Origin of the sequence: Alkalihalobacterium sp. APHAB7, assembly GCF_048323755.1 — a bacterium.
Classification (GTDB): Bacteria; Bacillota; Bacilli; order Bacillales; family Bacillaceae_F; genus Alkalihalobacterium.
In genome coordinates this window covers 1-57671 of sequence record NZ_JBLWFS010000003.1, presented here as the reverse complement: position 1 = coordinate 57671, position 57671 = coordinate 1, and the positions used below count along the sequence as shown (strand labels likewise).

Sequence of the window (57671 nt, the reverse complement as noted above, 5' to 3'; positions counted from 1 at the left end):
CAAGTGCATAAAGTATAACAACTGAAGGAATAGCTGAATTACAGCTAGAATTAAGATGAAAGGAATGGCGAAAGTAGCAGGGATGATATCTGTAGCAACTGCTACGAAAGCCAATAACGTTAGGAAGATCATTAGCGCAAACGCGATAATTTGACGCTTCTGCTCGTCATTCGTCTTTCTTAATTCTTCTTCTGACATTGCACTTTTAGAAAAAGAAGTACTTAAGTTGTCTGCCATAAACTTAACCTCCTATTCCCATTAGATATACTACTGTAAAGATAAATACCCAAACTACGTCGATAAAGTGCCAGTAAAGGCTGGCAACGTAGAATTTCGGGGCATTTGTTAACGTAATACCAGAACGTCTGTAACGAATTAATAAGCAAACGATCCACGAAAGACCAAAGACAACGTGGGCACCATGCAGACCAACTAATGTATAGAAAGATGATGCGAAAGCACTTGTCGTATAACCTAAGCCATAGTGAACTGAATACTCGTAGAACTCGTAGATCTCCATTCCTAAGAACCCAAGTCCTAATAATACTGTAACCCATAACCAAACAACCATTGCCTTGAAATTATTCTTTTTCATGGCATACATTGCTAGTACACTCGTTAAACTACTTGTTAAAAGTAGCATTGTCATGATGAATACTAATGGTAATTGGAAAATCTCAGCTGGTGTTGGACCATCGGCAACCCCGTTACGAAGACCTAGGTACGTACCAAAGAATGTTGCAAATAGTACAGTTTCTCCACCTAAGAAGAACCAAAATCCTAAAAACTTATTTTTCCCTTCGAGTGTCGCCCTCTCCGGATGAGGAGGAAGCCCTTTAGAAGTATCTACCGCGTGTCCCATCGTTAGCTTACCTCCTTCTCTTTGATTTCTTCAACTGGAATATAATATCCATGATCTTCTTTAACTGAACGAGCAATCATTGAACCAAATGTTACAACAGCACCTAGACCGATAACAATATATGGAGAAACGATTGCGTTTTCCATGTTCATCATAACAAAACCAAAACCTAAGATGAATAATCCAATTGACATAATGAACGGAATAATAGATCCGTTAGGCATATGGATTGGCGCGATTGGTTCAGCTGGTTTCATTTTTCCATCTCCATGAATTTTCTCATAGAAAAGTGGATCTAATGAACGAACTTGTGGTGTTTGTGCAAAGTTATACTCAGGAACTGGAGTAGGAGTAGCCCACTCTAATGTACGAGCATCCCATGGATCTGCAACTGTTACACGCTCACCTTTATATGCTGAATATACAACATTGATTACTAATACGATAACTGCTGCACTCATGAAGAATACACCAATTGTACTAATATAGTTAAATGCATTTAAACCTTGACCATCTAGGTAAGTGTATACACGACGAGGCATACCCATTAAACCTAAGAAGTGCTGAATGAAGAATGTTAAATGGAACCCAATTGCAAATAAGATATACATAAAGATTCCTAGTTTCTCATTTAGCTTATGACCAAACATTTTAGGGTACCAATAGAATAACCCTGCAAATAATGCAAATACGATACCACCAACAATAATGTAATGGAAGTGAGCTACTACAAAGTACGTATCATGATATAAGTAGTCTACAGGTCCCATTGCAAGCATAACACCTGTAACCCCACCAAGTACGAATGTTGGAACGAACGTTGAAGCAAATAACATGGAAGTGTTAAATGTTAGTTTTCCACCCCACATTGTGAATAACCAGTTAAATACTTTAATACCAGTTGGTACTGCAATTGTCATCGTAGCGACTGCAAAGATTGCGTTAGCAATTGGTCCCATACCTACAGTAAACATGTGGTGAGCCCAAACCATGAAGCCTAAGAACGCGATAACGATTGTCGCAAATACCATTGCTGTATAACCAAACAAACGCTTTCTTGAGAAAGCAGGAAGTACTTCTGAAATAATACCAAAAGCAGGAAGTACTAAAATGTATACCTCTGGGTGTCCGAAGATCCAGAAAATATGTTGCCATAACACAGTATTACCACCCATACCTGGGATGAAGAATTGTGCACCAAAAATACGGTCTAACATTAGTAAAGCAAGACCAGCTGCTAATGGTGTAAAAGCAAATAAAATTAGCATTGATGAAATAAATGATGTCCATACGAATAATGGTAAACGCATCATCGTCATACCAGGTGCACGCATGTTAATGATCGTTACTAGGAAGTTGATACCTGATAATAATGTACCGATACCAGCAACCTGTAAACCTAATACGTAAAAGTCAAGTCCTAGACCAGCATAGTCACGACCCGCTAGAGGAACGTATGCCGTCCAACCAGCATCCGGTCCGCCACCGAAAAACCAACTCATATTTGTTAATAAAGCACCAAAGAAGAAAATCCAGAAACCTAATGAGTTAATAAATGGAAACGCAACGTCACGTGCTCCAATTTGGAGTGGAATCATATAGTTCATAAAAGCAAACAGTAACGGGGTTGCCACAAAGAAAAGCATAACCGTACCGTGCATTGTAAGTAATTCATTAAAAGTCTGACCCGTCATAAATGTATTTTCTGGGTACATTAACTGGATTCGCATTAATAATGCCATTAAACCAGCTTGAACGAAATAAAGCGTACCAGCTACTAAGTAGAGGATGGCTATTTTCTTATGGTCAACAGTCGTTAACCAATCCCAAATTACACTTTTTGACTTTGTATTAGCCAATGAAGTCGTAGCCAAGGGGTATTCCCTCCTTTTATTCAAGTTTATAAATTATTCGTTAACTTTTAAAGATTTTAAGAACGCAATTAGTGCCGCCATATCTTCATCACTAAGATCAGGATAAGCTGGCATGTTATTACCTTGTTTTAAAGACTCAGGATCACGGATCCATGCTTCTAAATTCTCGTCATTGTACTCAAGGTAACCTGCAACAACTGTACGCTCACCAAAGTTAGTAAGTGTTGGACCAAGATCTGAACCTGCACCACTAATAGCGTGACAGCCAATACAACCTTGATTTTCAAATACTTCATAACCTTGACGCGCTAAAACTTCAGAACTATCTTCTGCTTTTGCTTGCATACCTTCAACCCAAGCATCGTAATCAGGGCGATCTAAAGCAATTACCTTAAAGTCCATAAGAGCATGCTCAGGCCCACAAAGCTCAGTACATTTTCCTTTGTAAATTCCTGGTTCATCAGCTTCTAACCATAGATGGTTTGTAATACCAGGAACATTATCTACCTTACCAGCAAGTGCAGGCACCCAGAATGAGTGAATTACATCACTTGCATGTAATTCAAAGATAACTTTTTCACCAGTCGGGATGTATACATCTTGACCAGCAGTAAATCCTTCATCCTCATAATCAAATTGCCACCAGAATTGATGACCTGTCACTTTGATATGAACTGTATGGTCTCCCTCTGGCTCAGTGTCAGCCAACATGAAAGATCCAGTGATCGTAGGTACAGCTAAAATTGCTAATAATAGAATCGGAATAGCTGTCCAAATAATTTCCAGCGTCGTACTCCCGTGAACTTGTTTAGGGTACGTATCGTCGCCAGGCTTTCTTCTAAATTTAATTAGAATAATAAAGAATACTGCAAAAACAAATGCTGCCACGAAAATCATGACGAATAATGACAATAGCATTTTGTCATAAATCCACTGTGCTTGTGGTCCTTTAGGATCAAGCGCAGTTAGGTTTGCCTCACCACACCCTGTCATAAAAAAGACAAGAAGTGAAAGAGGAAGCAAACGCAAAGCATTTTTCCAATTTCTCATCTGACAATCAATCCTCACTTTCGCTTTGTAGTGAATACTACGTTTTTTATATTACAGTCACTATTCCCCTCATAGTTTTCTCTCTATATGTGGACAATGACCATAAGAACAAACAAGATAGTAAGATAATTAAGGGAATAAACGAACATTAAACGTGCCCATTTAATATCATCCTTCATCTTAAAACCTGCTATCCCCAAGATTAACCACCCTGCACCCAGTACAGCAGCTACTATTGTATATACGAGGCCAAATGGTGCTAACATTAATGAAACTGGAATTAAAATAGCTACATAAAGGACCATTTGACGTTTCGTCATCTCGAAACCTGCAACAACAGGTAACATCGGGATACCTGCAGCGCGATACTCCTCACATCTTTTCATAGCTAATGCTAGGAAGTGTGGAGGTTGCCAAAAGAACATGATAAAGAATAACAGCCAAGCATACGTGTGAAGTCCCGGGTCAAGTGCAGCCCAACCAATTAATGGGGGTACTGCTCCAGAAATACTTCCTACCACTGTATTTAACGAGTGTGTACGTTTAGACCACATTGTATATAGAACAACGTACACAAATAAACCAATTATTCCAATGACAGCTGCAACGGAGTTGATAAATGCTAGAAGCATAATACCCAACCCTGACTGGATAAGACCTATCCAAAGAATATGATTCGCTTGAAACCTTCCATTAACAGATGGTCTCTCTTTTGTACGTTCCATAATTGGATCAATATCTCTATCAATAAAATTATTAAGTGTACATCCTCCAGCCATAACCAAGGCGGCACCTAACATTGCAAATAGTACGATATGGAGATTATCTCCCAAACTAATACCCGAATACTTTGCTGCTAGAAATAGACCAGCAAATGTAGTGATAAGATTCGATGTAACTATACCTACTTTACCAAGTGTTAAATAATCTTTCCATGACTTTTGTTGATCGGTTATTATGACACTTGATTCATTAGGAAGAACATTCGTAGCTTCTATCACCGTGTTGGTCTTATTCATCTCCCTTTCACCCCCTTTTTCGAGAACGGCTCATAACATCAACAGAGTAAATCAATATTCTATCGAGTTATAACCACATTATATCTTAAAATCTACTTTGTTTCATCAAAATCCAAAGTTTCACACTATCTTCACATTTTTATGTATCCATAAAATGTTCATTCTCTAGAAATTGACTAAGCCGTTCTTTTTACTTAAGATCAATAATAGCCTCATATATTTTAATACATCTAACTCAAAATGAAAAGAAGGTGAATGATTTGCATAGGTATTTAAAAATATTTGGTGTGATCACGTCCATTGGGATGTTAATTGTTCTACTACAAGGTGCACTGGTTACTAAGACTGGATCTGGTGAAGGCTGCGGAGCAACATGGCCTTTATGTTTTGGAGAAGTTATACCAACATCTCCAGCAATAGAAACGATTATTGAATATAGTCATCGAATTGTTTCAGCACTTATGGGACTACTCATTATTATCTTTGCAATTTGGGCATGGAGAAAACTTTCTCATATGCGCGAAGCTAAGTTTTTGGCAATTATGGCAGTATTTTTCATCCTTTTCCAAGGTTTACTAGGAGCTGGAGCAGTTGTGTTCGGTCAATCAAAAGCTATTCTTGCCTTACATTTTGGTATTTCAGCTATTTCTTTAGCAACTGTAGTACTATTAACCGTTTTAGCATTTGAAGATGGAAAGTCGAAAGTACCTGTACCTAATGTGTCAAAAGGATTTAGGAATTATGTATTTTTTACCATCATCTATTGTTATTTAGTTATTTATACAGGTGCATATGTAAAGCATACTCAAGCAACATTAGCATGTTCAGGGTTCCCACTCTGTAATGGGCAAATCTTCCCTGGTTTTGCAGGTCCTATCGGTTCTCATTATTTTCACCGTATCGTAGGAATAGCTCTCTTCTTAGTTATTTTAGGAATGTTTGTTTGGGCAGTAAGGCGCTATCGCCATGAACCTACTATTATTTGGGGCACTGGGCTGTCATTATTGTTTGTCACTGGTCAGTTCATAAGTGGTGTAGCTGTTGTATTTACTGCAGCATCATTATTTACAGCTATGCTTCATGCTCTTATTATTTCTTTATTGTTCACAACACTATGCTATTTAACAATGGTCGTTACTAGAAAAAAATATTAATAGAATGAAGGAATCATTCAGTTTAATCCTAACAAAAATGGTACTCTTCAATTATGAAAAGACGGGAATGTAAAGCCATTCTCGTCTTTTCTTTTGGCTCTTTTTACAAAGATTGTGCTCCGTGCTTTTGGACCGTAAGCCAAGCGAATGCTTGGCTCTTCACGCTATGCGTGAAGCTTTTGAAAAGGCTATTTTATTTTCAAAAAACGGTCCAAAAGCAACAAAGTTTACGAAAATATCCTTTCTTTTTATACTTCATTTTTCTTTTAAAGAAGCACCTTAGAAAAAGTCAATAAATCCTGTTGGCTTATTGACAATAAGTTGTTCTAGTATATCTATTTCTTCCTGAGATCCTTTAATTAGTTGTATTTGTAATAAATTACTAGGTCGTTGATAATTTAATAACATAGATGTAAGGCTATTTATATTACAAATAATGCCTCGCTTAGGTTCTTGCTGGCAAGCGCCTTTATCTCTCGGCTCATGTCTTTTAACTTTTACTTCTTTTTCTTTAACTGTAATTTGATACGTTGCATTATTCCAAGGACAAAATTCATCTAAAACATGTAAAAACACATTACCATTTGTAACTTTCTTAAACGGATACTGTTGCAGAAACTTTTCAACATCTACAATTCTTGCCATAAAATATGGAACGATCTCTTTTTGAACTTTAGGATCCGGTAACCAATAAGGGTAAGGTTCATTAACAGGCAGTTGTTGAATGATATACTCATCTGCCATCGAATCGTGATTAGCTATAAAATTCCAAATCCCTCTTCTGCTCTCTTCATTAAGAGAGACAAATTCTTTAATAGTCATTTTTCTATCTTTCACTTCATAAATTATGTAGCCTTTAGGCTTACCAGCAGGATCGATATAAGCTGCTATTCTTCCTTTCTTTCGAAAAAGGACCCAATCCATCCACCAATCATTATCCCGTATCAGCATCCCTGTATAGGACTGGATATATTCACCATAAATCTCTTTTAGAATAAGAATGGAAGTTTCGTCTATCTTTTTCATATTGCCAGTGACAGTTTTAAAGCTAGGTAACCGCTCTCGAGTCAGAGTTAATTTCTGGTAATCAACAAAAAGTTCCCATCCGTATTTTCTATAAAAAGGAATTGAGAATGGAAATAAGTAGGCTAGTACTTGCCCTTTTTCTTTCATTTCTTTTAACCCGTGTTGTAATAAGTTTTTGACCAAACCACTACGTCTATATTCTGGATAAGTGGCTACCCCGGAAACTCCCCCCATATCAAAAGAAACTCCATCAATTAAGATGCGGAATGGAAAAGTTGTCATTTTCGCTAATAACTCTCCATCAGAATAATAGCCTATTGAATCCTCGGGACGTAATACATTTAGTCGGTGTTCACGTTCCTTATCTGTCAGCGTATATTGGAAAGCAAATTGAGATAAATTTAAGCTTTCATCGATATCCTCTTTTGTTAGTTTTCTAACTTCCATCTATTCTCCTCCTTTAAATAATGCAATTGCCTTTTGCCTTTGCATCTGATGGTCTATTGTCGGTGCTGGATAATCCTTATTTATTTTAAAGTTAAATTTCGTAGCAAGGTCCGGTGAAAGTTTCCATGGCTCATGGATATATTGCGTAGGCAGGTGTTTAAGTTCTGGAACATAACTCCTTATGTACTCACCTAAAGGATCAAACTTTTCTGATTGACGACTTGGGTTAAATACTCTAAAGTAAGGAACTGCATCAGCCCCTACAGAAGCTGCCCACTGCCACCCTCCTATGTTTGTTGCTTCCTCATAATCAATAAGCATCTTTTCAAAGTAACGCTCACCTAACCTCCAATCTAGTAAGTAATCTTTCGTTAAAAAAGATGCCGTAATCATTCGAAGACGATTATGCATCCAGCCCTCTTTTTTTAATTGTCTCATTCCAGCATCAACAATTGGAAAACCAGTCATACCCTCTTTCCATTGTTCAAATCGGATTGCATCCGTTCCCCATGCAAGATTTCGGTATTCTTCACGTAAAGCTTGTTGTTTATTTTGAGGATAATAATAATAAAGCATATTATAAAACTCTCGCCATGCTAGTTCTTTTATGTAAGTATGGGCACCTTCTCCTACATCCATTTGACACTCAAGTATTTTCTGGTAAATTGTCCGAATAGAAATAACTCCAGTCTTTAAGAAAGGGGACAACTGACTTGTTCCATATTCAGATGCTATGTCTCTTTTTGTGTGATATGTATGTAAAATAGTAGTAAACCGCTCTAAACGATTGGAAGCCTCACTCTCACCAAGTTTCTCCCAATTGCGTTTTGAATTGAGAATTATATTTGCAAAGCAGCTTTCACCCTCTGGGTCTATACTAGTTTCCGTGCGATAATAATATTCCTGTAGTTCATGTAACTTTATGTGTAGCGGTGCAGGCTTTGCTAGTTTTGACCAAGAACGAAAGTAAGGAGTGAACACCTTATATGGTTGACCATCCCCTTTCACTACTTGTGTTGCTGACGTTAAGTGTGTATCTAAAAATGAAGTTGCTGATATTCCCCGTTCAGCAAGTCGATTTAATACCACATCATCTCTACTCTTTCCACTTCCGACTTCATCTTTGTTAAAATATATTGCGGTTAATTCAGGTATGGCCTCCAACGTTTTCTTTATAAATTCCTCGACGGTCCCATAAATGATATGTAATCGAATTCCTATCTCTGCACACTTTTCTTTAAATCCAGAAACGGTTTGGAAAAAGTACTCATGATGAGGACACATTTCTTCAGAAAACTTTGGATCTAAATGAAATAAAGCAACCCACTTTCCACCTGATTTCTTCAAGCGTTCTACACAGTTAAAAAGTGCGGTTTGGTCATTCAATCTAAAGTCTCTTCTAAACCAAACACCTACTATTTCCGACATGGGATTTCACCTCAAATTAGCTGATCAAATCATTATTACATTATTATTTTTATTGTGTTCCTGTTAATATTTAGTTTTTTGGAATTGAAATTCTCTACTAAAAGGGCTTGAGAGCAGCTTACATTTAAGAACGAACCTCTAACACTATCCCCACCTGCAACTATCCGTAAAAAACTTGTGTAAAAAAAAGAGGCCGACTTAGCAGCCAACACAATCTTTATAATAACTTGATAGACCAGAAATTACAAAGAAGGTGAATACTTAAGTCAGCCTCTTACTTTATAGTTGTTATTTTGATAGTTCTATTAATAAATCACCTGTTTGAATAGCTTCACCATTTTTAACATATACATCCACAATTTCTCCATCAAATGGTGCTTGAACCGTTGTTTCCATCTTCATAGCCTCCGTGATCATAAGGTGATCACCTTTTTTAACTATATCCCCTTTTGTTACTAACGTTTTCACGACAGTTCCTGGCATTGAAGCGCCAATTTGATTAGGATTTCCTTTATCAACTTTCGGACGAACGACTACAGATGTTTTTACACTTTGATCTTTTATCAACACTTCACGCGGTTGACCATTTAATTCAAAGTATACGATTCGTGTTCCATCATCTTGCGGTTTAGAAATGGAAACAAGTTTTACAATTAGTGTCTTTCCTTGTTCAATTTCAATTTCGATCTCTTCCCCTAAACGTAAGCCATAGAAGAATGTCGGCGTATCCAATACAGATACATCACCAAACTGCTGACTGAATCTCTCGTATTCCATGAAAACTTTTGGATACAGTGCATAAGAGATGGCATCAAAATCTGTTACTTCGCGACCGATTTCATTAAATAATGTTTCTTTTACTTTTGCAAAATCCACCGGTTCCAATAATTCTCCAGGACGACAAGTTATTGCTTCTCTTCCTTTTAGAATAATATCTTGTAACTTCTTTGGAAAACCTTGATATGGTTGACCCAGGTGGCCTTGGAAGAATTCTACGACTGAATCAGGGAAATCAAGTGCAGCCCCACGCTCGTATACATCTTCTTCTGTTAAATTGTTCTGAACCATATAAAGAGCCATATCACCAACTACTTTAGAAGATGGTGTTACTTTAACAACATCACCGAACATATCATTTACTGTTCGATACATTTTCTTTACATCATCCCAACGGTTTTTCAAGCCAACAGCCTTTGCTTGTTGTTGTAAATTACTATATTGACCACCCGGCATTTCATGCTCGTATACTTCTGTATGCGGTGCATTCATACCACTTTCAAAGCCGCTGTAGAACCTTCTAGTCCCTTCCCAGAACTCACTTAGTTTTTCAAGCGAATCAATATTTACATTAGGCTTCCTGTCTGAACCTGAAAGTGCATAGTATAAGCTGTTTGCACTCGGCTGTGACGTTAATCCAGCCATAGAGCTAATCGCAACATCAACGATATCTACCCCTGCTTCAATTGCACGTGAATACGTAAATAATCCGTTACCACTCGTATCATGTGTATGAAGGTGAATTGGGATATCAACTGATTCTTTCAATGTAGAAATTAATTGATATGCAGCTTCAGGCTTTAATAAACCAGCCATGTCTTTAATTCCTAAAATGTGAGCCCCTGATTGTTCTAACTCTTTCGCTAAGTTTGTATAGTAGGTTAAGTCATACTTTGTTCTTGATGGGTCTAATATATCACCTGTGTAACACATTGTTGCTTCCGCAATTTTCCCTGAGTCTCTTACAGCGTCAATCGCAAGTCTCATACCTTCTACCCAGTTCAAACTATCAAAGATACGGAAAACGTCAATTCCAGCATTTGCAGACTTATCTACGAATTCACGAATTAAATTATCAGAGTAATTTGTATACCCTACTGCATTTGACGCACGCAGAAGCATTTGTAAGAGCACATTCGGCATTTGCTTTCTTAAGGTTAATAGACGCTCCCATGGATCTTCGTGTAAGAAACGCATTGCAACATCATACGTTGCCCCGCCCCACATCTCAGCAGAAAATAAATTTGGTACTAACCTTGCTGTAGGTTCTGCAATTTTCTTTAAATCATGCGTACGAACGCGAGTAGCTAATAAAGATTGATGAGCATCACGGAACGTTGTATCAGTTAAGAGAACTTCTTTCTGCTCTTTTACCCACTTAGCAAGGCCTTCAGCTCCTCGCTCATCTAAAATTTGCTTTGTACCAGACGGCATAGGCTCTGAGTATTTGACAGAAGGAACAATTGGTTGATCGAACACTGGTTTCTTCTCTTTTTCTAACCCCGGATAACCATTGACAATTGTTTCTCCAATAAACGTTAACATTTTCGTTCCACGGTCTTTTCGTACTGGGAACACAAATAATTCTGGAGTTGAATCAATAAAAGAAGTATTATATTCACCTGAGATGAAATTTTCATGCTGAACTACATTTTCTAAGAATGGAATATTTGTAATGATTCCACGGATACGAAACTCTCTTAAGTTCCTTAGCATCTTAGCAGCTGCTTGTTCAAATGTAAGTGCCCAAGTTGAAACCTTAACCAGTAAGGAATCATAATAAGGTGTGATAACAGCTCCTTGGAAGCCATTCCCTGCATCTAAACGTACCCCGAATCCACCACCTGAACGGTAAGCGTTAATACGTCCTGTATCAGGCATAAAATTATTACTAGGGTCTTCCGTTGTTACACGAGACTGAATAGCATAACCATTACAAGCAATTTTCTCTTGCATTGGTATACCTAATTTAGCTCCATGTAATTGCTCACCATCAGCAATTAAAATCTGAGATTGCACAATATCTATTCCGGTTACCATCTCTGTAATTGTATGCTCTACTTGAACACGAGGATTGACTTCAATAAAAAAGAATTCACCATTTTCACTTACAAGAAACTCTACTGTTCCCGCATTGACGTAATTTACATTTTTCGTAAGTTGAACAGCAGAATCACAAATGTCTTCACGTAATTGTTCGCCAATTGAAACACTTGGTGCTACTTCTACTACTTTTTGGTGACGACGTTGTACAGAACAATCACGATCATAAAGGTGAACGATATTACCATGTGTATCAGCAAGAATTTGAACTTCAATATGTTTTGGATTTTCTACAAATTTTTCAACATATACTTGGTCATTTCCAAAAGCTGACTTAGCTTCTGATTTGGCACGATCATAGGCCTCTCTTAATTCACCTTCAGTACGGACAATACGCATCCCGCGACCGCCACCGCCTAATGCAGCTTTAATAATAAAAGGATACCCATGATTGCCTGCAAATTCCTCGACTTCCTCTACACTTTCTACAGGTCCATCACTACCTGGTATAACAGGAATATTTGCTAGAATAGCTTGCTGACGTGCTTGTACTTTATCACCAAACATCATAAGATGCTCTTGTTTTGGTCCGATAAAAATGATGTTCTCTTCATCACATCGCTTTGCAAATTCAAGATTCTCAGATAGAAAACCATAACCTGGGTGAATTGCATCCACACCATTACGCTTTGCAATCTCAATTATTCCTTCAATGTCAAGGTAGGCATCAATTGGCTTTTTACCTTCTCCTACAAGGTAGGCTTCATCAGCTTTATAGCGATGAAAAGATCCTGTATCCTCTTTTGAGTAAATAGCAACCGTACGAATATGTAATTCAGTACACGCCCGAAAGATCCGAATTGCAATCTCTCCACGATTTGCTACTAGTACCTTCTTAATGTTCTTTAAACTGTTCATATAAACCCCCTTGGAAAAATGAAAGAATATTCAGTTTTATTTTTACTATTTTAAAAAGGTTTTCAGTATAAAGCAAGAAGAAAGTTCACGTTCACAACTTCTTCAAACGTCTGATAACCAGATGACGACTTCATTTTCAGTATATAACTTGTATTCATATCTTTCAAACAATTTTTATTATTGTATCACACTTTTCCTATCGTGCATTCTTCTGTCTAAATAACTTTTTAGCTATTATTTACTTAACCCTTTTATGTAAATAGCGACTTTAACATCGTACGTAGCTTTAAAATTTACAACAATAATATAGTCGAAAACAACAAAATAAAAAGGAGACTGACTCTGAGAGTCAAGCCCCTCGCGCGAAACATAGAGCTATCTACTAGCTACTACTTCCACAATTGAGGTACCTGACACTTTATCTTTGAGCCAGCCTCTCTATTATTTCTCATTCGTTGTTGCTTCATGTAATGCAGCAAGTCGCCGTTCTAAATCAGATAAGAGTTGCTTACCTGTATCTTCATCAATTAATTCTAAGCGGATTGCAAAATCAATTTCTCTTGAAAGTCCAAACATTTGTGTATCTAAAACTTCCTCATAAAGAGGACATTGAGGCATTGTTAAATTCTCCATTTGTACTTCTATGAGTTTTTGGATTTTTTCTGCATCCGATTTAAGAAGGGCATATGCTTTCTCGCTATGTCCTGTCATCGTCTCCATAGAACGTTGATCCCTCCTTTAAATAAAACTCTTAAGATCGTTTTTAGTAACTTACCACTAATACTATATTCTAAATAAAAAAAATGCAATGTTTTTAATCGTTTAATATAGAAGTAAATTGACCTAAATTAAAAAATACTTAAGTTATATTGTTTTGAAAGCAACTCTAATAATTTTAAGCCACCGACACTGTTTCCTTTTTCATCAAGCGCAGGTCCGTAAATTCCAATCCCAACACCGTGCGGGACAGTACCAAGGATCCCACCGGACACCCCGCTTTTAGCTGGGATTCCAACTTTTATAGCAAATTCTCCAGAAGCATTGTACATACCGCATGTTACCATAAACGTCTTCACAATTTTTGCTATTTCAACCGGTATAATCGTTTGCTCAGAATTTGGGTCTCTTCCCTCGTTTCCGATAACGTAACCTAACTTCGCTAAATCATTACAGTTCATTTCTATTGCACAATGTTTCGTATATAAATTGATTAGCTCCTCAATATTGGACTCAATAATGCCATGTTGTCTCATAAAATAGCATAGTGATCGATTTAAGTCAGCAGTCTCAAATTCTGATTGAGCAACAACAGGGTTATAAGAGATATTCTCATTACCCGTTAGCCGCCGTATAAATTTAAGTAATCTTTCTAACTTATCTTCTAATGTGTTGCCAACTAACATATCTGTAACAGCTAATGCACCCGCGTTTATCATTGGATTAAGCGGTTTAGATGGTACACTCGTTTCTAATTTAGAGATAGAGTTAAAAGGATCACCGGTTGGTTCCATTCCCACTCTTTGAAAAACATAGTCAGTTCCCCTGTCCATAAGGGCCAATGCTAAAGTTAACACTTTCGATATACTTTGCAGAGTAAAGACTTCCTCGATATTGCCTGCATACATACATTCCTGTTCTCCTGTATATACGGCAACCGCCAATGTAGATGGATTGGCTTCACCCAACGCTGGTATGTAATCAGCTACTTTTCCCTTATAAGTTAATCGGTTTGCCTCTTCCACCATTTTTATTAATTCTTCTTGTTTATAACAACTCATAAGTTCCACTCCTTTTTAGCGCTACAATGTGACAAATTGCAACTATCGCTTTATACTTAGGATAGTCAAAAGCACAAGGAGGATACATATGGAATTTGTAGTATTTATCAGCGGTAAAGTTTCTCATCCTTTAACAATTGACCCTTCGGTTTGGATTTTTGATGAGAGAAAGGTCGATTTGAATACATATTTTGATTTACCAAAAGATGAGGAAGATGAACTTACAAAATATACAAAAGCGATCTCAAAGCAATGGGATAAAGAAATTACAGAGGGATCCGAACCCCCAAAACCTACAAATGGTAATGTTATCAAATATAAACGTCAAGAGCTTGAAAATGGCACATTTGGTATGGCTTTTCTTCCTTTTATTAAAAATGCACAACCAGATGAAGACGTTTCTGAAGTAATTGTTGAAACACATGATGGAAAAAATGAAACGTTTTCTCTTGAAATGGCCAAACAGTTTATTTTACAATTTTCACATGTTGGTAAACCACTAAAAGAGGATGGTCCTGTACACATCCTGTTCGGTGATGGTTCCAACCGAAATAATCCTATAAAAAATGTTAAACAATTTACAATAAAATAAGGCTGAAGTTGTCAGCCTTATTCTCAACTATATTGATCCATTAAAGTAAATCAGCTGCAAGCTGTGCTAGTCCTGAACGCTCACCTTTTTGCAATTTTACATGTCCACTAATTGTTTGATCCTTGAACTTTTCAACAACATAAGTTAAACCATTATTATATTCATCTAGATATGGATGATCAATTTGTTTTGGGTCACCCATTAGAACAATTTTACTTCTTTCGCCTACGCGAGTAAGGATTGTTTTTACTTCGTGCTTTGTCAAGTTTTGCGCCTCATCGATAATGATATATTGATCAGGAATACTTCTTCCTCTAATATATGTTAATGCTTCTACTTGAATGGAGCCCATTCCAGCTAATATTTGATCTAGTTCTCCAGGCTTTTTTGTATTAAAAAGATATTCTAAATTATCATAAATCGGTTGCATCCATGGTCTAAGTTTCTCTTCTTTTTCGCCTGGTAAATACCCGATATCTTTTCCTACAGGAATGACAGGTCTCGCTACTAATAGCTTTTTATAAAGGCCTAGGTCTTCTGTTTGAAATAAACCAGCCGCTAAAGATAGTAACGTTTTCCCTGTTCCAGCTTTCCCGATTAATGTAACTAGAGGAATATCCTGTCTAAGAAGGAGCTCAAGAGCCATTCTTTGTTGAACATTTCTTGCTTTTATCCCCCAAACTTGATCGGGTTCAATTTGAAATGGTTTTACTTTTTGTCCATCAGGTTCAACTTTTCCTATAGCTGAACTGGAACCTCCGAGCGCATCTTTCATAATAATAAATTGGTGAGGATAAAAGGGGTGCTTGGCTAATTCAGAAATGGCAATTTCATTATCAACGAAAAACTGATTAACAACTTCTTTATCAACATAAACTTCAACATATCCCGGGTATACATCGTTAAACTGAATAACACGGTCACTCAAATAATCTTCGGAAGGGATTTTTAGTGCATCGGCTTTAACACGTACTAATGCATCTTTACTTACCAGTATCACTTCTCTGCCATATTCCTTTTCCTGTTCTTCAAGCATTAAATTAAGAGCAACTGCAATAATTCGATTATCATTTGTCATTTCAGCAAATAACTCTTTTAATTTCGAAAAAGAGCGATGATTTAATTCAACTCTTACGGTACCACCAGTCTCAATAGCAACTCCTTCATGCAATTTCCCTTTTCCTCTTAGGCTGTCCATCATCTTTGAAAATTGCCTAGCATTTCGCCCAATTTCATCCATGTAACGCTTTTTTGAGTCTACTTCCTCTAAAACGACGGCTGGAATGACTACTTCATTGTCTTCAAAAGCATAAATTGCACGAGGATCTTGTAGTAATACATTCGTATCCAAGACGTAAACTTTATTCAATATTTGCGCCTCCTGACTAAAAGTTCATTTGTCAACATTTCTTATAATCATTCTATGCACATTCGAATGAATTCGTTATCTAAGCAAACATGGCTTATAGTATAGGTGTATGATAAATGGGCTTCAGATAGAAGAAGATTCAGTGAATGATACGAATTTTCTTAGACATGTTTTTTCGTTATTGAGAATGGGCCTACAAGATTAAAGTTTCAATTCATTACGTCACATTTCCTTTATTTTAACAATTTATTATTAAAACTTTACAAAAAAAAGCGGCAGTCTCCTGGAGCTAGCATTTTCGCAATGTTATACTTGACTACAAAAAAAACTTAGTCAGAGACTAAGCTTTTTTCATTGAATCCATTACTTGACTATCTAATTTGGCTGCAGCATTTGCATCGTATGTTTTTTCATACTTTGGTTCTACAGCAATACGAGAACCGTAGAACATAACATCACGAACTTCTTTAATATTGATTTCAACTAGTGCAAGTTTAAGTGGCACATCATCCATCTTTTCTTTAATAACGGTTGCATCTCCTACAATTGAATATGTAGATCCATTACCGATTAGGTTTAATGTAACACCACTATGATTGTTAATGTTCTCGATAATTCTTGAACGATTATCTACTGCGAAGCGAACTTTTTCTTGAGTAGGTGCAAACACCCATGAAATCGCATTTACGTTTGGTGTTCCAGTCTCATGATCAACTGTAGCTATAGTAACGAATCGTTCTGATTGCAGTAGTGGCAATAATTCCTCTGTTAGTTTAGGCTCTACCTGGTTTCCCATTTATATCCCTCCACTTTTTATAATTACATCTTTACTATACCTATTTTTAATCTTTGTTAAAACATATATGCCTTATTTTCATTTATTTTTTCAAGAAATACGCTAAAATGATAGAATAGTACAATGAAGACATCAGAAACACTTATTAAACCCTTCATATTAGTGTAAATAAATGGTATTCTAAAACAATTAGACAATGAATGTACCTTGTCAAGTGTGAGGTGAAAAAGTTGAGAGTCAAATGTGTAATTTGCGATAAAATCGATAATATCGACGATTATAGTCCGTTAGCAAAAAAATTACGAAACCGTCCAATTCATACCTATATGTGTAATGAGTGTAATGAACGTATTTCAGGACGAACAGAAGAAAGAAGAGCATCTGGTAACTTCCGCCTATACCGACCAAAAAAAACCGAAAACGATTGGTAGATAGAAAAGCGGAAGCGACCGGTTAGCGGCGTATGGACTGGAGTCTCTACGTATGAGATAAAGGATACACGGTGAGACAACGAACCGATGTTGACTTATCGTAAGGAGGAGAGCGAAGTCCACTAGACGCTGGGAGCTGCAGCTAGACATATAAAAGCGGAAGGCGCCTGATATCGGCGACAAGTGCTGGAGGGCCAGCATTAGTGTCCCGGTTTTGGACACGGTGATGGACCGAAGCGACCTCGAGCCGATGGCGCCTGCAGCTAGACAATTGAAAAGCGGAAGCAACCGGTTAGCGGCGTATGGACTGGAGCCCTCCGTATGAGATAAAGGATACACGGTGAGGCAACGAACCGATGTTGACTTATCGTAAGGAGGAGAGCGAAGTCCACTAGACGCTGGGAGCTGCAGCTAGACAATTGAAAAGCGGAAGGCATTTTTCAAAAAAATAGGCTGGTGAGAAATTACTCACCAGCCTATTTTTTAATTATATTTCGGTTCTGATTCGATTTGTACTAATAATGCTTCAATTAACTCTATAGGAAATTGTTTTTGTTCAGCATTACCGTCTTTAACATATCGAACGATGTACATAGGATCTACCACTTCAACAGCAATTTGTTCAAGCTTGTGATCCTCTGTTAGGATCGTCGTGAAAAATTCGTACGTATCTAACGCTGCCTGATCATCAGGTCTAGCCTCATAAACAACCTTTATCGTTAACCAATTGTATACTGCATCTTGAAGATTCATCGAAACTTACCCTTCCGCTTCTTCACGTTTTCTTTGCAACATTCTTAGTTTATAGACACCTAAAACAGCTGTTGAGATCAGAAGAACTTCAACAATCGGAGCACCCATTAATGCTAAGAAAAACATGACAATACACCCAATAAAAAGAGCAATGTATACAATAACAAGCTTTAATACTGGTAACTTTCGAGCGAAGCCCAGATTAAATACTACGATAGATAATGCAACAATTCCTAAATATACCCAAATTCCCATATCTGGGTTTTCAGCGACAATCCGTGGTAACCATGATAATGATTCTACATCAATTTCTGGTCTTCCTTCCATACTGATCCTCTCCCTCTCAAGATGAGTAGTATGTGATTAGTTTGACTGATTAGCCAGCTTTTTCTTCTTAATAATACGTTCACGCTCATTTTTATCTAAAATCTTCTTACGAAGGCGTATGGATTCTGGCGTAATTTCACAGTACTCATCTTCATTTAAATATTCTAGTGCTTCTTCTAATGATAAGATACGTGGCTTTTTCATACTTACCGTTTGTTCTTTATTGGCAGAACGAATATTTGTTGCTTGTTTTACTTTTGTAATGTTAACCGTTAAGTCGTTTTCACGATTGTGTTCCCCAACAATCATTCCTTCGTAAATTTCCGTTGCTGGTTCAACGAATATTGTACCTCGATCTTCTACACCCATAATACCATATTGTGATGCTTTACCTGTTTCCATTGAAACGAGTACACCTTGGCGACGTCCACCTACTTGTCCTTGAATCATTGGTTGGTAAGAGTCAAATGAATGGTTAATAATACCGTAACCACGAGTTTGTGATAAAAACTCTGTTGTATATCCAATAAGACCACGAGCAGGGACCATGAACTCTAAACGAACTTGACCTGAACCCGTGTTCGTCATATTAATCATCTCACCTTTACGTGCTCCAAGAGATTCCATGACAGCTCCTGTATATTCCTCTGGAACATCAATTTGAACTCTTTCGACAGGCTCACTCTTCACACCATCAATATCACGGATAATTACTTCCGGTTTCGAAACTTGAAGCTCGTATCCTTCTCTACGCATATTCTCAATTAATATAGAAAGGTGAAGTTCACCGCGACCGGAAACGGTCCATGCATCAGGAGAATCCGTGTCTTCAACACGTAAACTAACGTCTGTTTCAAGCTGAGATTTTAAACGTTCCTCTAACTTACGGCTCGTTACATGCTTTCCTTCACGACCAGCAAACGGACTATTATTAACTAAGAAAGTCATTTGTAATGTAGGCTCATCAATACGTAAGATTGGTAATGCTTCCTGCTGATCAACAGGACATACCGTTTCACCAACGTTAATCTCTTCCATACCTGAAACGGCAATTAAATCTCCAGCTTGTGCTTTTTGAATTTCAATTCGCTTAAGGCCTAAAAATCCAAAGATTTTAGTTACTCGGAATTGTTTCACAGAACCATCAAGTTTCATCAGTGCTACTTGTTGACCTACCTCCATCGTCCCGCGGAATACACGGCCAATCCCGATTCGCCCTAAGTAGTCACTATAGTCTAGCATGGTAACTTGAAATTGGAGTGAATCATCACTATTATCAACAGGAGCAGGAGTATGCTCAATAATCGCATTAAATAAAGCTGTCATATCTTCATCTTGCTTTTCAGCAACAGCACTTGCTGTTCCATTAATTGCAGATGCATAGACAACTGGGAATTCAAGTTGGTCTTCATCTGCCCCTAGGTCGATTAGTAAATCAACAACCTCATCAACAACTTCAACCGGACGAGCTGATGGTTTATCAATCTTATTAACGACAACAATTGGACTTAACTTTTGTTCTAACGCTTTTTTCAATACGAATCTTGTTTGTGGCATTGTTCCTTCATAAGCGTCGACAACTAATAAAACACCGTCAACCATCTTCATGATACGTTCTACTTCACCACCGAAATCGGCGTGTCCTGGTGTATCTAAAATATTAATTCGTTTGTCATTGTAGTTAATTGCAGTATTTTTTGCTAAGATCGTAATGCCTCGTTCTTTTTCTAGGGCATTAGAGTCCATCGCTCTCTCGTCAACTTGTTCATTTTCACGGAAAGTTCCTGATTGTTTTAATAATTGGTCTACTAAAGTTGTTTTTCCATGGTCAACGTGGGCAATAATGGCTATATTTCTAATATCTTCACGTAATTTCATACTAATTAAACGCTCCTATCCTTTTACAGGTTATTATAACTGTCTAATTATATCATAAATCAAAAATAATCGATAACTTATCTGAAATTTATTCCACTATCCCGATGATGTTTAACTATATTGTCATATTATTGGTCTTTTTCTTTTGTACAATTCAAGGTAAAATAGAAATACTTAATAAAATGAAATGAACAAATCAGGGGGAAATAGTGTGAAGAAAGAGAATATACTTTTTTTAACGCTTGCTATTGTAACCGTGATCGGGATTATGGCTATTGGTGTTGCGATCGCAGAACGTAGTATTCTTATTGGACTACTTTCATTACTTGGCATAACAGCTGCTTGCGGAATGGGCTTTTCTTTAAGAAAAAAGCTAAGAGAACCAGAGGAAATATAAAAAATAGAGTCGAATGAGCTTTACTCATTCGACTCTATTTTTTTTTATCCCACTATTTTATTTCCATCGTTTCACCTCTACCCCTACTTGTTGTTCGAGGGGACGAATAATAGCACAAACATCATTTTTACCATAGTTTTCTTTCGCTCGACGAACAAGATTCTCGGAATGTTCTACAAGCTCCACTGGCACCCCTAAATTTTCTGCTAAGTCAATAGCAAGACCCATATCCTTATGTAATAAGTTAATACTAAATCGTTGGTCAAATTGTCTATCCATAATCGCTTCAACAGACCAGTCCATGCTTTTTGAAAAACCTGAGCTCCGTTTCACAATGTCGTACAATACCTGTGGATTAACTCCTGCCTTAGCTCCCATAACGTATGCCTCTGATAATGCAGCTGTATGAACACCAACTAACATATTATTTATTAGTTTAATAACACTTCCGCTTCCGATTGGACCGACATGTACGACATATTCACCAATGACTTTTAAAACTTCGTACGATTTATTAAATGCCTCTTCACTTCCACCGCACATAATAGTCAACGATCCTGCTTTTGCTCCCATCGGACCACCACTTACCGGTGCATCCATAAATAAAGCGCCTTTGCTTACTAATTGCTCATTTATTTGTTGATTTAGTTGAGGGCTGACAGTGGAATGGTCAATAATTATTTTTCCGTTTGTTGCACCGGCAATAATTCCATTTTCCCCCTCATAAACGTCAATAATATTTTCGGGTAAAGGAAGGCAAGTTAACACGATATCACAGATTTCTACTAACTTTTTTGGATTCCTTACTTCTTTTGCCCCTAGCTCTAACGCCTGATCAATAGGCGGACGACTTCTGCTCACTACATACGTATCATAATCTGCAGCTAATATATTTTTCGTCATCGGAAATCCCATTGTTCCTAGACCTATAAAACCTACCTTCATGACTTCATCTCCTATGTACAAACTCATTTATAACCGCCTCATGGAACTGAGGCCTCCCTACAAATACAGAACTTGACTTTAACATCGCTAAAGGCTCTCCATAAATCGTAGAAGAACATCCACCTACTTCATTGAGTAATACGAGTGCAGCTGCAAAATCCCACGGTGATAACTTCAAGCTAATGTACCCATCTAACCTTCCAGATGCGACATAAGCCATTTCTAAAGCTGCCGACCCGTAGGAGCGAACTCCTCGAACTTTATGCACTAGATGAGTAAGAATTGGTTGGTACGGCTTGTCACCATTTAAAAGCCACCGTGCATTTAAGCCTACAATTGCTTTACTAATATCAACATCCGTTAACATTTCTAAGCGCTCATCATTCTTATATGCGCCTTGCCCTTTTACAGCATGATACAACACATCATTCATTACATCATAAATTAAACCAATTTTACCTTCACCTTTATGGTATACAGCCACACTTATAGCGAAGTTGTATTGTTGATGAACAAAGTTTGTCGTCCCATCAATAGGGTCAATAATCCAAATCGTATCCTCATTTACGTATTCTTCTTCACTGATCCCTTCTTCACCTAAGAAGGCATGGTTTGAAAAATGAGTTTGAATTTTTTCAAGAAAATATTGTTCTATTTTTCGATCCATTTCCGTAACTAGATCATCTGGACTAGATTTTGTTTCAACATGGATGGTTTCTACTAATGAAGCTTTTAATTGATTACTTGCTTCTTTTACCCATATAATAGCCATTTGCTTTATTTTGAGCCAATCCAATTCATTCATCTATATGAGACCCCCTGTTTGAGTACAGCAAGTAAGCTTATTTTTTGTTATGTTATATTATGACATAAATCCTCATTTCAAGAAAAGTTAAAAATCATGAACACATTTCGAAAATTTAGAATACTATAATTGGGTATGAGAGAGATTAAGTACCATATCATACGGCAAGTCCAAAATTAACAGTTTGTAAACATAGCTTTGTCATACACTTAAAATAAGGCTGTTTTCGTAAACTTTCTTGCTATTGGATCGTTTTTTGAATATAAATCAGCCCTAATGGATAAATTCATTTATCCATCTGGCTGATTTATATTCAAAAGCTTCACGCTAAAGCGTGAAGAACTAAGCTTTCGCTTGGTTACGGTCCAATAGCTAAAAGCAACATTATTTTAGAAAAGAGTCTAAATAAAAAAGTGCGGAAATATCTCCGCACCGTAAAAGTATTTAAACTTCTAATAATATTAACTCTTGACTTAATCTCTTCAACTTCCTCTTACATCTGTTCATAGCTTCTAAGTCTTCTGCTAACATAGCATCGTGTAGAGTTGCTAGTTCATAATCAATTTCTAGACGAAGGACTGGGATTCTTAGTTCGGCATCCCTTCTCTTGAAGGCTTGAATGACTTGTTCCATAGAAACTCACACCCCTTATATTCCTAATTTAAACTCTGTCCAAAATTACTTAACCGAATATTCAGATTATTGTTTTGTATTATAGCATATGTGAGTACACAGCAAAATGGCACAACCTATTTAATATTTGTGGTAAACTAATTAAAAATAAAATTGAAGGTGATTTTTATGTCATTTAATGGATTTACAGAAGAAGACTTTAACGTATTTACAGTTGAAGGATTAGAGCCACGTATGGATCAACTAAAAGGAAAAATACGCCCTAAACTAGAGGAGTTAGGTCATCACTTTGCTCCAACACTTTCATCTTTAGTTGGTGATGAGATGTATTACCATGTAGCCAAACATGCTAGAAGAAAGGTTAACCCACCAAAAGATACTTGGGTCGCTATTGCTAATAGTAACCGCGGATATAAAATGCTTCCTCATTTTCAAATTGGATTGTTTGAAACCCATTTATTTGTTTGGTTCGCTGTCATATATGAATGTCCAATTAAGCAACAATTTGCAGAGCAATTATTGTCTCAAATGAATACGATTAAGCAACAAATACCTTCTCATTTTGTATGGTCTGGTGATCACACAAAACCTGAAGCGACATCCCATCAGGAAGCAGACTTGGAAGCTTTATTTGAGCGCCTTCGTGACGTAAAAAAAGCAGAAATTTTATGTGGGATACATATTGATCGAAATGACCCAATTGTTTCAAACGGGGCAGAATTAATTAAACGGATCGATGAAACATTCACAACCTTAGCTCCACTTTATCGATTAACTAGTCCGATCCACAATTAAGAAAAGGCAAGCGAAACCCTTCGCTTGCCTTTTTTTAGAAATTTAAAAAATGTGTAGATGTCTAGCGCAAGCGAGGATTCGCTAAACGCGTGCTTGCGCTTTTCTTTCCTACATCTTTATTTTTTGAGCCTGTTCGTCTTCACGCGCTTTTTTGACCGCATGATAACAGGACACTCCTGCTTCCTCGTCAAATTGCTTAAATAATTGTTTCTCTTCACTCTTTGAAGGAACAATTTCCTTAAAACGACGATATAATGATAACAACTTAGCCCGCTCTACCCCACTACCATGAGCTTCTTGAACTGCTTGAAAAAAAGCCATTACATCTATTACCTCTTTTTTACTCCAATCTAATGAAATTGGCATGTTCATATGTTCTTATTCCACCTTTATAAGGTTATTTACTCCAAGTCGTTCTAATGTTTTCCCCTTCATTAATCATTTGTTCGAATAGATCCTGTACAGAAGGGATATCTTTAATTCTCCCCATTACTTGTCCAGCCCAACCAAAACCTTCAGACTCTTTTCCTTCATAGATATACTTTTTATTAGCTACTCCGCTAATTAAGTTTTTCAATGCTTCATAGGTCGGAGTTTCTTCTTCAACTTGGAGTATTTTTTCAGTCCATTCATTTTTGATGGCGCGGGCAGGAGCGCCGATTGAGCGCTTAATCACCACTGTATCTGCTTCACTCGCCTCAACTAATTTTTGCTTATAAGTATGATGCGCATGGACACATTCCTTTGTTGCAATAAAGCGTGTACCCATCTCTATCCCTTCAGCTCCTAAAGCAAGAGCTGCCATTAAACCTTTCCCGTCACCAATGCCACCAGAAGCTATTACCGGAATTGTAACAGACTCTGCAACTTGAGGAATTAACACCATCGTACCTGTATCGGCTCTACCTAAGTGCCCTCCACCTTCTTGGCCAACAACCATTACAGCATCTGCACCAAGTTCTTCTGCTTTTTCAGCTTGTCTTCTCGCAGCAACGAGAACAAGTTTCTTCGTATTCACTCCTTTTAGCATATCAAAAATGGGGGCAGGATTTCCACCTGTCATCGTGATAACAGGAACTTCTTCCTCTATAGCAACTTCTAACATATGTTCAAACGGTCTTCCATGTTGACCAATCGCGTAGTTAACACCAAAAGGTTTATTGGTTTTCTTCTTTACAGCTTGAATTTCTTTTCTCAATTCTTCAGGTGTACTTAGAGACATTGCTGTAATTTGTCCTAAACCACCTGCATTTGAAACTGCTGCTGCCAAATCTGAATAAGCTAAGTAAGCTAAACCACCTTGAATGATAGGATATTTAATGCTCAACATTTTTGTTACTCTTGTTTCCCAATTCATGATATTCCTCCTTACATTGCATATCATTGCTTTCATTAACCACACTAATAAATGATAAAGTATAGTGCACCATAAATTTCAATGAAAGCGGTCTCTTATTTATTCGACAAGAGCTTTAGAAAACCCTACAGCCACCAAGGATTTATCAATGTCGAAAAAAGTAAAAATTTTCATTGCTTTTCACTTAATTTTTGATATACTCAATCTTGTTTTATGTGCAAGGGTGACAACTTGCAATTAGAAAGTAGAAGAGGTGAATCGGTTGTCGCAACAACGCTTAACTCCGCTGTATACCGGCGTAAAAGAACATGCAAAAAAAGACCCTATTCAATTTCATATTCCTGGTCATAAAAAAGGAAATGGGATAGATCCTGAATTTAGAGAGTTTATCGGTGAAAATGCCTTATCCATAGACCTAATTAATATCGGCCCACTCGATGACCTGCATCACCCTCACGGCATCATAAAAGAAGCGCAAACACTAGCCGCTGAAGCATTTGGGGCAGATCATACTTTCTTTTCCGTTCAAGGAACAAGCGGTGCAATTATGACTATGATTATGAGTGTTTGTGGTCCTGGCGATAAAATTATCGTGCCTAGAAACGTCCACAAATCCATTATGTCTGCGATTATTTTTTCAGGTGCATATCCAATTTTTATACATCCTGAAATTGATCAAAATCTAGGAATTTCGCACGGCATAACTACTGAATCTGTAAAAAAAGCAATTGAGCAACATCCTGATGCAAAAGGTTTACTCGTTATTAACCCAACATACTTTGGGGTTTCTGCTAACTTAAAAGAAATTGTAGAAATTGCACATCAAGCTAATATACCTGTATTAGTTGATGAGGCTCACGGGGTTCACATTCATTTCCATGATGAACTACCATTATCTGCAATGCAAGCAGGTGCAGATATGGCAGCTACAAGCGTCCACAAACTTGGCGGGTCAATGACACAAAGTTCCGTTTTAAATGTTAGAGAAGGGCTCGTGTCCCCAAAACGAGTTCAAGCAATCATAAGTATGTTAACAACTACATCAACGTCTTATTTACTCCTATCTTCTCTTGATGTTGCCCGAAAACAATTGGCGACTGTTGGAACGAAAATGATCGACAACTCTATTCAATTAGCTCAGCGAACACGTGACGCCATCAATATGATTCCGGGTCTGTATTGTGTAGGAAAAGAAATATTAGGTTCGAAAGCAGCATATGATTACGACCCTACAAAATTAATTATTTCAATTAAGGATTTAGGAATTACAGGGTATGAAGTTGAAGTCTATTTACGTGAGAAGCATAATATTGAAGTCGAGCTATCAGATTTATACAATATCCTTTGTATTATTACATTTGGCGATTCAGAAAAAGAAACAACTGCATTAGTTAACGCTTTACGTCAGCTTTCTGATCTACACCGAGATAAAATTGAAGCACGTGAAACAGCGTCTGTTTATGTTCCTAATAGTCCAACTCTTGCTTTGTCACCTCGTGATGCCTTTTATTCTGATACGGAAGTAATTTCTTTTGATTATTCGGCTGGAAGGATTATTGCTGAATTTGTAATGGTCTATCCTCCAGGTATTCCTATCCTTATTCCAGGAGAAGTTATTACTGAAGAAAACATTAATTATATTGAAGAAAATTTAAATGCAGGTTTACCAGTTCAAGGCCCAGAAGATTCAACATTTAAAAAAATTCGTGTAATTAAAGAAAGACGACCCATTCGATAACAACAACGTTTATGAAATTCAAAAAATCCCCAACCTGTCTAGGTTAGGGATTTTTTCATGTTAACTGACTCCGTCATTCAATAACCAAACAGAAAAAGGAACTCCTATAAAGGAGTTCCCATCATAAATTATTTTAGTTTACTAGCTGTCTCTTTACACTTTTCACAACCTGAGCACTTTGCATATAACGTCGTAACCTTTTCGCCTTCGAAATGTTCAATTGTTGTGTTACAAGTTTGACATACGATAATCCCCACAATTTCCATCTCCCTTGTCTTTTTATTATTGGTTATTTATATCTGAAAACGCTTTCTAATCTCTATGTACTTATAATAATATGTCACATTAATAATGTCAATATTAAATTGTATAACACATTAATTTCTTTTTTTCCTTAATTTGCGTATTATATGTTCTGCATAACACTTCTTTCTACAAATAGTACACATTAAATAAACAAGAGGCTGAATATAGTATCAGCCTCTTGTTGAACTTAGTATATTCATTTAGTTGAGTATTAGTATTGTGGCTCCAGCGGCATTGTCGGCAAGGTCTTTTCAAAGAACGTTGCAAGATCCTCTGCCTCTTTAGCAGATCGAATATGAAAAACTTTTTGAATATGATCCACATTCCTTACATCGTCAGCACAGAGTAGTGCCGAACGGCCTGTTTGCATGCAGACCACAAGAGGTTTACCAAAGAACATGTTTGTATAGACAATGCCAAAATCATAACGAACATCGTCAGTAGTAAACCCAATAAATTGCACCTTCACATTTTCTTGCTCGTCGTATAAACGCTCAAACAAATTCATTTAGTCCACCTCCAATAATTTAATTCATATATTGACAACAATAAACAAAAAGGAGACGTCTTTTTATTTATTGTTATGTCTATAATAAAGTGAAGTTTAAATTTTCTGATAATATTATTATAACTTCTTAACGATGATTAATCAACAGACTATCAGACTAAATTGTGTAAATATTGTGAAAATTAATCTTTTATTATTAACTAAAATGACTTTGATTTAGCTCTATATGCCTACAAACTTCGCGAACGAAGATCATATCCTCTTCGGTTACCTCATATTCAATTTTCGGTAAACTAAATACGATGATCCCAATTAAATGATGCCCCTCATAAAATGGAGCTAATAGACGAATCGATTGTTCTAGATCTATTGTTGAAATCCGTCCTCTGATCGCACATATACTTAATTGCCCTTCACCAAAAGGTTCTATAGGATTGTAAGCTTCATCCCCTACACTTGCAATCAGTTTAAAAAAACAATCCTGTGATTTATATATACCAGTACTAAACCCTTGTTTTATATACTTCCCAAACACTTGTATAATCCCATTTAAAAATTCATTTTTTGAGTTGGCGTACTCTGAAACAAGCCCCACCTCAAGTCGAAGTTCATCTAAGAATGCTGACTTATCCATATTGCTTCCCCCATTTTTGTATGACGGTATTTTCATTTTATTTGGCACTATAAAGTATTGTTAAAACTGAAACCCTTAACTAATCTTCCTTTTAAGATCGTATCCACGTCAGTAAAATTTTCTCTATATTTAAACTTAGTATACCAATATATACAATTTTAACTATAAATTCGTACATTTTAATTATATTATTTATAATACAAGAAAATGATTCCTAATACCTTCGTTCCTTTATCCTAATTTTAATTATGTTGTCAGCTTTCATGACTAATGCTAAGATATAAGGGGAATTGAAAACGTTTTAAAGTTGGGAGTAGATGTCTATGTCCGACCACGCATACATAAAGCTAGTGAAAAAGTCGACACAACAAGAAATAACTTTAGAAGAATTGAAGGATATTTTCAAGTACTATCAAACAATCACGACTAAAACTGGAGATCAATTAGATTGGGGTTATGGCGAAGCCGCTTTTCCATATGTAATATCTGATGTTCCAGACAGTGACGGCAACTGGTTTTATTTGAAAAGTAATGGAACGTCAACAAGATACAAATATGTAGTTTTCGGGGTAGGCCAAGAAACACTTGAAGATACTGAAGGAAATGAGACGTTACAATCATACATACAAGTTATTCTTCCTGAAGGTGCGACACATGGAGATAAAGGGAAGGCAAATGAATTCTGTAAGTTCTTAGGAAAGAAGTTACAAGCCGAAGTTCATTTATTTAATGGAAGAGTTATGTATTTCTATAAAAGATAAGCACAGGCGACTGCCTGTGCTTATCTTCATTTTATTCTTTGAAAATACTTTTAAGTACAGTTAATACCTCATCTTGATCTAAAGGCTTCCAGAATAACTCACCATATATTAGTAGGTCCTGATGCAAATGCAATTCTGTTGAATCTTGATTAACTGCACCACTCGTCCCAGAATTCCCAACGTAACCAATAATCGTATTTTCATCAATTTCTTGCCCGACTCGAATATCTTCTGGGATATCAGATAAATGAGCAAACCGACTCATAACCCCATTCGGATATTGCACCCACACTTGCCTGCCGCGTAACCTATCAAAAATATATTCAGGAGTTTCACCTAAACTAGAAGTAAACTTCAAATCTGTATTCCTCACTTCGGGAGAACCGTATTCTTCATAATTATGATCCGCTCGTACAACGATACCTTTTGACATTCCATAGATTGGAGTATCAAAACTAATATCTCCGCCAGAAGCAAAGTCATACCAGTCTAACCCTTCGTGATATCCATTACGATACAGACGCTTTGCACCAGGCAAATGACTAGGTATCGTACTCACCTGAGCTCCTTGTATTGGCTTCTTAAGAAATGAAAGGTATTCAATCATCTGATCAGCATTCCATGACTCAAAATTGAAATCTTTCGGTGGCCCTCCTACTTTTTCAACAGGACCGTACCACTCAAACGATATAGCCTCTTTTGTATAGGTTGTACTCATACCGAGTCCTAATTCTAGAAAAGATGAAGGTAAATAAGGTTGATCATCTTCAATGATCAAATATATATCATTTTCAGCTAAGTACTCACCATTTCTCTCTAGAACAGGTACACCTTCTATTAAGTAGAAATGATCATCATCTATAGTCAAACTTAGTGTACGGTGGATCGGATCATATTCATAAGACCCATTCATTTCAGAAGCTAAATCAACCACCGAAAATCTTGCTTCATTTGGTGTTATTTCTATTGGTAATTGAACTACGTTAGCAGGTTGTTCATTTGTTTTCTTATTAGCCATTTCTCCAAATTCTTTTTCTCCAGATTGACATGCAGTTAGGACTAATAAGAACAACAATACCAAACTAATTATTTTTCTTTTGTACATCTTCATCTCTACTTTCTCGAAGGTATAAATCAATTTTCATAGTTATTGTATCTTTTCTATACAAATATGACAAGGTTCTACAAAATACAACATTTATTTATCTTGCTAGTAATTGGTAAGTTACATACCCTCGTCAACTAAAAAAGCGTCTAAGCTACATATCAGCCTAGACGCTTTTTTTACATTTTATTCTGATTTACTGAATTTCTTTAGGATCGACAATTTCATACCCTTTGTTCCTTAATCCAATCACAATATCCTCTAAGGCTTCCTTTGTCCATTTTCTGTCATGCATTAATAGATTGGCACCATTCATTAACTCTGGAGCATTCACCATAATATCTGCTAAAGCTTTGGCATTCGTATATTGTTCAAAGTAATCATAACCATATGTCCAGTTCATCCATTGCATTCCTTCTTCCTCAACTACTTGTTTGGATATGTCCGTATTCACACCGTACGGGGCTCTAAAAAAACGTGGCCGCTCGCCAATTATTTCTTCAATCAGGTCATTTAATTCCACAATTTCTTTCCTTTGTTCTTCTGCAGACAGTTTGCTCAAATTCTTATGGCTCATTGTATGATTACCTATTTCAAAACCTAATTCATGTATCTTTTTTAATTGTTCTTTCCCATCATTTTTATTAATAAAAATACCATTCACGAAGAAAATGGCGTTTGCATCCAAATCAAAAAGAATTTGAGCCATCTCAGCTCCGTATTGATCGGGAGCATCATCAATCGTTAAGAGGACAACTTGCTCATTAACACCTTCATTTTTAGGTTGAATAAGAAAATTTGTTTCGTTTAACGTATACTGCGGTACGACAGTCTGTTCTATTTGTTCAACTTGTTCAATTTCAACTGTTTCATGACTATTCTCTTCTTCTAGATGCTTTTCAAAAACATTTTTTTCGTCTATGTCCTCTTCTGGAGCTTCAACTATATATGCTTCATCCTCCTCAATCGCCGCATGATCCTTCTCAGTACTTTCAGAATTACATCCAGTCATTAATATAAGGAAACTACAAAATAAAACAACGAACCATTTCATATACCCACCAACCTAACTTTAAAATAGATTTGACTGTCCAAAGACAACTTCTACTAGTGAATATATTAGCAAAATATTTTTTTAAATACACCTTTTGTTTGTATATCTAATAAATTGCAATCCAATACTATAGATGGATAGTCGGCTAAGAAGGTGGTTTAATGAAAAATACAAAATGGGTTGGTCGTAGAGTCATCAAAACGGGACTTTCAGTATTTGTTACAGCTGTTATTTGTAAGTTACTTGATTTACCTGTTGTTTTTGCTATTATTACTGCAATTGTTACAACCGAACCAACTGCTGCAGATTCACTAAAAAAGGGACTAGTTCGCCTACCAGCAGCGGCTGTAGGTGCTCTTTTTGCTGTCTTAATTGATTTTTTCCTAGGTCAATCAGCATTAACGTATTCATTAGTAGCCATGTTAACGATTATTGCATGCGCTCGCCTAAAGCTAGATACGGGTACACTCGTTGCTACTTTAACAGCAGTGGCAATGATACCTGGCACAACAGATAGTATGTTACACGATTTTATTTTTAGATTATCTGGTACTTCAATCGGGATTATTGTATCAACCTGTGTAAATTATGTGATTTTACCGCCTAAGTTTGGTCCAATCGTTGTTCAACAAATAGAAACACTTTATACGGAAGCTGCAAATAAGTTAATGTTACTTATTGATAACTCTACAGAGGAACATCCTTCTGTAACGTATAGACCACTATCACAACAAATAGAAAAGATCTATCAGTTCACTCAGTTTCAGACCGATGAATGGAAATACCGTAATTTTGAAGAAAATGAATTTCGATCTTTTCAATACTTAATTAAAAAGTTGCATTTTATCGAACAAATTAATTTAAGGATCGGAAACTTAACCTACCAACAAATAAAGAGAAGTCATTTCTCAGAGTTTGAATGGGTCCTATTAAAAAAGTCAATTACTTCTCTTGCTGAAATCTATAAAGATCCGTTACATCAAATGCAGGATAGTCATTATGAATGGATAAACAAAAATAAGGAAAACTTACAATATATTGGACCTATTAACAATGATGAACTTCAGTTTGTTCAACGCGTTTTTTATGAACTATCTATTATCCAACAACTAACAATCGAATTAGCAGATCTAACAGAAAAAGAAAGACAATATTCTCTAACTGAGCAATCTTATCCCAGCTATGTATTTCCTCCAAGAGTACAGTACGATTAGTACATGCATCATGTTATATGTATAAAGAATTAGGGTATGGTAATGTTAGTTGGAAAACTTTATAGGAAATATGAAGGAGTTTGATATCTTGAAAAAATTAACACCCGTTTTTACTATTTCATTATTTATTGCAATAGCCTTCATTCTTTGGGGCGTCATTGCTCCAAACAATTTAGATGGAACTACCGCAACAATTCAAAGTTTTATTACAGAAAAATTTGGTTGGTTTTATTTATTAGCCACAACAGGATTTCTAATTTTTGCAATTTATCTTATTTTTAGTCCTTATGGTAGGATTCGCTTAGGAAAACCTGAGGATCGTCCCGAATACAATTATTTAACTTGGTTCTCCTTTTTATTTACAGCAGGTATGGGGATTGGACTTGTCTTCTGGGGTGTTGCCGAACCCATGTATCACTTTTATTACCCACCAAATCCAAACCTAGATTCCTATCAAGCAGCAAGTCAAGCGATGCGTTATGCGTTCTTCCATTGGGGTCTACATCCTTGGGCCATTTATGCAATCGTTGCGTTAATTCTTGCTTATTTTCAATTTAGAAAAGATGCACCTGGGGTAATTAGTGCAGCTTTCAAACCTCTTCTTGGTGACCGAGTTAATGGACCAATCGGAACGACGATAAACGTCATTGTAGTTTTTGCCACTATCTTTGGGGTTGCAACATCACTCGGGTTTGGAACATTGCAAATTTCTGGTGGTGCTTCGCACATTATTCCTGGTGTAAACAATACTATATGGACACAATTAGTTATTATCTCAATTATTACCGTTCTCTACATGCTGTCTTCCCAAACTGGTTTAAATAAAGGTATACGTATCTTGAGCAAAACAAATATTTATTTAGCTATAGGCTTAATGCTATTTTTATTATTCTTAGGACCCACTACATATATCATGGGGGTATTTACTCAAACATTAGGAAGTTATCTTCAAAACGTTGCGGGCATGAGTTTTAGAATTGACCCGTATAACCCTGAAACAAATTGGGTGCAAGGTTGGACAATTTTTTATTGGGCTTGGTGGATTGCATGGGCACCATTTGTTGGGACATTTATTGCTCGGGTATCTAAAGGGCGTACAATTCGTGAATTCGTAATTGGGGTATTACTAGTTCCTACGATTTTTGGTGCTTTATGGTTTTCTGTATTTGGAGGAACTGCTATCTCTCTTGATCTTCATAGCGATATAGGCATTATGAACATTATTGAAGAACAAGGAATGGAACTTGCTCTATTTGCAGTGTTAGACCAATTCCCATTGAGCATCATCATGTCTACAATTGCAATTTTATTAATCAGTTCCTTCTTTATAACATCTGCTGACTCAGCCACATTCGTACTTGGCATGCAAACGACAAATGGAAATTTAAACCCGGCAAATTCAGTTAAGTTTGTATGGGGATTAGTCCAGTCTGCAGCCGCTGCAGTTTTATTAGTTTCCGGTGGCTTAGGTGCATTACAAACCGCTTCTATCATCGCTGCACTACCTTTTGCCGTTATAATGATCTTTATGATTATTTCGTTAATGAAATCATTACGCCAAGAAAAACCGATACTTTACCAAGATAAGTTACGTATGAAGGATGAGAAATTAAGATTGCGTGAAGAAAAGTTAAAGCTTAAAGAAGAAATTGTTGCATTAAAGAAGAAAGTAAGCGAACTTGATAAAAAAAAGAATGAAGAATAAAGAAAAAGACGGTTATATGTAACCGTCTTTTTATCATTATTTTTCTATTTCATTACATTTATGTTACTTCACGTACAACCATATAATGGCATGGTAAAATAATATCAATTAATTATCCTTTATAGGAAGTGAGGTCAAAGGATGAGACATCATTTATCTTACTTGCTCTTATCGACCTTTTTAATTACTACAGGGTGTTGGTCATCAGAAGCAACTACTAATCCACTAGCGACAGATAATACGGAATACATGACTGTGCTGTTTTCAAATGAAGAGTCAATTTTGGAAGAAGCAAGTTTCTACGATGCTTTATTAGAGATGCAAAGATTATTTCCAGAGCACCACTTCCCATTTCAAATTGTATACGCTAGTGAGCGGAACGTTATTCGTTATTATAATGTAAATACATACCCAACTTTAATGGTACTTAGCGGTGACGATGTTCGTTTAGTAATTGAAGGAAAACATTCCAAAGAGGAAATTATTAATTTACTTACTACCACTTTAAAAATCAATAACCCAGAATTATCTTATCATCAACATTAAATTGTTTATTAACCTTTACAAATACAAAGAGGCCGACATGAAGTCAGCCTCTTCTTTATATATCAGGGGAGATATTTAAATTATTTTGCAATGTGAATTGGCATACCAAGAGCAACTTCAGCAGTCTCCATCGTGATTTCACCTAATGATGGATGTGCGTGAATTGTTAATGCAATATCTTCAGCTGTCATACCAGCCTCAATTGCAACACACGCTTCTGAGATCATGTCAGATGCATTCGCTCCAGCAATTTGTACACCTAGAACTAAACCATCTTCTTTACGTGTTACCATTTTCATGAAACCATCTGTCTCATCCATTGATAATGCACGGCCATTAGCTGCAAATGGGAATTTGGATACTACTACATCATACCCTTCCTCTTTTGCTTCTTTTTCATTCAAACCGACAGTTGCAAGTTCCGGACCTGAGAATACAACAGCAGGAATAGCTAAATAATCTATTTCTGCAGGGTGTCCTGCAATAACTTCCGCTGCCACTTTAGCTTCATACGATGCTTTATGAGCAAGCATTGGTCCAGGGACAATATCACCAATAGCATAGATCCCTTCGACAGATGTTTTGCACTGTTTATCTACCTTAATGAACCCGCGTTCGTCAATTTCAACACCAATTTGTTCTAGACCAATTTCCTCCGTGTTTGGACGACGACCGACTGTTACTAATACGTAATCCGCTTCAAATGTTTTTGTCTCACCTTTTACTTCAGCTGTGACTGTAACACCATTTTCTGTCTCTTCTACACCTTGCGCTAATGCTTCTAGGTAGAATTCTACACCGTTCTTTTTCATACGTTTAGTTACAAGTTGACTCATTTGTTTTTCGAAGCCTGGTAAAATTTGCTTTCCACCTTCTAGTACAACAACTTCTGAACCAAGATTAGAATAGGCTGCACCTAGCTCTATACCAATGTAACCCCCACCGATAACAATTAACTTCTTAGGAAGTTCTGTTAAGTTAAGCGCGCCTGTTGAACTTAAAATACGCTTACTGAACTTGAAAGCAGGAATTTCAATTGGACGAGAACCTGTTGCAATAATACAATTTTTAAATTTGTAAGTTTGAGCTTGTTTATCGTCCATAATACGAACGGAATCTTTATCCGCGAAATAAGCTTCACCTTTAACAATCTCAATCTTATTTCCTTTTAAAAGCCCTTCAACGCCACCTGTTAATTTATTTACAACAGACGATTTCCACTCTTGCATTTTTGTAAAGTCTAAGTTTACTTTATCAACCGTAATCCCCATATTTTCTGATGAGTTAGCATCATGATAACGGTGACCGGCTTGAATTAAAGCTTTTGAAGGAATACAACCGACGTTTAAACAAACTCCACCGAGGTTGCCCTTTTCAACGATTGTTACTTTCTGTCCTAGTTGTGCAGCACGAATAGCTGCTACATAACCGCCAGGGCCTGAACCAATGACGAGAGTATCTACTTCTGTTGCGAAATCTCCAACTACCATTTGTTTATCCCTCCATTAATAACAATTGTGGGTCGTTTAATAAACGTTTTACGTGATTTAAAGCATTTTGTGCTGTTACTCCATCAATTAGACGGTGGTCATAACTAATTGATAAGTTCAGTACTGGAGCAGCTACAATTTCGCCATTTTTAACAACAGCTTTTTCTTCAATACGACCAATTCCTAAGATCGCAACCTCCGGATGATTTATAACAGGTGTAAACCATGCACCACGTGCCGAACCTAAGTTTGAGATTGTGCATGTTCCACCTTTCATTTCATTCGGACTTAACTTTCCATCACGAGCTTTTACAGCTAATTCACTAATCTCCGCTGCAATTGTATAGATCGATTTGCGATCAGCATCTTTAACTACCGGTACAACTAAGCCTTGCTCTGTATCAGCTGCAATTCCGATATTAAAGTAGTTTTTATAAACAATCTCTTCATTTACATCATCAATTGATGCATTTAAAGCAGGATATTTACGTAAAGCCGCCGTTAAAGCTTTAACTACATAAGGTAAGTATGTTAATTTTACGCCTTGCTCAGCAGCAGATTCTTTATACTGCTTACGGTGTGCAACTAGTGCAGTTACATCAATTTCATCCATATGCGTTACATGCGGTGCAGTATGCTTAGAATTAACCATTGCTTTTGCAATTGCTTTACGGATTCCTTTAAGTGGAACTCTTTCTTCATTAGCACCTTCAGGAATAGCAACAGGTGTTGTTTTTGGAGCTTGCGGTGCTTTTGCTGCTTCTTCAGTAGATGCTTCTACTTGCTCTTCAACAGCTGTTGTTTCTGTTTGACCACCCGCCAAATATCGATCAATATCTTCTCTTACAATTCGCCCATTCGTTCCTGTTCCTTGAACAGCACGAATGTTCACGCCATTTTCACGAGCATATTTACGTACAGATGGCATAGCAACGACACGACGGTTTTCATCCACTTCCGTTTCAGTAGCAACAGGTGCTGCCTCTTTCGCTTCTTCAGCTTTCACTTCTTTTGCAGGTGCAGGAGCTTCCTCTTCATGATCGCCGTGCGCTGATTGAGGAGCTTCACCATCATAATCGATCGTTACAAGAACATCACCTACAACAGCAACAGTTCCTTCGCTTACTTTAAGATCCAAGATTTTACCTTCAACTGGTGATGGGATTTCAACAACAGCTTTATCGTTTTGTACTTCAAGTAAAATATCATCTTCTTTTACTTCGTCACCTGGTTTAACAAACCATTTAACAACTTCACCTTCATGGATACCTTCACCGATATCAGGAAGTTTGAATTCAAATGCCACGAAAAGCGCCTCCTTTTTGTCCGTTAATTTTGACTGTTTTTCAGTCACAAGCTAATTAAAATTAGACGGTTCAATATGTGACCTAATATTTAGGATAAAAATCGTGAAAAAAGACTGAAAAAGAAACCTGTCCGACTTCTTTTTCAGTACTACTCATTAAAAGTTAACGACTTGCTTCGCTTTCTCAATAATGCCTTTATAGTCTGGTAGCCAAACATCTTCCGCTGCAGCGAACGGATACACTGTATCAGGTGCTGTTACACGTAATACCGGTGCTTCCAAATGAAGGATTGCACGCTCTGTAATCTCAGCCATAACATTTGCAGCAACTCCAGCTTGTTTTTGAGCTTCTTGTACAACAATTGCACGATTTGTTTTTTCAATCGAAGCAATAATTGTATCGATATCCAATGGACTCACAGTACGAAGGTCAATGATTTCTGCATCGATACCTTCTTTTTCAAGTTCTTCTGCAGCTTTTAGTGAAGAGTGAACCATTGCACCATATGTAATGATTGAAATATCTTTACCTTCACGTTTTACGTCTGCTTTACCAAGTGGAATAGTATACTCTTCTTCAGGCACTTCTCCACGGAATGAACGATATAATTTCATATGCTCAAGGAAAATAACTGGGTCATTATCTCGAATTGATGAAATTAATAATCCTTTTGCATCATAAGGTGTTGAAGGATAAACGACTTTAAGACCTGGAGTTTGAGCTACTAATCCCTCTAAATTATCCGCATGTAATTCTGGTGTTTTTACCCCTCCACCTAATGGTGAACGTACGGTAATTGGTGAATTGTACTTACCTCCAGAACGGTAACGCATACGAGCCATTTGAGCTGCTACTGAGTCAAATACCTCAAATACGAATCCGAAGAATTGAATTTCCATTACAGGACGGAAACCTGTTAGACCTAATCCAATTGCTAATCCACCGATACCAGATTCAGCTAATGGAGTATCGAATACGCGCTCTTCACCGAACTCGGCTTGTAATCCATCAGTAGCACGGAATACTCCACCGTTTTTTCCGACGTCTTCTCCAAATACGAGGACATTCTCATCTCTTTTAAGCTCATTACGCATTGCGTCCGTAATGGCTTGAATCATCGTCATTTGCGCCATGGATTATTTCGACTCCTTTGCTTTATATTCTTCCATTTGTTCTTGTAGGTTGTATGGAAGTTCTTCGTACATGAATTCAATTAAATCTGTCACCTTTTGTTTTGGCGCAGCATCTGCTTGTTTAATTGCTTCTTTAATATCTTCTTTTGCTTTATCTACCATTTCGTTTTCCATATCTTCAGTCCATAAATCTTTTCCTTCTAGGAATTTACGGAAACGAACTAATGGATCTTTCTTTTCCCACTCGTCATCTTGATCACTTGTACGGTAACGAGTTGGATCGTCACCAGCCATTGTATGCGGACCATAACGGTAGCACATTGTTTCAATTAGAGTCGGAACTCCTTCGTTAATCGCGCGTTCACGAGCTTGTGACGTAGCAGCATAAACTGCTAAAATGTCCATTCCATCTACTTGAATGCCTTCAATTCCAGCAGCAACTGCTTTTTGTGCAATTGTCTTTGCAGCAGATTGCTTTTCAACAGGTACCGAAATTGCAAAGCGGTTATTTTGTACAACAAAAATTGCAGGGGCTTGGAACGCACCAGCAAAGTTCATTCCTTCGTAGAAATCCCCTTGAGATGCACCGCCATCACCAGTATAAGTGATCGCTACATTCTTTTTACCTTTACGTTTAAGTCCAAGAGCGACACCTGCTGTTTGAACGATTTGTGCACCGATAATAATTTGAGGCATTAACACGTTAACACCTTCAGGGAATCTTCCACCTTCATAATGCCCTCGTGAATATAAGAAAGCTTTATATAACGGGAAGCCGTGGAATACCATTTGAGGCATATCACGATATCCAGGAAGGATCCAATCTTCCTTATCTAAGGCATATTGTGAACCTAACATTGAAGCCTCTTGTCCTGACACAGGTGCATAAAACCCTAAACGCCCTTGACGATTTAGTGAGATAGCACGCTGATCCCAAATACGTGTATAGACCATACGACGCATCATTTCTTGAAGTTGCTCATCAGAAAGTTCTGGCATAGCAGCCTCGTTAACAACCTTACCTTCTTCATTTAAGATTTGAAACATTTCAAACTGGTCTTCAATTTGTTTTACTACTGTTTTTGTACTCAAGTTCTTCACCTCTTCCTTTCTAATAAAAAGCCGTAAAGGCATATTTTGTGATCGGCATTTACTATCCCAAGCCTTGAAACTATAGTATTTTAAAAATCTAAAAAGTAACATGAATACCCACTATTAGGATACCCATTTTAGCTTGTTTCCAATACACTGTTTGCAATGCTAGTTATAAGCAAATTATCATTTGTTTTTTAGTTAAGTTTTTTAATTTCAAGTTTTAGAACATAGCCTATCCAATGATTAGTTTGTAAATATGTATAATATTAAATACCCTATGTTGTTATAGCTTAACTAAAAATTTAAGAGATCTCAAAGCTGTACTAGTTTTTTTAAAAGACTACTAATACAATTTCTCTTTCAGGCTATAGTCTACATCACAAAGTTTTCTCCCGTCAATCCTTTTGCTTAACAAATTTAAAAAGATAAATCAAAAAGTATTCACATATAACATAAATATCTGTGTTATATAATAACTAAAAACTGATTAGTACAGTTTAACCGATTTAACTTTTCGTCTAAACTTAAATTCTAAGCGTGGTTAATAGAATATTGCTGATGTCGGCTTTTTTTGCTCTTTTCTAAAAGTGGGTTGTTTTTTAGTTGAATCGTGCGGTTTTAACATTTCATACGATGAGCTCAGAACCAACGGATATAAACAATATAATTTAATGTAGCTACACTTAAAGAAAAATACCCATCAAAAAAGGAAATGCCACTGACCGGGCACTTCCTTTTTTACTTAGTCTACAAACGTAATATCTAATTCAGCGATCGTATAAAATTCTTTTTTCTTTTCATTGTAAGCCTCAGTAAGCTCATTAAATACGTCTTTAGCTTCCATTACTCTTTCATACGCTTCATTGATTTCATCAATTTTTTCTTGTAATTCATCAATGGTTAAATCTTCTTGTTGTAACATCGTATATAATTCTTCGTCTAAACTAAGCGCCATATCATATTCATCGTATAATACTTGATAGCTCTCATGTCTATTGGTCATTGTTTCTTTTAATTGAAGAGCGAAATTCTTAAGTTCTTCGTCTTTTAATTCTTCAATTTCAGGTTCAATATTCAAAAATTCTTCATAACCTGCTTCAATGCTCATTTTTTCTTTGTCCATTAACTGCTTTCTCTCTTGTACAATAGCAATAGCCTGCTGAGAAAGATCTACAATTTCTTCATATTCAGACATACCTAATTTAATAATTTGTTCATATAATTCATGTTCTTTCTTTTCAGCAACTATAAGCGGTTCTTGTTGTTGTTCAAAAACCTCCTCAAGTACAACCGCCTTCTCCATATGGGTGTACATATTTTCTGCTGGATTGTTTCCACAGGCAGCAAGGAACATCACCATTGTCATACTTAAAATTAAGCCAAAATGTTTCAGTTTCAAACTGAAAACCTCCTATCCCCATATTCCCAATTATACATTTCATTAATAAAACACTATACGAAAATACACCAGTTGACAATATTTATTTCAACGCGCTTGTACTTTTATAGGTAGTATATTGAGTTTATAAAAATATAGTACTTCAAACCACATGAAAATTTATGCTCTTTAAAATTTCCCGATGAAAATTGGGTATATGACCAAACCGATTTTATTTGCCTGCATAGGTTATTAGTGAGTCGCAAGAAAGCGATGCATTTCTTAAAGGAGGTCATTTAAATGTACGGATATGGACACGGATGCTATGATCCTTGTGGATATGGTTATGGACCACAAGTAGCAGGAGTTGCTCACACACCAGGTTACGGACGCGGAAGAGGCTTCGCTTTAATCGTTGTTCTCTTCATACTATTAATCATTGTTGGTGCGTCTAAATACGGCTGCTAATATTTTTATAAAAAAAACGGAAGTCATTTTTGACTTCCGTTTTTTCCGTTTTACCTTTTTGGTATACTATAAGTACGAAATAATATATGTTTATTAAGGATACATATGTAAAAGTTAATAAAGGGGTTGTAAGAAGAAATGATTACGATGAAAGATGTTATACGAGAAGGACACCCTGTTTTAAGGCAAATTGCAAAAGATGTACCACTTCCACCATCAAAAGAAGACAAAGAAACTTTAGAAGGTATGCTTCAATTTGTTATTAACAGTCAAGACCCTGAAATAGCAGAACGTTATAGTTTAAGACCTGGCATCGGTATTGCTGCACCGCAAATTGGAATTAGTAAACGAATGATTGCTGTTCATGTCTATGACGAAAATGACGAGCTAGTAAGTTGCGGGATGTTTAATCCGAAGATTATTAGCCACTCAGTTGAACTGAATCACTTAGAGAATGGTGAAGGATGTCTTTCTGTTGACCGGGAAGTTGCTGGGCTCGTCCCACGCTACTCTCGGATAACGGTAAAAGGAACTACACTTGATGGCCAAGAAGTTACAATGCGTTTAAAAGGTCTAGTTTCCATTGTGTTCCAACACGAAATTGATCATCTAAACGGAATTATGTTCTACGACCGTATAGAAGGTCACCAAGATAAATTTACAAAACCACTTCCGAAGATATAACATAAAGACGTGACTACATAGTGTGTCACGTCTTTTCTAATCATATGATTATTGATTTATTTCAAAAGACCCACCTTTTGAAGACCGACTAATATTCCGTCATCGTCAACATGGTTCGTCACTATATTTGCGACATCTTTTACCTCTTCATGACCATTCCCCATTGCTACACCCGTCCCTACATATGACAACATCTCTATATCATTTAGACCGTCACCAAAAGCATACGCGTTTTCCACTGGGATGTTCATTTGATTTAAAAGAATTTCAATCCCTTTAGCTTTAGAACCACCATTCGGTAATACATCAATTGAATATTGGTGCCACCTGACATAATCAAAGTGATCATGTCCACGGATGTATAACTCTTCATGATGATCTTCACAGAAAATCAACGCTTGATACACTTCTTGTGAATGGTAAAAGGCTGGATTATAGTCAGGTAAATGAAGCTTTAAGCTGCTAATACATTCGTGAATATAAGGATGTTCTTTATAATTAGAATAGTGATTATTATCGTCCAAGAAAATCATTGGATGTTCATTTGCCAAGGCGTCATTCTCTAAAACTTTAAGTTTGTTGGTTTCTAATGGGGACTTAAAAATAACATCATTGTTAAATATTACATAAGATCCGTTGAAGCTGATATATGTATCAATTTCTAATTGATCTCGCAACCCTTTATACATAAAAGGCGCTCTACCTGTGGCAATAGCAACATGAACTCCATTCTGTTTTAACTCATTAATGGCAGCTACTGTTGAATTAGGTATCATTTTGTTATGGTCATATAACGTTCCATCAATATCAAAAAAAACAATTTTCTCATCGTTTCCACTCATGATTTAGCTCCTTTTTAATTAATAGCGCTGTTAAAGAGTATTGATAATTTTAGGCTCAATGAGCCCAAAATCAAAGGATATCAACAATACTATATAACAGTTTTAATAAATGAATTTCACTTCTCTCTTTTCAGTATGAAGGATTTTAAACTAAGTTTAAAGAAAAAAAGAAATTACCCATTTATTACCTTGTAGCTTTTTAATAAATTTCCACATACTAAGACAAACAAAATGTTAGGACCGTATACTTTATCACTTCCTAAAAGGAGGCGAAGGACATGCTAAAAAAATTAAAACGAAAATTAGTAAAGCACTGTCGTGAAATACTTCCAAAAAAGAGACTAGCGCAAAGCCCACATTAATATGTTTAACTACAAAGGGGAGAGTATCAAAATGCTTCCCCTTTTTACATAATTTTTACATAAAAAATGAATATAATTGAAAAAAATTGGCAAAGAAGAATAAATGCATGAAAATCTAACCAATTTAATTTATAATATGATAATAAATAAAAGGTTCAACACTTATTAAAGGAGAGGTAATATGATTTATAAAGTATTCTATCAACCGAGACCAGAGCAAGTTCCTGTTCGAGAAAACACAAGATCTTATTATGTTGAAGCAAACAGCGAAAGAGAAGCTCGAAAAAAACTTGCCGACAAAAAAATTAGCATCGAATTTGTTCAACAAATTTCAGGTGTGTTTCTTGAGTATGAAAAACAAAATCCTAATTTCCAAATAGAACAGGGGTAAGACATGAAACAAGCTAAACCAAATCAAGCATCCGTTTTTGCATTAGGAGGCTTAGGTGAGATCGGCAAGAACACCTATGCAGTCCAATACCAAGATGAAATTATATTAATTGATGCGGGAATTAAATTTCCGGAGGATGAGCTCCTAGGAATTGATTATGTAATTCCCGACTACACGTATTTAGTTCGGAATGAAGAAAAAATTAAAGGTCTTTTTATAACGCACGGGCATGAAGATCATATCGGTGGAATACCATTTTTAATGCGAGAAATCAATATTCCTATTTATGGTGGTAAACTAGCTCTTGGTTTAATTAAAAATAAATTGGAAGAGCACGGACTACTTCGTAAAGTGAAAATGCACGAAATACATGAAGATCAACCTATTAAATTTGCAAATACATCTGTAGAATTTTTTAGGACCACTCATAGTATCCCTGATGCTTATGGAATTGTGGTAAATACACCAGCAGGCAGCATCGTTCATACAGGAGATTTCAAGTTTGATTTTACTCCTGTTGGTGAACCAGCCAATTTAACAAAAATGGCTAAAATCGGTGAAGAGGGCGTATTATGTCTTCTTTCAGACAGTACCAATAGTGAAATTCCAGATTTTACAATGTCAGAGCGTAAAGTCGGTGAGAGTATTGACAATATATTTAGAAAAGTAGAAGGTCGCGTTATTTTTGCTACTTTTGCTTCAAATATCCATCGGTTACAGCAAGTTGTCGAAGCTGCCGTTCAGTATGGTAGAAAAATCGCTGTATTCGGAAGAAGTATGGAATCTGCCTTAACAATTGGACAAGATCTTGGTTATATTCGTGCTCCTAAAGGTACGTTTATAGAGCCATCCCAATTAAATAAACTTCCTGACAACCAAGTAACAATTTTATGTACAGGAAGTCAAGGTGAACCAATGGCTGCATTATCACGAATTGCTTTTGGTACACATCGCCAAATTCAAATTATTCCTGGAGATACGGTTGTATTTTCCTCATCTCCAATTCCAGGTAACACTTTAAGTGTAAGTAAGACTATTAATCAGCTTTATCGTGTTGGAGCGAATGTCATTCACGGTTCTTTGAGCAACATTCATACTTCAGGGCATGGTGGACAAGAAGAACAGAAGCTAATGTTACGACTTATCAAGCCTCAATATTTCTTACCGATTCACGGTGAGTATCGAATGTTAAAAATGCATACGAAGCTCGCACAAGATTGTGGTGTTCCTGAAAAAAACTGCTTTATCATGGATAACGGTGAAGTTCTTTCGATGAATAAAGAAGAAGCTATGATTTCTGGTAAAGTTCCTTCTGGTTCTGTCTATGTGGACGGCAGTGGTATTGGCGATATTGGGAACATAGTTCTCCGTGATCGTCGCATCTTATCTGAAGAAGGGTTAGTAGTTGTTGTTGTAAGTTTAAATATGAAAGAATTTAAAGTTTCTGCCGGACCAGATATTATTTCTCGAGGTTTTGTGTACATGCGCGAAGCTGGAGATTTAATTCAAGAAGCACAACAAATGCTTGCTAAACATCTTGATGCGGTCATGGAGAGAAAAACGACACAATGGTCTGAAATTAAAAATGAAATAAGTGATATTCTTGGTCCCTTCCTATACGAGCGCACGAAGAGAAAGCCAATGATCTTGCCAATAATAATGGAAGTATAATACCCAAGAAAGAGTAGAGGGAAAGTAATATGACCCTCTACTCTTTCTTTTTTAGTTAGAAGGAACTTTACCCTTCGTCTAACAATTGTTTTTCAAAGCGGTCAATGTCTTTATCAGCTCCAATAACAATTAATATGTCCCCTCTACAGATTTTTTCATGAGCTTGTGGAGAAACATTGATATCTTCTTTGCGTTTAAGCGCCATAATATTAATTCCATATCTAGCACGGATATCTAAGTCTATTAGAGTTTTTCCGTGCATTTTTTCACCCGCAATTAACTCAACTATACTATATTCATCAGAAAGTTCTAAATAATCTAAAACATTTTTAGAGACAATATGATGTGCAATTCGAATCCCGCTATCTCGCTCTGGATGAACAATTTCATGTGCTCCAATTCTTTCAAGCACTTTTTCATGATAATCATTTTGTGCTTTAACCGTAATATGCTTAACGCCTAATTCATTTAACATTAATGTTGTCAAAATACTTGATTGGATGTCATCACCGATCGCAACGATTACATGGTCAAAATTCCGTATACCTAAATTTTTCAAGGCCGTTTCATCAGTGGAATTAGCTACAACTGCATGAGTGACAATGTCTTTATATTCGTCTACTTTTTCTGGAGAATGATCAATTGCCATAACTTCCATTCCAAGTTTACTTAGCTCTTTACAAATGCTGCCCCCAAATCTCCCTAAACCAATTACAGCAAATTGTTTTTTCATGAAGTCCCTCCTCCAACCAAGCCTAATTACTATATTTTTTAATTTTATCATAGAAATAACTAAGGTTGTCTCTAAAAACAAAGGGTGCCAGGCATCTCAATCTTAATATATAGAACCATTTTAGTAGTCCTTTATATTAGTTAGAGGAAGACTGGCACTTAGCGCTATCTATTAATTAGTTATGAAAATAAACGTGACCAAGTTTGCGGCCCGATAATCCCATCGACTGTTATACCTTCCCTTCGTTGAAAGGCTCGAACCGCCTGTTCAGTAATTGGACCATATAAACCATCTACGGTAACATTTAAAGCTCGTTGAACCCTTCTAACATCGGCTCCTCTCATAAATGGTGTTTGAAGAGAGATTAAACGAGAATAACTAGGCTGTTCATTCGGGCTGACACGATCCAACGCTCGCCATGTTTGCGGTCCAACAATTCCATCTACAGTAATATTTTCTCTTTGTTGAAAGTCTCTAACTCTTTGTGCTGTTTCAGGACCATACAATCCATCAACCATTGCTCCCACTTTTTGCTGAACTTCACGTACATCTTCCCCACGCATCATAGGAGTAATCTGGCGTAACATCCTTCTTGATTCACTTGTAAATATTTCTTCTCTCTCATCAGGTTCATCTGTCGGGGAGCCATGTTCAACGATTTCCATTGTCTCATCAAAGTCTCTTAAGGCTGCACGTGTTTGAGGACCAACGATTCCATCTACAGCTATACCTGCTGCTCGTTGAAAACGAACAACTGCATCAAACGTCTGCGGCCCAAAAATTCCATCAATTGGTCCTGGCATGAAATTTAATTCATTAAGACGTTCTTGAAGTGCCATGATATCATCACCTTGATCACCTCTGGACAAAATACTACGCTGTCTAGCTCCAGCTATATACGTAGGAGAAGGAATAGCTGAACGGTCAGTTTGACCAGTCCTCTCGGCTAATTGAGATCGGAATTGCGTCATACTAATCGAAGGACATGGTTTCCAAGAATACCCTGGAAATTCAATGTGGCCCCACACATTATCAACAGGTATATTGAGCTCATTCATTAAAAACTGCGTCAGTTCTAAAGCTGCTTCACGTTGTTGAGATGTAGGAGTCTGCGTACGAAAATCCCCTACCATACAAACACCAACAGTCATTCCATTACTGTTACCTACATGGTAACTAACAACTTCTAGATCATGGCACCAGCTAATCGATCCATCACGATCTACTACGTAATGATACCCAATTCCTGGCCATCCTAAATTGTTCACATGGTACCTCGCAAAAGCTTCTGCACTACCTGAAGTTGTGGCACTATGATGAATAGCAATATTTCTAATAGCACCTCTTGATCGACGGCGGTATCTTCTGCTCCCGTGTCTCGCTAATGAATTACGCTTGTCTATAATATTCATCAAATCACCTCATTACTTATATATGGTAATAAGTGAAAAATGGTGATATGCCTATAGTCATTTTCTAATGTCTAGACTGTTGTTACGTGGAAACTGATGACGAATTCGTGTATTCCAACATCAAATACGAAAAAAGCAGTCGAATCGCTATACATTCGACTGCTCATAATTAGATTGATTTACTTAATAGCTATGTTAAATAATCCTGTTGATACCCGTTGATTTTGGGTTCATCGTGTGAAATGTTAATTCACACGCCTTTTAGGAACTGAAAGGTTAGAAAGATAACCTGGAATGAACGAGAAAATGCATTTCCTCCAAGAATTTCAGGTTATTTTTCAGAAATGAGCCCAAAATCAACAATACTCTTTAACAGAGCTACTTAATAAGTACGACTACTCTTCTTTAATCCCTAACACTCGATTAACACGTTTGGTTAGCATCTTCATGCCACTTCCACCTGCTTGAAAATGCCGAAGTTGACTTTCTTCATCAAACACATAGTACGCCGGGACATACTGATTTTCAAACGCATCGGTAATTTTATGTGCGTTATCAACGGCAATTAGTTGTGTAATACCATGCTCCTCTGCTACTTGTTTAATCTGTTCAATATCTGTATCTTTTTCTGAACGTGGCATGTGAATAGCAACTACATTTAACTTATCCGCATATTTATCACGGAATTCATTAATATTAGGCATCGCTTCTTTACACAGCCCGCATGATACCGACCAAAAGTGAAATAGTGTTGGTTTATTTCCTAGCAATTCTTCTTTCTTAATCTCGTTACCGTTTAACCATTCAGTTGCACCGCTTAGCTCAGGCATTGGTGAGCGTAACTTTAGCGCCATTCCTTTTCCTCCTCGGTATATTGATATAGTTGAAAAAGGCCTAACATAAATGCTAGACCTCTTATTCTTTTTTCATATGTACTTAATTTAAGCGTTTAATGTTCCTTGTCCAGGTTTCCAGTTTGCTGGGCAAAGTCCACCAGTTTGTAGTGCTTGAAGCACACGTAACGTTTCATCAACATCACGACCAATGTTATTGTGGTTAACCACAGAGTACATTAGCTCACCTTCTGGACTGATAATAAATAGTCCCCGAAGTGCTACACCTGCATCTTCAATTAAAACACCATACTCACGGGAAACTTGGTGGTTTGTATCGGCAGCTAACGAATACTTCAATTCACCTAATCCATTGTCATCACGAGATGTGTTAATCCATGCCTTGTGCGTGTGAATTGTATCAGTAGAAACACCAATTACTTCTGCATCTAAATCTTCAAACTCATCATAACGATCGCTTAGGGCAGTAATTTCTGTAGGGCAAACGAATGTGAAGTCCATAGGATAGAAGAATAGAACCGTCCACTTATCGTTTTTCATATTATCTTCAAGACTCACTTTTCCAAATTCTTTGTTCGGTAAAACAGCATCCATTTCAAAACGGGGAGCTTGTTTGGCTACCATACGCTTATCTGACATATGTACATACCTCCTGAATGGTTTACATAGAGAATACAAAAGAAGTGAAGACATATTCCTTCCTCTTGTCACACTATTGCTATTATACCCACAGTTTAATTAACTAAACTTTAATTTTTCATGAACAATTATTAATGTTTTTCTGAAAGGCAGTTTTCGTAACTTCGTGGCTATTGGACCGTTTTTTGCTTGGTTACAGTCTAATAACTTGCAACATCTTTGAAAAAAATAACCTTCTAAATAATGAGATATATACATCATAAAAGAACTTCCATTTTTCTCGCTCAAATTCTTTTCTTTTTTTTCTATGCTAATCGTTTTACATTCAAGTTTTCTGGGAATAGAATAAGGGAAGGTTTCTCTTTTACATAGGTAGTTTCCTCATATATTGATGAAGAGTTACTTGGAATGAACCGATATAAGAATTAATATAGGAGTGGTTTTGTGAGTCAGTGGTTTGAAAATATTGATTGGACGTCATTTTTAGAAGGTGCCATTGTTATATTTGGTGAAGCACTAGTTGCTATCCTAGCGTTTATTATCGCTAAATCTATTGGAAATAGAATAATTAAGACTGGCTTTACTAAGATGCAAGAGCAGAGAGATATGTCGTTAGGTCGAGTTAAAACATTAGAAAAGTTAGCGTTAAATGCTTTTTCATATGTACTTATTTTTGTTTTTATTACGATCATAATTAGTATATTCGGTCTTGATGCGACTGGGTTAATTGCAGGTGCTGGTATTATTGGTCTAGCAATTGGTTTTGGTGCTCAAGGCTTGGTTAGTGATGTCGTAACTGGGTTTTTCCTTTTATTAGAAAGGCAAGTTGATGTTGGAGATTACGTAACAGCTTCAGGACTTGATGGGATCGTGGAGGAAGTTGGATTGCGCACAACCTTAATTAGAGGTTTTGACGGGACTCTGCACTATATTCCAAACCGAAATATCTCAAGTATTAGCAATCACTCTAGAGGAAATATGCGTGCATTAGTAGATATGAGTATCTCCTACGATGATAATATTGATGAAGCTGTAACAGTGATGCAAGCAGTATGCGATCGGATTGCAACTGAGGATGAAAGAATTGTAGAAGGACCTAACGTAGTTGGTGTCCAAAGTTTAGGAGATTCTGATATTGTTCTTCGTATTGTAGCAAAGACCGTTAATATGGAGCAATGGGCGGTTGAACGTACTTTACGTAAAGAGTTAAAAGAAGCTTTAGATGCAAATGGTATTGAAATTCCTTTCCCGCATCAAGTTTATATTGAAAAGAAGAATGCTTAGGTGAAATTTTTATAAGCGGTCTTAAGTTTTTTACCGTATCTTAGCAGTTGTCTTGTTTAGTAGTCACGGTCTAAAAACAAAAAGATACGAAACCATTTAAATAACAAATCATACGTAGTAGTGGCTGACAACACTTTGTCAGCCACTTTTTATATTTATTTAGCGCTGTTAAAGAGTTTGTAGATTTTAGGTTATTTTCACACGTTGAGTCCAAATCAATGGATTGCAACTTATCATTAAACACTGCTATTTATTTAAATAGATTATTGGATTGCCTACACCATTTCGTCATATGACCCATATGTTATTAATATCTTGTACTGCAAAGAAAGGAAGATTTAAAATGAGTAATAACTTCGATCCAAATAACCAAAAAAAATTAATGGAATTGGTTGTAGGGCAAGTGTTAAAAAAGCATAAGGTTTCCCCTAAAGATATAGACCTTTCGAAAAAAGAAAAAAAGAAGATTAAAGAAATTGTTGGCGATATAGAAAATGAAGTACAACGCTTTCTTGAAAACCAAAATAAACAATTGACGGAACGTGACTTTTCAACTGATAGCAATTCAACAGATCAAACACCAGAAGTAAATCAAGCACCCCAACCAACTACACCTAAACGTCAAACTTTCCATTCAGCAAACGATGTTACATCCGTAAAAACTTTTTTAAATCAATATCGAAAGTAGTAAGCTTAGCAGCTCCACATTTGTTGGAGCTGTTTTTTTACATTTGGACTATTTAATCAAGATATCTGTCCAAACAAGGTTAACTTGTAGTACATAAGTTGAAGTAGAACCACGAAAAGGAGGAATAGTCAATTATGAGTAACCAAGAGGTTTTCTATTCAACTGATAAGAAAAAGTCAGATTGGTCAGCATTAGATCCTAAAAAGAAACATCCATTATGCCCGCCGAAAAAAGCAGCAGATGATGATGTTACTCAAGGCGCTGAACAGACCAATAAAATGTTACAGTTATCTGAAGAGTATATTTTCATTAAAGATTCTTGTGATGTTTCTGTAAATACAACAGATACGAAAGCTGCACTATCCCTACAAGCTTCACTCCAGGCAGCCATTGCGATTGTAATTAGTATTTCAATTGCAGATAGCTCAAAAGCGGAAATGATCACGCAAGAATTACTTCAATCTTCTAAAATCAAGCAAGTAACGTACCAAAAAACGATTGTTGAAAACTCACGTAACGTAAAAGTTACAACAACTGACACTCAAATTGCAGCAAACATTCAAGTGTTACTTCAATTATTACTTGCTTTACTAGTTCAAATCGACGTTCTTTAACAATAAAAGCGCAAGCGCCCATTCAGCGACGTACGGACTGGAGCCCGCCTTATCAGATAAAGGATACACGGTGAGAGCTAGTGACCGATGTTGACATATCGTAAGGTCGTAAGGGACAGTCAGCTAGTTGCTGAGCGCGGGAGCTAGACATCTGCGAATTGTATACTTTCCCTGTCAAAAAAGACTCTCCTCTGGTACCAGGCACCTTTAGCAATTTAAAGAGATGCCGTGGTAAAGGGAGAGTCTTCTGCTTACGCAAGATGCTGTGGTATATGATGATGATCCGGGAGCATCGTGTTATGCATATACGGTGGTGCTGGTTTAAGTTTTGGCTTTCTACCAAAAGGAAAGGGTTGAGCAATATATTGAAATTGACCTAAGCTATCCATACTTGGTCCACTTGCCCATCGTCCTCTTCTACTTTCTTCTCCACGAGATAAGTTAAAATAAGCATATGAAACCTCTTGTTTCTCCAAGTGGCGAGGAAATGTACTAGGAACAACAATGTTTTCTTGTGCTTCTAACTCCGCAATAGCCGCTATCCACATATTTTGATGCATTGTATCGCGAGCAATTAACCAGGATAGCATATCCTTAACTCCACGGTCATTCGTCATTTCATAAAGCCTAACTGCTTGAAGTCTGCCCTGAGACTCATACGTTAGGTTCATACGAAAATCAGCTAATAAGTTCCCGCTCGCATTAATATAGCTTGCTGTCCAAGGGTTGCCCACACTGTCAGCAGGCATTGCACCCAAACCAGAAACAATCGCATGCTGAGGGTTCATGCCACCTAAGATTGCGCCAATGACAGGATCCTTTGCGGCGTCCTCTAAATCCCCCACTGGTGCTCCATCAAGCAATCTCGCAATCATCGTTGCTAACATTTCAATATGTGCCAACTCTTCTGTTCCTGTGTCCATAAGTAGATCTCGATACTTTTCGTCTCCTCTAAATGACCATCCTTGAAATAAATATTGTAACGCAACTGATATTTCACCAAATTGTCCGCCTAAAACTTCTTGCAGTTTTTTTGCATAGACTGGATCCGGACATTCTGGTTTTGCAGGATGTTGTAACTCCTTTACGTGATAGAACAAGTTAATCACCTCCATTACTATTACATTCGTTGATCAGAATGTCCTATTCCATAAAAAAAAGCGAGGAACACTGTAAAAGTGTACCTCACCTTTTTATCATTATTGATTTAACTTTTGCTCCACTTGTTGACAAACTTCTTCTGCCGTCATTCCTTGTGCTGAAATAACAGAACCGGCTGTAACTACATTTTGAATCCCCATCATATCTTGGTCTTGTCCAGTAATTACGCAGCAATCACATCCATTTGCATCTTGCTCTTGCTTTAATTGAACGACATCATAGCCTTTTGATTGAAGTTCTTGCTGTACAGCAGTTAACGATTGTTCCACACCAATTCTTGGCATGACAAACACCTCCAAAAAACATTTCAATTATTTGTTTCAATGTTAGGATGTACAGAAAAAGGATTCTTATTCTAATTTTTGTTTTTTTATCCTGTTCAACTGGCAGCTAAGTCCCCCACTGAGAAATTTCACTTTATCTAAAGTATCCAAAGTCTCTTATCTTTGCTTCTACGTTACAACTAACATGTATGGTTGGGAATACTTCTCTCCAATCCATTTGTTTCCAGTCACTATAACTCATACTATTCCTAACATATCTCCCTATTCCAATACTATCTGCATTTATTTGTTGCATAGTCTTTATAATATCTTCGGCTTCGGCTTTTATATAATTCTCAATCTCTCGTTCTAACCGATGTTGCCCTTCTTCGCTTGCAACATCTAACTTGCCGTTATACTCCAGTAATTGACCACGTACCGATATGTTAAGTACAATCTCAATATCGTTCGGCCCATGATGTATCACGTTAATCTTTTTTCGATTTACGACCGAAGAATATAATACTTGTACAGGTCGTTCGACACCTTCCTCTTTAAACGACATTTGCAAGGCACCGCCAGTGAATTTTCCACTTAAGAAAAAGAAAACGCGCGCTTGTTTAGGCGCAATTTTTCCTACATAACGATCGTCTTGAAAAAGAGCTATTCCATCAACGATAATATCATCTATGCCTTCTTTTAGAATAGGAGCAACAGGATCAATTCCTTTATCCATCCAGTCCCTCGTAAATTGATAAATCCTAACTTCAGGTATCATATTTAAATTTGCTTCTTTTTCGAGAAGTTGATCCACATACCTGCTTGTCCTCGGATGTTGCTTATATTCTTTGATTAATAAATCATGAGCTTTGCCGTTTACAACGGCAACTTTTACTCTTGGGCCAAAAATGGGATCTCTATTCATCGTTTCAATATTCTCACCAATTCCATGTTCAGCTAATTCAAGCCCAAAGAATATTGTCCTTAATTGTCCACTCACAATCTGACGGTTCGTTTTACGAGAAATAGCGAGCATCGCCTCTTTATCACTATTCGCTAATGTTGTTAAAACTTCTCGCTTCGCAGCCATTTCTGGATCTACTTGAGGAATCGACACTGTTACAAGTAATCGATTGTCAGCTTCATGTTGTTTTGGATCAGAGATATCCAGTGACATCCCCTGAATGAAACCTACTTCTTCGATAATTCTCTGATCGGTACAACCAACTAATAGAAACACTAAGATAAATAAATAGACTATCTTCATAGTTGCACCTTCCTTCTTGCAATTGGTATGAGCAATAGGACAAGAAGCGGTAAACCAAACGCAACACCGATTTCAATCACTGCTATATATGTTAACCACGTCTCCAACTCTGTATAGGTAGTGAAAACATAAGTAATTACATATGCAAAAGCAACTATCATGATAATACTTTTCTTCTCTTCGACGTTCATGACCATATAACCAAACGCCTCTTTTGCTCCCCATAAGAAGAACACGCCCGTTACAATGATCTTAATAATAAAAACAGGAACAATTAAATTGTCGACTCTTTCAAGAAATGGTGCCTCAATATAGGCAAATAGCTCCAGAGTAGGAAATTGAATATTGACCAACTGTTGAAAGCTGTAAAACCCAAAGCAAATTAATGAAGTGTATCCGTATACGAAGGTTGTAAGTAAGTTCCCAAGAATCATCGAACGGACTAATTTTGTACTCTTTTTTACATAGGGTGTTAATAAAAACATAATTTCAAAACCAAGAAAAGAAGTATAAACTGATGCAATTTGAAACAAGGACAGATCCCCGTCTTTAAACAAAAAAGAAGTTAATCGTACGAAATCAAATTCCCCTAAAAAAATCAACCCTAATAACAAAGTCCAAATCGAAAAATAAAAAAAGATGGTCGTTGCTTTTACCATGTTCGTTATTCCCAAGTTTAAATAAACAAAAACAATAATAAACATACTCGTTATAAACCAAAAAACATGAGTTGTTGGAAAAAAGATAATCTGAATGATAATCGCAAACTGCTTTAACACAAGAGCAGCGATTGCACACCACAAGACAATGATGATGATGAACAGCAGATAGTAAATCCACTTTGGCAATGCAATTGAAATCACTTCAAACAAAGAACGTTCGCCAATTTTCTTATATACAAATGAAAAAAACCAAATATTCAATATAACAATGGCTGAAAGAGGAAAAATCGCAATCCAGCCATTGGTTCCAAACACCTCACCTAGAATACGAGGAAGAGCGAATATGACGACGCCAGACTGAATCATATACGTTAATACAATTAAGTGAAATTGATACCGTCGTCCTTCCATACGCTTTCCACACTACTTTCTCATTTTCGTTTTAATTTTGTTCGCCGGTACAGCTTCTGACGTCCTTTCTTTATCCGCCCAGAACGGCGCTCTTAGTATTGCCGTTTTTAAGTCGGCAACTTCCAATGGTGCTACGGGTGTTAGGTAAGACATTTGCAAGCTTGTTACTTTTACTAAATGGAGGAGGATGAAAATAATACCAATTAATAGTCCAAAATTACCCAACGCTCCCGCTAGTATAATGAGTCCAAAACGAGCAATTCGAATCGAAGCACTTAACATATAGCTAGGTAGAACAAACGAAGCAATGGCGGAAATAGCAACCGCAATAATTAATGTATTGCTGACTAAACCCGCTTGTACGGCAGCTTGTCCTATAACGATTCCACCAACAATACCGATTGTTTGCCCAATTTTAGTCGGTAACCGTGCTCCTGCTTCACGTAAAAGCTCAATCGTAACTTCCATAATCAATGCCTCTAGAAGCGGCGGAAACGGTACCCGATGACGCGACTCCGCTAATGATAATAACAATGTTTCCGGAATCATTTCATAGTGGTACGTTGTAACGGCAACATAAAAAGCCGTAAACGTAATTGTGATAACGATAGACAAATATCGTAATAATTTAGTCGCTGTCCCTATGGGCCAACGTTGATTTTTATCATCTGGTGAATCAAAGAATTCAAAAAAGTTGGTCGGTGCAATAAATGCTGTTGGACTATTATCAACCAGACCGACTACTTTCCCATTGACAAGTTGATTGACAACAACATCAGGACGTTCTGTCGTAATATATTGCGGAAAGATTGAATTTGGGTGCTCGTCTATTAATTGAACAAACATATCCGTATCATATACCGCATCAATTTCTACTGATGCTATTCGTTCTTTTAATGTTTTCACGAATACTTCGTTTGCAATGTCTTCGATATACAATAGTAAAATATCCGTTTTTGTCACTTCTCCAGCACGTAGTTTTATTACTTTTAACCTCGAGCTCTTAATTCTTTTACGAATGAGAGATAAATTGGCCTCCAACCCTTCAATAAAAGCATCGTGAGAACCTGTAATAGTACTTTCTATCTCCGTTTGTTCAATTGCCCGATTTTTCGGTTCATAAGCATCTAATAAAAACACTTGCTGATTATAAAAAATGACTATATTACCATCTAAAATTCCTTCAACCACTCTTTCAACGTTCTTCCCCACTTCAAATTGTTGACTTGTAAATAGCTCAGACGGTTCTAAATTATGATTTAGAGGATTTAAAATTTCTCTTTCAAATATGTCCTTACTAATTAGTGATTTGAAATATAAAAAGTTAATCTGTAATGAGGCCATTGAATAGTGGTTAATATCTGAGCAATTTTTAAATTCCTTTTGAATTTCCTGCAACTTAATTGGGTTATTCGTTAAGTCCCTAGGCTCTTCTATCTTTTGCTCATGTTGTTCTTGTAAAATTTTATTTTTCAATCCTAGAAGTTTTTTCAATCAACAAACACCTCTTTACAGTAGGTGTTCATATTTTTTTCATTTATTAGAAGTTTATTCTTAATTTATAATCAAATTGCTCGGTTATTTTCAAACCTTCACGCTATAGCGTGAAGCTTTTTCATAAATCAACCAATAAAAAAGACCCTCACATTAAGTAAAATGTACCCTATAGAGTAGACACTTTAAAAAAGTCTCTCTGTAGGGTATTTTTATATTTAAAGATAAAACAGGATTGGGGAAGCGCAAAATGAGTAAAAAGATATTTACAGAAAAAGAGAGATCTTTGTTGTCAAAGAATCCGTATGTAAAATCTATTAGTTCCAAAGGGATAACATACACA

At 36.7% G+C, this 57671-nt stretch carries 57 protein-coding genes (1 of these 57 running past the window's edge); 17 read left to right on the top strand and 40 right to left on the bottom strand.

Annotation, left to right across the window (positions count from 1 at the left end; genetic code table 11):
- From ACNSTQ_RS04305 to cyoE, 5 genes are all read right to left on the bottom strand, one after another.
- Window positions 1-237: the 5' portion of a cytochrome C oxidase subunit IV family protein gene (locus tag ACNSTQ_RS04305; protein WP_418198620.1), read on the bottom strand. Its footprint begins 108 nt before the window's first position; the window shows 237 of its 345 coding nt (coding positions 1-237); the start codon lies at window positions 235-237; its stop codon lies beyond the left edge, outside the window.
- Between the two features lie 4 nt (window positions 238-241).
- Window positions 242-862, bottom strand: coding sequence for a cytochrome (ubi)quinol oxidase subunit III (locus tag ACNSTQ_RS04300; RefSeq protein ID WP_418198619.1), 621 nt, complete (start codon window positions 860-862; stop codon window positions 242-244).
- A gap of 2 nt (window positions 863-864) precedes the next feature.
- A complete protein-coding gene (ctaD, locus tag ACNSTQ_RS04295; protein WP_418198618.1) occupies window positions 865-2736 on the bottom strand; it encodes a cytochrome c oxidase subunit I in 1872 nt (623 codons plus the stop codon).
- 33 nt (window positions 2737-2769) lie between these two features.
- Window positions 2770-3786, bottom strand: coding sequence for a cytochrome c oxidase subunit II (coxB, locus tag ACNSTQ_RS04290; protein WP_418198617.1), 1017 nt, complete (start codon window positions 3784-3786; stop codon window positions 2770-2772).
- Window positions 3787-3869: 83 nt separating this feature from the next.
- Window positions 3870-4805 carry a heme o synthase gene (gene cyoE, locus ACNSTQ_RS04285; RefSeq protein ID WP_418198616.1) on the bottom strand — a complete coding sequence of 312 codons (936 nt, stop codon included), beginning with the start codon at window positions 4803-4805 and terminating at the stop codon, window positions 3870-3872.
- A gap of 260 nt (window positions 4806-5065) precedes the next feature.
- Between cyoE and ACNSTQ_RS04280 the strand changes: the two genes are divergently transcribed.
- Entirely contained in the window at window positions 5066-5959 is an 894-nt protein-coding gene (locus tag ACNSTQ_RS04280) for a COX15/CtaA family protein (RefSeq protein ID WP_418198615.1), read from the top strand.
- Between the two features lie 279 nt (window positions 5960-6238).
- Here ACNSTQ_RS04280 and ACNSTQ_RS04275 read toward each other — a convergent pair whose 3' ends face one another.
- From ACNSTQ_RS04275 to glsA, 5 genes are all read right to left on the bottom strand, one after another.
- Window positions 6239-7432 carry a GNAT family N-acetyltransferase gene (locus ACNSTQ_RS04275; protein ID WP_418198614.1) on the bottom strand — a complete coding sequence of 398 codons (1194 nt, stop codon included), beginning with the start codon at window positions 7430-7432 and terminating at the stop codon, window positions 6239-6241.
- Window positions 7433-8860 carry a cryptochrome/photolyase family protein gene (locus tag ACNSTQ_RS04270; RefSeq protein WP_418198613.1) on the bottom strand — a complete coding sequence of 476 codons (1428 nt, stop codon included), beginning with the start codon at window positions 8858-8860 and terminating at the stop codon, window positions 7433-7435. It lies immediately after the preceding gene.
- Between the two features lie 288 nt (window positions 8861-9148).
- Window positions 9149-12598, bottom strand: a complete 3450-nt coding sequence (gene pyc / locus ACNSTQ_RS04265; RefSeq protein ID WP_418198612.1) for a pyruvate carboxylase — start codon at window positions 12596-12598, stop codon at window positions 9149-9151.
- A gap of 441 nt (window positions 12599-13039) precedes the next feature.
- Window positions 13040-13318 (bottom strand): YlaN family protein, encoded by a 279-nt coding sequence (locus ACNSTQ_RS04260; protein ID WP_275117728.1) that lies wholly within the window; start codon window positions 13316-13318, stop codon window positions 13040-13042.
- Window positions 13319-13446: 128 nt separating this feature from the next.
- Complete coding sequence (gene glsA / locus ACNSTQ_RS04255) at window positions 13447-14376, bottom strand: glutaminase A (RefSeq protein ID WP_418198611.1); 930 nt, start codon at window positions 14374-14376, stop codon at window positions 13447-13449.
- 88 nt (window positions 14377-14464) lie between these two features.
- Between glsA and ACNSTQ_RS04250 the strand changes: the two genes are divergently transcribed.
- On the top strand, window positions 14465-14968 hold the full coding sequence (locus ACNSTQ_RS04250; protein WP_418198610.1) for a peptidyl-prolyl cis-trans isomerase: 504 nt from the start codon (window positions 14465-14467) through the stop codon (window positions 14966-14968).
- A 40-nt stretch (window positions 14969-15008) separates the two neighbouring features.
- Here the strand turns inward: ACNSTQ_RS04250 and ACNSTQ_RS04245 are convergent, their stop codons facing one another.
- On the bottom strand, window positions 15009-16337 hold the full coding sequence (locus ACNSTQ_RS04245) for a PhoH family protein (protein WP_418198609.1): 1329 nt from the start codon (window positions 16335-16337) through the stop codon (window positions 15009-15011).
- Between the two features lie 340 nt (window positions 16338-16677).
- Window positions 16678-17133, bottom strand: a complete 456-nt coding sequence (locus ACNSTQ_RS04240) for a pyridoxamine 5'-phosphate oxidase family protein (protein WP_418198608.1) — start codon at window positions 17131-17133, stop codon at window positions 16678-16680.
- Between the two features lie 230 nt (window positions 17134-17363).
- Between ACNSTQ_RS04240 and ACNSTQ_RS04235 the strand changes: the two genes are divergently transcribed.
- Window positions 17364-17564, top strand: coding sequence for a YlaI family protein (locus tag ACNSTQ_RS04235; protein ID WP_418198607.1), 201 nt, complete (start codon window positions 17364-17366; stop codon window positions 17562-17564).
- 483 nt (window positions 17565-18047) lie between these two features.
- Here the strand turns inward: ACNSTQ_RS04235 and ACNSTQ_RS04230 are convergent, their stop codons facing one another.
- The 3 genes from ACNSTQ_RS04230 to typA are packed head-to-tail and all read right to left on the bottom strand — an operon-like array spanning window position 18048 to window position 20522.
- On the bottom strand, window positions 18048-18317 hold the full coding sequence (locus ACNSTQ_RS04230; protein WP_418198606.1) for a hypothetical protein: 270 nt from the start codon (window positions 18315-18317) through the stop codon (window positions 18048-18050).
- A gap of 6 nt (window positions 18318-18323) precedes the next feature.
- Window positions 18324-18644 carry a YlaH-like family protein gene (locus ACNSTQ_RS04225; protein WP_418198605.1) on the bottom strand — a complete coding sequence of 107 codons (321 nt, stop codon included), beginning with the start codon at window positions 18642-18644 and terminating at the stop codon, window positions 18324-18326.
- Window positions 18645-18680: 36 nt separating this feature from the next.
- Window positions 18681-20522, bottom strand: coding sequence for a translational GTPase TypA (typA, locus tag ACNSTQ_RS04220; RefSeq protein WP_418198604.1), 1842 nt, complete (start codon window positions 20520-20522; stop codon window positions 18681-18683).
- A 211-nt stretch (window positions 20523-20733) separates the two neighbouring features.
- Here typA and ACNSTQ_RS04215 point away from each other — a divergent pair, with 211 nt between their 5' ends.
- Complete coding sequence (locus ACNSTQ_RS04215) at window positions 20734-20919, top strand: DUF5325 family protein (RefSeq protein ID WP_418198603.1); 186 nt, start codon at window positions 20734-20736, stop codon at window positions 20917-20919.
- Window positions 20920-20976: 57 nt separating this feature from the next.
- Here the strand turns inward: ACNSTQ_RS04215 and ACNSTQ_RS04210 are convergent, their stop codons facing one another.
- The 3 genes from ACNSTQ_RS04210 to ACNSTQ_RS04200 form a co-directional block, all read right to left on the bottom strand.
- The gene (locus tag ACNSTQ_RS04210) at window positions 20977-21891 is read right to left on the bottom strand and encodes an NAD(P)-dependent oxidoreductase (RefSeq protein ID WP_418198602.1); all 915 of its coding nucleotides are present in this window, start codon (window positions 21889-21891) and stop codon (window positions 20977-20979) included.
- On the bottom strand, window positions 21869-22669 hold the full coding sequence (locus ACNSTQ_RS04205) for an inositol monophosphatase family protein (RefSeq protein WP_418198601.1): 801 nt from the start codon (window positions 22667-22669) through the stop codon (window positions 21869-21871). The genes ACNSTQ_RS04210 and ACNSTQ_RS04205 overlap by 23 nt, the downstream gene beginning before the upstream one ends.
- Window positions 22670-23113: 444 nt before the next feature.
- Window positions 23114-23302 carry a hypothetical protein gene (locus tag ACNSTQ_RS04200; RefSeq protein WP_418198600.1) on the bottom strand — a complete coding sequence of 63 codons (189 nt, stop codon included), beginning with the start codon at window positions 23300-23302 and terminating at the stop codon, window positions 23114-23116.
- Window positions 23303-23470: 168 nt separating this feature from the next.
- On the opposite strand from ACNSTQ_RS04200, the gene ACNSTQ_RS04195 reads away from it, so the two are divergent.
- Window positions 23471-24097 carry a YktB family protein gene (locus ACNSTQ_RS04195; protein WP_418198599.1) on the top strand — a complete coding sequence of 209 codons (627 nt, stop codon included), beginning with the start codon at window positions 23471-23473 and terminating at the stop codon, window positions 24095-24097.
- 108 nt (window positions 24098-24205) lie between these two features.
- On the opposite strand, the gene ACNSTQ_RS04190 is transcribed toward ACNSTQ_RS04195, so the two are convergent.
- The gene (locus ACNSTQ_RS04190; RefSeq protein WP_418198598.1) at window positions 24206-24469 is read right to left on the bottom strand and encodes a UPF0223 family protein; all 264 of its coding nucleotides are present in this window, start codon (window positions 24467-24469) and stop codon (window positions 24206-24208) included.
- Window positions 24470-24494: 25 nt separating this feature from the next.
- Complete coding sequence (locus ACNSTQ_RS04185; RefSeq protein ID WP_418198844.1) at window positions 24495-25481, bottom strand: NAD(P)H-dependent flavin oxidoreductase; 987 nt, start codon at window positions 25479-25481, stop codon at window positions 24495-24497.
- A gap of 235 nt (window positions 25482-25716) precedes the next feature.
- Here ACNSTQ_RS04185 and ACNSTQ_RS04180 point away from each other — a divergent pair, with 235 nt between their 5' ends.
- Entirely contained in the window at window positions 25717-27192 is a 1476-nt protein-coding gene (locus tag ACNSTQ_RS04180; RefSeq protein ID WP_418198597.1) for an aminotransferase class I/II-fold pyridoxal phosphate-dependent enzyme, read from the top strand.
- Between the two features lie 128 nt (window positions 27193-27320).
- On the opposite strand, the gene ACNSTQ_RS04175 is transcribed toward ACNSTQ_RS04180, so the two are convergent.
- From ACNSTQ_RS04175 to ACNSTQ_RS04165, 3 genes are all read right to left on the bottom strand, one after another.
- Window positions 27321-27458, bottom strand: coding sequence for a GapA-binding peptide SR1P (locus ACNSTQ_RS04175; protein ID WP_418198596.1), 138 nt, complete (start codon window positions 27456-27458; stop codon window positions 27321-27323).
- 251 nt (window positions 27459-27709) lie between these two features.
- Complete coding sequence (locus ACNSTQ_RS04170) at window positions 27710-28006, bottom strand: DUF3055 domain-containing protein (RefSeq protein WP_418198595.1); 297 nt, start codon at window positions 28004-28006, stop codon at window positions 27710-27712.
- 196 nt (window positions 28007-28202) lie between these two features.
- A complete protein-coding gene (locus tag ACNSTQ_RS04165; protein ID WP_418198594.1) occupies window positions 28203-28640 on the bottom strand; it encodes a hypothetical protein in 438 nt (145 codons plus the stop codon).
- A 323-nt stretch (window positions 28641-28963) separates the two neighbouring features.
- Between ACNSTQ_RS04165 and ACNSTQ_RS04160 the strand changes: the two genes are divergently transcribed.
- Window positions 28964-29401: a DUF1885 family protein gene (locus ACNSTQ_RS04160; protein WP_418198593.1), complete on the top strand. Its 438-nt coding sequence runs from the start codon at window positions 28964-28966 to the stop codon at window positions 29399-29401.
- A 31-nt stretch (window positions 29402-29432) separates the two neighbouring features.
- Here the strand turns inward: ACNSTQ_RS04160 and ACNSTQ_RS04155 are convergent, their stop codons facing one another.
- Window positions 29433-30512, bottom strand: a complete 1080-nt coding sequence (locus ACNSTQ_RS04155; protein ID WP_418198592.1) for a M23 family metallopeptidase — start codon at window positions 30510-30512, stop codon at window positions 29433-29435.
- Between the two features lie 190 nt (window positions 30513-30702).
- The gene (locus tag ACNSTQ_RS04150) at window positions 30703-31560 is read right to left on the bottom strand and encodes a polysaccharide deacetylase family protein (protein ID WP_418198591.1); all 858 of its coding nucleotides are present in this window, start codon (window positions 31558-31560) and stop codon (window positions 30703-30705) included.
- A 161-nt stretch (window positions 31561-31721) separates the two neighbouring features.
- On the opposite strand from ACNSTQ_RS04150, the gene ACNSTQ_RS04145 reads away from it, so the two are divergent.
- From ACNSTQ_RS04145 to ACNSTQ_RS04135, 3 genes are all read left to right on the top strand, one after another.
- Complete coding sequence (locus tag ACNSTQ_RS04145; protein WP_418198590.1) at window positions 31722-32774, top strand: FUSC family protein; 1053 nt, start codon at window positions 31722-31724, stop codon at window positions 32772-32774.
- 88 nt (window positions 32775-32862) lie between these two features.
- Entirely contained in the window at window positions 32863-34479 is a 1617-nt protein-coding gene (locus tag ACNSTQ_RS04140) for a glycine betaine uptake BCCT transporter (protein ID WP_418198589.1), read from the top strand.
- A gap of 141 nt (window positions 34480-34620) precedes the next feature.
- Window positions 34621-35025, top strand: a complete 405-nt coding sequence (locus ACNSTQ_RS04135) for a hypothetical protein (protein ID WP_418198588.1) — start codon at window positions 34621-34623, stop codon at window positions 35023-35025.
- A gap of 80 nt (window positions 35026-35105) precedes the next feature.
- Here the strand turns inward: ACNSTQ_RS04135 and lpdA are convergent, their stop codons facing one another.
- The 5 genes from lpdA to ACNSTQ_RS04110 form a co-directional block, all read right to left on the bottom strand.
- Window positions 35106-36515: a dihydrolipoyl dehydrogenase gene (lpdA, locus tag ACNSTQ_RS04130; protein ID WP_418198587.1), complete on the bottom strand. Its 1410-nt coding sequence runs from the start codon at window positions 36513-36515 to the stop codon at window positions 35106-35108.
- A 4-nt stretch (window positions 36516-36519) separates the two neighbouring features.
- The gene (locus tag ACNSTQ_RS04125) at window positions 36520-37821 is read right to left on the bottom strand and encodes a dihydrolipoamide acetyltransferase family protein (protein ID WP_418198586.1); all 1302 of its coding nucleotides are present in this window, start codon (window positions 37819-37821) and stop codon (window positions 36520-36522) included.
- Between the two features lie 156 nt (window positions 37822-37977).
- A complete protein-coding gene (locus ACNSTQ_RS04120; protein ID WP_418198585.1) occupies window positions 37978-38955 on the bottom strand; it encodes an alpha-ketoacid dehydrogenase subunit beta in 978 nt (325 codons plus the stop codon).
- A 3-nt stretch (window positions 38956-38958) separates the two neighbouring features.
- The gene (pdhA, locus tag ACNSTQ_RS04115; protein ID WP_418198843.1) at window positions 38959-40002 is read right to left on the bottom strand and encodes a pyruvate dehydrogenase (acetyl-transferring) E1 component subunit alpha; all 1044 of its coding nucleotides are present in this window, start codon (window positions 40000-40002) and stop codon (window positions 38959-38961) included.
- A 790-nt stretch (window positions 40003-40792) separates the two neighbouring features.
- The gene (locus tag ACNSTQ_RS04110; protein ID WP_418198584.1) at window positions 40793-41449 is read right to left on the bottom strand and encodes a YkyA family protein; all 657 of its coding nucleotides are present in this window, start codon (window positions 41447-41449) and stop codon (window positions 40793-40795) included.
- Window positions 41450-41728: 279 nt separating this feature from the next.
- Between ACNSTQ_RS04110 and ACNSTQ_RS04105 the strand changes: the two genes are divergently transcribed.
- Window positions 41729-41896: a YjcZ family sporulation protein gene (locus tag ACNSTQ_RS04105; protein WP_418198583.1), complete on the top strand. Its 168-nt coding sequence runs from the start codon at window positions 41729-41731 to the stop codon at window positions 41894-41896.
- Window positions 41897-42034: 138 nt separating this feature from the next.
- Window positions 42035-42580 (top strand): peptide deformylase, encoded by a 546-nt coding sequence (def, locus tag ACNSTQ_RS04100; RefSeq protein WP_418198582.1) that lies wholly within the window; start codon window positions 42035-42037, stop codon window positions 42578-42580.
- Window positions 42581-42636: 56 nt separating this feature from the next.
- Here the strand turns inward: def and ACNSTQ_RS04095 are convergent, their stop codons facing one another.
- Window positions 42637-43422 carry a Cof-type HAD-IIB family hydrolase gene (locus tag ACNSTQ_RS04095; protein ID WP_418198581.1) on the bottom strand — a complete coding sequence of 262 codons (786 nt, stop codon included), beginning with the start codon at window positions 43420-43422 and terminating at the stop codon, window positions 42637-42639.
- Between the two features lie 543 nt (window positions 43423-43965).
- Between ACNSTQ_RS04095 and ACNSTQ_RS04090 the strand changes: the two genes are divergently transcribed.
- Both ACNSTQ_RS04090 and rnjA read left to right on the top strand, forming a co-directional pair.
- Entirely contained in the window at window positions 43966-44175 is a 210-nt protein-coding gene (locus tag ACNSTQ_RS04090; RefSeq protein WP_418198580.1) for a DNA-dependent RNA polymerase subunit epsilon, read from the top strand.
- Window positions 44176-44178: 3 nt separating this feature from the next.
- Window positions 44179-45846: a ribonuclease J1 gene (gene rnjA / locus ACNSTQ_RS04085; protein ID WP_418198579.1), complete on the top strand. Its 1668-nt coding sequence runs from the start codon at window positions 44179-44181 to the stop codon at window positions 45844-45846.
- A gap of 67 nt (window positions 45847-45913) precedes the next feature.
- Here rnjA and ACNSTQ_RS04080 read toward each other — a convergent pair whose 3' ends face one another.
- The 4 genes from ACNSTQ_RS04080 to ACNSTQ_RS04065 form a co-directional block, all read right to left on the bottom strand.
- Window positions 45914-46579 carry a potassium channel family protein gene (locus ACNSTQ_RS04080; RefSeq protein ID WP_418198578.1) on the bottom strand — a complete coding sequence of 222 codons (666 nt, stop codon included), beginning with the start codon at window positions 46577-46579 and terminating at the stop codon, window positions 45914-45916.
- Window positions 46580-46758: 179 nt separating this feature from the next.
- Window positions 46759-47991, bottom strand: a complete 1233-nt coding sequence (locus ACNSTQ_RS04075) for a peptidoglycan-binding protein (RefSeq protein ID WP_418198577.1) — start codon at window positions 47989-47991, stop codon at window positions 46759-46761.
- A gap of 395 nt (window positions 47992-48386) precedes the next feature.
- The gene (locus ACNSTQ_RS04070; protein WP_418198576.1) at window positions 48387-48845 is read right to left on the bottom strand and encodes a TlpA family protein disulfide reductase; all 459 of its coding nucleotides are present in this window, start codon (window positions 48843-48845) and stop codon (window positions 48387-48389) included.
- Window positions 48846-48932: 87 nt separating this feature from the next.
- Window positions 48933-49484, bottom strand: a complete 552-nt coding sequence (locus tag ACNSTQ_RS04065; RefSeq protein ID WP_418198575.1) for a peroxiredoxin — start codon at window positions 49482-49484, stop codon at window positions 48933-48935.
- Between the two features lie 444 nt (window positions 49485-49928).
- Here ACNSTQ_RS04065 and ACNSTQ_RS04060 point away from each other — a divergent pair, with 444 nt between their 5' ends.
- The 3 genes from ACNSTQ_RS04060 (at window position 49929) to ACNSTQ_RS04050 (ending at window position 52070) form a co-directional block, all read left to right on the top strand.
- On the top strand, window positions 49929-50768 hold the full coding sequence (locus ACNSTQ_RS04060) for a mechanosensitive ion channel family protein (protein WP_418198574.1): 840 nt from the start codon (window positions 49929-49931) through the stop codon (window positions 50766-50768).
- A gap of 343 nt (window positions 50769-51111) precedes the next feature.
- A complete protein-coding gene (locus tag ACNSTQ_RS04055; RefSeq protein ID WP_418198573.1) occupies window positions 51112-51456 on the top strand; it encodes a hypothetical protein in 345 nt (114 codons plus the stop codon).
- Window positions 51457-51590: 134 nt separating this feature from the next.
- Window positions 51591-52070, top strand: a complete 480-nt coding sequence (locus ACNSTQ_RS04050) for a spore coat protein (protein ID WP_418198572.1) — start codon at window positions 51591-51593, stop codon at window positions 52068-52070.
- Between the two features lie 251 nt (window positions 52071-52321).
- Here the strand turns inward: ACNSTQ_RS04050 and ACNSTQ_RS04045 are convergent, their stop codons facing one another.
- The 5 genes from ACNSTQ_RS04045 to ACNSTQ_RS04025 all read right to left on the bottom strand — a co-directional run bounded on the left by ACNSTQ_RS04045 (window position 52322) and on the right by ACNSTQ_RS04025 (window position 57328).
- The gene (locus ACNSTQ_RS04045) at window positions 52322-53170 is read right to left on the bottom strand and encodes a manganese catalase family protein (RefSeq protein WP_418198571.1); all 849 of its coding nucleotides are present in this window, start codon (window positions 53168-53170) and stop codon (window positions 52322-52324) included.
- 99 nt (window positions 53171-53269) lie between these two features.
- Complete coding sequence (locus ACNSTQ_RS04040; protein WP_418198570.1) at window positions 53270-53515, bottom strand: YkuS family protein; 246 nt, start codon at window positions 53513-53515, stop codon at window positions 53270-53272.
- Window positions 53516-53648: 133 nt separating this feature from the next.
- Entirely contained in the window at window positions 53649-54761 is a 1113-nt protein-coding gene (locus ACNSTQ_RS04035) for a Ger(x)C family spore germination protein (RefSeq protein WP_418198569.1), read from the bottom strand.
- Window positions 54758-55834 (bottom strand): GerAB/ArcD/ProY family transporter, encoded by a 1077-nt coding sequence (locus ACNSTQ_RS04030; RefSeq protein ID WP_418198568.1) that lies wholly within the window; start codon window positions 55832-55834, stop codon window positions 54758-54760. Before ACNSTQ_RS04030 ends, ACNSTQ_RS04035 begins: the two co-directional genes overlap by 4 nt.
- 12 nt (window positions 55835-55846) lie before the next feature.
- Window positions 55847-57328 (bottom strand): spore germination protein, encoded by a 1482-nt coding sequence (locus ACNSTQ_RS04025; RefSeq protein WP_418198567.1) that lies wholly within the window; start codon window positions 57326-57328, stop codon window positions 55847-55849.
- Between the last annotated feature and the right edge of the window lie 343 nt (window positions 57329-57671).

Bases quoted from the DNA above. Each gene is read 5' to 3' on its own strand.
- ACNSTQ_RS04300 (WP_418198619.1), bottom strand. From the start codon at position 862: ATGGGACACGCGGTAGATACTTCTAAAGGGCTTCCTCCTCATCCGGAG.
- coxB (WP_418198617.1), bottom strand. From the start codon at position 3,786: ATGAGAAATTGGAAAAATGCTTTGCGTTTGCTTCCTCTTTCACTTCTT.
- cyoE (WP_418198616.1), bottom strand. From the start codon at position 4,805: ATGAATAAGACCAACACGGTGATAGAAGCTACGAATGTTCTTCCTAAT.
- ACNSTQ_RS04275 (WP_418198614.1), bottom strand. From the start codon at position 7,432: ATGGAAGTTAGAAAACTAACAAAAGAGGATATCGATGAAAGCTTAAAT.
- ACNSTQ_RS04270 (WP_418198613.1), bottom strand. From the start codon at position 8,860: ATGTCGGAAATAGTAGGTGTTTGGTTTAGAAGAGACTTTAGATTGAAT.
- pyc (WP_418198612.1), bottom strand. From the start codon at position 12,598: ATGAACAGTTTAAAGAACATTAAGAAGGTACTAGTAGCAAATCGTGGA.
- ACNSTQ_RS04260 (WP_275117728.1), bottom strand. From the start codon at position 13,318: ATGGAGACGATGACAGGACATAGCGAGAAAGCATATGCCCTTCTTAAA.
- glsA (WP_418198611.1), bottom strand. From the start codon at position 14,376: ATGAGTTGTTATAAACAAGAAGAATTAATAAAAATGGTGGAAGAGGCA.
- ACNSTQ_RS04250 (WP_418198610.1), top strand. From the start codon at position 14,465: ATGGAATTTGTAGTATTTATCAGCGGTAAAGTTTCTCATCCTTTAACA.
- ACNSTQ_RS04240 (WP_418198608.1), bottom strand. From the start codon at position 17,133: ATGGGAAACCAGGTAGAGCCTAAACTAACAGAGGAATTATTGCCACTA.
- ACNSTQ_RS04230 (WP_418198606.1), bottom strand. From the start codon at position 18,317: ATGAATCTTCAAGATGCAGTATACAATTGGTTAACGATAAAGGTTGTT.
- ACNSTQ_RS04225 (WP_418198605.1), bottom strand. From the start codon at position 18,644: ATGGAAGGAAGACCAGAAATTGATGTAGAATCATTATCATGGTTACCA.
- typA (WP_418198604.1), bottom strand. From the start codon at position 20,522: ATGAAATTACGTGAAGATATTAGAAATATAGCCATTATTGCCCACGTT.
- ACNSTQ_RS04210 (WP_418198602.1), bottom strand. From the start codon at position 21,891: ATGAGTTTGTACATAGGAGATGAAGTCATGAAGGTAGGTTTTATAGGT.
- ACNSTQ_RS04205 (WP_418198601.1), bottom strand. From the start codon at position 22,669: ATGAATGAATTGGATTGGCTCAAAATAAAGCAAATGGCTATTATATGG.
- ACNSTQ_RS04200 (WP_418198600.1), bottom strand. From the start codon at position 23,302: ATGGAACAAGTCATTCAAGCCTTCAAGAGAAGGGATGCCGAACTAAGA.
- ACNSTQ_RS04195 (WP_418198599.1), top strand. From the start codon at position 23,471: ATGTCATTTAATGGATTTACAGAAGAAGACTTTAACGTATTTACAGTT.
- ACNSTQ_RS04190 (WP_418198598.1), bottom strand. From the start codon at position 24,469: ATGAACATGCCAATTTCATTAGATTGGAGTAAAAAAGAGGTAATAGAT.
- ACNSTQ_RS04185 (WP_418198844.1), bottom strand. From the start codon at position 25,481: ATGATATGCAATGTAAGGAGGAATATCATGAATTGGGAAACAAGAGTA.
- ACNSTQ_RS04175 (WP_418198596.1), bottom strand. From the start codon at position 27,458: ATGGAAATTGTGGGGATTATCGTATGTCAAACTTGTAACACAACAATT.
- ACNSTQ_RS04170 (WP_418198595.1), bottom strand. From the start codon at position 28,006: ATGAATTTGTTTGAGCGTTTATACGACGAGCAAGAAAATGTGAAGGTG.
- ACNSTQ_RS04165 (WP_418198594.1), bottom strand. From the start codon at position 28,640: ATGGATAAGTCAGCATTCTTAGATGAACTTCGACTTGAGGTGGGGCTT.
- ACNSTQ_RS04160 (WP_418198593.1), top strand. From the start codon at position 28,964: ATGTCCGACCACGCATACATAAAGCTAGTGAAAAAGTCGACACAACAA.
- ACNSTQ_RS04155 (WP_418198592.1), bottom strand. From the start codon at position 30,512: ATGAAGATGTACAAAAGAAAAATAATTAGTTTGGTATTGTTGTTCTTA.
- ACNSTQ_RS04150 (WP_418198591.1), bottom strand. From the start codon at position 31,560: ATGAAATGGTTCGTTGTTTTATTTTGTAGTTTCCTTATATTAATGACT.
- ACNSTQ_RS04145 (WP_418198590.1), top strand. From the start codon at position 31,722: ATGAAAAATACAAAATGGGTTGGTCGTAGAGTCATCAAAACGGGACTT.
- ACNSTQ_RS04135 (WP_418198588.1), top strand. From the start codon at position 34,621: ATGAGACATCATTTATCTTACTTGCTCTTATCGACCTTTTTAATTACT.
- lpdA (WP_418198587.1), bottom strand. From the start codon at position 36,515: ATGGTAGTTGGAGATTTCGCAACAGAAGTAGATACTCTCGTCATTGGT.
- ACNSTQ_RS04120 (WP_418198585.1), bottom strand. From the start codon at position 38,955: ATGGCGCAAATGACGATGATTCAAGCCATTACGGACGCAATGCGTAAT.
- pdhA (WP_418198843.1), bottom strand. From the start codon at position 40,002: ATGTTTCAAATCTTAAATGAAGAAGGTAAGGTTGTTAACGAGGCTGCT.
- ACNSTQ_RS04105 (WP_418198583.1), top strand. From the start codon at position 41,729: ATGTACGGATATGGACACGGATGCTATGATCCTTGTGGATATGGTTAT.
- def (WP_418198582.1), top strand. From the start codon at position 42,035: ATGATTACGATGAAAGATGTTATACGAGAAGGACACCCTGTTTTAAGG.
- ACNSTQ_RS04095 (WP_418198581.1), bottom strand. From the start codon at position 43,422: ATGAGTGGAAACGATGAGAAAATTGTTTTTTTTGATATTGATGGAACG.
- ACNSTQ_RS04090 (WP_418198580.1), top strand. From the start codon at position 43,966: ATGATTTATAAAGTATTCTATCAACCGAGACCAGAGCAAGTTCCTGTT.
- rnjA (WP_418198579.1), top strand. From the start codon at position 44,179: ATGAAACAAGCTAAACCAAATCAAGCATCCGTTTTTGCATTAGGAGGC.
- ACNSTQ_RS04080 (WP_418198578.1), bottom strand. From the start codon at position 46,579: ATGAAAAAACAATTTGCTGTAATTGGTTTAGGGAGATTTGGGGGCAGC.
- ACNSTQ_RS04075 (WP_418198577.1), bottom strand. From the start codon at position 47,991: ATGAATATTATAGACAAGCGTAATTCATTAGCGAGACACGGGAGCAGA.
- ACNSTQ_RS04070 (WP_418198576.1), bottom strand. From the start codon at position 48,845: ATGGCGCTAAAGTTACGCTCACCAATGCCTGAGCTAAGCGGTGCAACT.
- ACNSTQ_RS04065 (WP_418198575.1), bottom strand. From the start codon at position 49,484: ATGTCAGATAAGCGTATGGTAGCCAAACAAGCTCCCCGTTTTGAAATG.
- ACNSTQ_RS04055 (WP_418198573.1), top strand. From the start codon at position 51,112: ATGAGTAATAACTTCGATCCAAATAACCAAAAAAAATTAATGGAATTG.
- ACNSTQ_RS04050 (WP_418198572.1), top strand. From the start codon at position 51,591: ATGAGTAACCAAGAGGTTTTCTATTCAACTGATAAGAAAAAGTCAGAT.
- ACNSTQ_RS04040 (WP_418198570.1), bottom strand. From the start codon at position 53,515: ATGCCAAGAATTGGTGTGGAACAATCGTTAACTGCTGTACAGCAAGAA.
- ACNSTQ_RS04035 (WP_418198569.1), bottom strand. From the start codon at position 54,761: ATGAAGATAGTCTATTTATTTATCTTAGTGTTTCTATTAGTTGGTTGT.
- ACNSTQ_RS04030 (WP_418198568.1), bottom strand. From the start codon at position 55,834: ATGGAAGGACGACGGTATCAATTTCACTTAATTGTATTAACGTATATG.